The following is a 54,888-nucleotide window of genomic DNA, read 5'->3' as shown; positions in this document are numbered from 1 at the left end:
AATGGCGCTTGAGGCGGCGATCGCCTCGGCCGCATTACCTTTCGAGATCACCACCGCGTCACCGGAGAAGAGATCGGTCGCGATGATGTGGATCGGGATCGGCGCCTCCTCGAGGTCGCGATAGGGCAGGTTGCGCTCGATCAGATTGCGGATGCCGTGCGAGGCGGACAGAAAATCGCGCCGGGCCGCAAAGCCCAGCATCGACCGCCAACTGACGGGAAACACGTCGTTGCGGGTGATGCCCCGCCACAGGGCCTCCAGCCGAGCGACGGTCTCCATTGTGCCGGCGGCGGCGTAGTAGGCGCCGTTGATGGCGCCGACGCTGGAGCCGACGACGAAATCGGCGGTCACGCCCGCGGCGACCAGCGCCTTCAGCATGCCGACTTGTACCGCGCCGAAACTGCCGCCGCCCGCGAGCACCAGCGCGACCTTGTCTGTTCCTGATGGCATGGCACGACCTCGTTGCATGGCCCGCCCAAGGGGTTCGCCGGCGTCAGGTCGTTTGTTTCTTGGAATTCTCCCCATGCCAGCACGTCTTCGTGAAGCGCCGCTCGCGCCGGGAAGCCAATTCGCGGCCCAGCCAGACGAGTGAACCGACTGCCACGAGGCCCGCAGCAAAAGCTCCTCAGCCGCGGCATTCAGATACATCGTAAGATATATCTTGACTCGGCGCAGGTGTGCGCCTAATTAAGATATATCGCAAGATAGAACTCAAGGAGCAATCCATGCACAAAGATTTCGGGCGCGGCCATTTCGGCGAGCGCATGTTCATGCATATGGCCGGCAAGTTCGGCGGCCGCGGCGGCGGTTTCGGTTCGTTCGGAGGCCGGGGCGGCGGCGGACGCGGCCCGGGCGACATATTCCGCGCCGGGCGCATGCTGGCCGACGGCGATCTCAAGCTGATCACGCTGTCGCTGCTGGCCGAGGCGCCGCGCCATGGCTACGACATCATCAAGGCGCTGGAAGAGCGCACCAGCGGCATCTACAGCCCGAGTCCGGGCGTGGTCTACCCGACGCTGACCTTCCTGGAAGAGGCCGGCTATGCAGTGTCATCAAGCGAAGGCAACAAGAAGGTGTTCTCCATCACCGAGGCCGGGCAGGCGCATCTCGCCGACAATCGCGAGATGATCGACAGCGTGCTCGAACACCTCGAACGCTTCGGCCGCAAGATGGCCAAGGCCCGGGAATGGTTCGGCTGGAATGACGATAGCGAGGATCGTCGCGGGGGCCGAGGCGGGCGTGGCGACCGTTCGGAGGCGCGCGACGAGTTCCGCGCTATCCGCCACCGGCTGCGCGCCGCGCTGAGCGACATCGTCGATGCCCCGGCCGAAAAGCAGGCCGAGGCCATGAGCATCCTCGAAGCCGCGGCCGAGGCGCTGGAAGCCTTGTCGCGCAAGTAGGGCGAGGGTGCCTGGCATGCAAAGGCTTGGGTTCCTCTCCCCATGAAATGGGGAGAGGTGGCTCGGCGAAGCCGAGACGGAGAGGGGGATGGCGCGGCCCCTGGATGGATTCAGGGTGAAATCGCCAGCGCCGCAGCCCCTTCTCCGACCGCTTCGCGGCCACCTCTCCCCCGCCTTGCGGGGGCGAGGAACCTACGTTCTGCTAAGCCGGCGCCAGTACCCCCACCCGGACCTGCGGTCCGACCTCCCCACAAGGGGGAGGTGGAAGCGGCGGATACCAAAAGCCGGGGAGGCCCGGGCTTTTCTGCGCCGGGGCATGCCGGCATCATTCCTTGCCGACATATTCGCTGATCAGCTTTTCGTTGCGCGCCTTCTCGATCTTGGCGGTGGTCTCGGCCGAGATGCGCTCGTCGGTGCGGTACTTCACAAGGTTCACAAGGCTGCCGGTGAGCAGCAGGATGCCCATGGCCCAGTAGCCCTTGGTCGACAGGTCGACGGGCGCCAGCCACAGCGACAGGCCGAGCATGAAATAGGCCGCACCGACCGAGATGGTGTTGAACATGATGTAGGTCTGATTGGCGTTCATTGGAGTTCTCCGTTGCTTTGACGAGAGTTGGATTGATGGAAGTCAGGTCCGGGAAAGCGGTTCAGTTCATGGTCCTCAGCCGTTCGAGCACGTCCTTGGCGCGCACCTTCACCGCCGGACCATGCCCGGCCTCGGCAAGGCGGTCGCGGATTGCCTCGTGACGCAATTCGCCGTCGATCTCGTCGAGGATGCCGGCCTCCTCGAACGGGTCGCTGGCTCCCTTGATGCGAGCCAGAAGTTCCTCTGCTTCGTTGAGGCTCGCCGAATGGCCGATCGACCTGACGAGCCGTGACTGCGCCTTGCGCTCGGCATCGATGGCGCGGGCCGAGATCATGCCCTGGTTGAGGTCGATGATACGGCGATGCGCCCGCTCCACCGAAGCGCGCATCCGCAAGGTCTTTTCGCCAAGGCTCTGCACGGTGGCGCGGCGGACTTCGCGTTCATTCTCCAGTTCGGCGATGGCCGCGGTAGCGCTTTCGGCCAATCCGGTGTTGCCGGCGGCCAGTGCGCTCAGCGTGCGGGTTTCCAGATCGGCGTGGCGACGGTCGAGCTGGTCGAGGCCGGCCTGCTCGGCGCGCTGGCGCACGATCAGCGTGGCAAGCGTCTGCTTGGCGGCGGCAAGTCCCGCCTCGGCGTCGCGGATGCGTTGCGCCAGAAGGTCGATGGCAAAGCGATCCTTCAGGCCGTCCTCGGCGCGCGCACTGGCGCCGTCGAGCAATGTTCTGATCAGGCTAAGCATATTCTTCTCCCTTCGATTTTCCTGTGAACAACGTTCACAAAGCCAAATATACCAGGAAATGAACATTGTTCAAGCTATTTTTGAACGCTGTTCACGATAGCTCGGACATGGTAAACGAGAGGAGGCCGGATCGTTCGCAACAGCGTTCCGTCCGGCAAGGATGCGCATTCACAGGGAAAAGCATGGCACTGGACAAGGAAGAGACCGGCGAGCGGGTGCTGGCCATTGCCGAGACGCTCATCAACGAGGGCGGCATGGACAATCTGAAGGCGAGGACCATTGCCGAGCAGGCGGGCATCTCCGTCGGTTCGGTCTACAATCTGTTTGCCGATCTCGAGGGGGTGCATCGTGCCGTCAACATGCGGCTGCTGGACCGCCTGGGCGCCGCGGGGGCGGCGGCGATGGCCGACCTCACCAAGCGCGGCATCACCGACGTGCGGCAGCGCCTGCTGGCGTTGGCCGGCGCCTATATGCGCTTTGTCGAGGCGCATCCCGGCAGTTGGCCTGCGCTGCTCGCCTTCAACAGGCGCCGCCCGACGCTGGCCGAGCCGGATGCCTATGAAGCGCGGCTCGACCAGCTGTTCGACATCATTGCCGCTGTGCTCGCCGGCGGCGACTTCGATCTCGACGACGAAACGCGCCGGGTGGCGGCGCGCACATTGTGGTCAAGCGTGCATGGCATCGTCACCAGCGGCTACGCTGCGAAATCCGTGCGACGGCAGGCGGACGAGATCGAGCGGCAGGTGGACCTCCTGGTGACCGTCTTCATCAGGGGGCTGGAACGCGGCGGTACATTCGCGCATGCTGGGCCAACAGCGTCGTGAATCGCCAACAAGAAGCGGTTTGCAGGGGCGAACAAGGAGATTTGAGCCATGTCTTTTCTGAAGCGTCTTTTCGGCGGCGGCGGTGAAGCGGCCGAGCCCAGAAGTGCCGTACCCGCCAAGCAGGTCGAGCACAAGGGTTTCCTGATCAGCGCCACGCCCTACAAGGCCGAGGGCCAGTACCAGACCTGCGGCGTCGTCTCCAAGGAAATCGACGGCGTGATGAAGGAACACAAATTCATCCGCGCCGATCGCTTCGCCGGCCTCGACGACGCTGTCGACATCTCCATCAAGAAGGGTATCCAGCTGGTGGATGAACAGGGCGATCGGATGTTTGGGTAAAGCGGGCCGGTCGCGGCAGCGATCGTCGGCATTGCGCTGCAAGGGCAGTGCTAGACGGCAGTTCTTGCTGGAAAGCGCGCCAAGGCATCGCGGGGAATGGCTGGATTTTTGGACCACCGAATCCGGCATCCAGGTCGTCGGCATCTTCCGCGACAGATGCAGCGATAAGGTAATCGCCGCGGCGGCGCTCCAGTAGCGGATCAACGTCTCCGCCCTCGATCCAGTACCGCCACGGCAGCGAGCAACACGGTCTGGTCACGGGCTTCGCGGCCGCCGATGCGCAGAGAACCGAGAAGACGATGCGAGAGTTTCGTGCGCTGAAGGCCCAATTCTCGTAAACGGATAATCCCGGGTTAGAGCCCCGGGATTATGTATTGTTTTGACGTGGCCTGGCGTCCGGCAGGCGCTATCCGCGCTTCTTGATGACGCCGTACAGCACGTTGCGGTTCTCGCCAAAGTACACCTGCGCATCGACGGTGTTGCGGTCGACGCTGGCATTGATGATGTTCCACATATCGGCTTCCGTGCGCAGCAGCAGAACCCAGTCCATGAACGTCTCCCAATACCCCGCGCCGGAAGCGCCTTCGGCGTAGTTCGCGAACAGGAATGTCCCGTTCGGCTTCAGCATCTGCAGGCAGGTCTTGGTGAGCTTCACCGCGACGTTGTGCTGGAGATAGTCGTAAAGGCCGGAGGCGTAGATGAAGTCGAACTTGCCCAGTTTGTGGCCCCTGGTGAGCAGGGTTCGCACCGAACCGTCGATAGCCTCGACGGCGGTGCCCTGGAAGTCGCGCGCAATCAGTCCGACGCTCTGGGGGTCCTGATCGAGCGCGACCCAGCGCTTGAGGCGGCCTTCGGCCAGGGCAGCCGAGCGATTGGCCTCCCGCAAATGGCCGGCCGCGATCGCGAGAACCTCCGTTTGCGGCCCATTTTTGTCTGCAATCTCATCGACATAGCGGGTCAAAAGATCGCGCCGTTCCCGTGCTGCGATGGACGAGGGCACGTCCTTGGTATGGTTATAGAGTGCCTTGCCGATCTCCGAGGCGTTCGCCACGCTTTCGGCCACATGCGGATCGCAATAGATGTAGTCGAGCAACTGCGCGTCGCCTGAATAACCTCTGGGCTTGGTGAAAGACCAGCGCGTAAGCGGATCCTCGAGGAAATATTTCACGACTGGGTGGTTCTGCACCACCGGTATCAAGGCTTGCCAAACGTCGCGATGAACCTTGGAGCGCGTCGCGCTGAGGTACGACGTCAGACGACGAATGATCTCGGCGGGGTCCTTGTGTTGCTCGATCTGCTGCTGTGTCGCGTGGAGTATGAGTGCAAGCTCGGCGCGAGCGGTTTCGAAAGCTTCGCTGTAATGCTCGATCTTTCCTCGAGGTAGCCCGTCGGCAATCAGCTCGGCAGTAATCAGGCTTTTGCCGTCAAAGACAGTTTGCACACGGATGCTCCATAGTTAACAGTTAGTTAACTTATTGCGTAGAATGCTCCATTTGCCAATGTCGGCTCGCGAGCATTCTATCGATATGATTAATTTCTCGCTAACCATGTCAATTCTTTGGGGTTTTTAAGGAGCGACTCCGGGTTCGAGTTAACGGAAACTTGTCCTGCATCATTGCATTTGACTGCGCGGGCAAAACATGTCGCACCCAAGGAGTCGGTCTGCGTTGGGGGCAGAAGCTGCAAACGAATTCGGATCGCGAAATCCCCTTCAGCCGGGATTTGTGAACGAGCGCGTGTCATCCCGAGTGGCCGATGTGGTGGATTCGGAACCGCACGATCCGCGCCAGGAGTTGGGGGCGGCCGAACTTCGTATCCTTTACCGCAAGGAAGCTGAAGCAACGCGAAGAGTGGAAGCCAGGCCAGGGCTTTGGATCGCCGTTGCCATCTATCTGCTGTTTTCGGCAATGGATCTGCTGCTCATTCCAGACGTGGCAGCCTACACGATCGAGGCGCGCTTTGCGGTCGGATTGGCAGCGCTTTTGACCTTGGAGGCGCAGCTTCGCCGGGGAGTCGGAGCAGAATGGCTTGATGTAACTTGCGCTGCGGCCATTATATTTGGCTACCTTGGTTGGTTATGTCCAACGATTTTGTCCGCAGAGAAAGAGAGCGTTTCTTATTATATGGTCTTCGGCACCATTTTTATGATGGGCGCAAACCTTTTCTTTACATTTCGATTTAAGCTGTCTGTTGTAACTTCCGCTATAATATTGTTCTTACTGTTCATTGTTAATTATTTCGTTCCTTCTACTCCGACGTACAAGCTAATATTAGCCATTTTCTATATTTCATGCTTCACGTTCACCTCATATGTGAACTGGAAGCTGAACGAAGAGCGTTACAACGTCTTCCTGAATGCCCTGGAAGCCAAAATTCAGCACAGGGAGGCCACCGAGCGCGGCAAGGCGCTGCTCAGGCTGTCGCGGACGGATCCGCTTACAGGTCTGGAGAACCGGCGGGCGATCGACGAGAAGCTGCGGGACTACTGGAGCGACTGGCAGAAGCTTGGCGCAGGTTTTGCTGCGATCCTGATCGACGTGGACTTCTTCAAGAAGTTCAACGACTGCTACGGCCATCAGGAGGGCGACTGTTGCCTGATCCATGTCGCCAACGCCCTCAGCGATCTGATCAAGGGCTATGATGGTTCGATCGGGCGCTATGGCGGTGAAGAATTCATCGTCCTGGCGCGCATGGACAAGAAGGACCAGGTCGCGGATCTCGCGGAAGCCATTTGCCGCACGGTGGAGAACCTGGCGCTTACCCACGAACTGCGGCGGGACGGTATTTCGATCGTGACGGCGAGCGTTGGCGCTGCCTTCACCAGGAAGCAGTCCGGCGCCAAGCTGGAGAAGATCATCCACGAGGCGGATCGCGCGCTCTATCTGGCAAAGGCCAGCGGCCGAAACTGTGCCCGGCTGTTCGATCCAACCGATCCCCAGAGCAGCGACGAGAGCGAGAATCTTGCGGCTTTGCTGAAGATCGCGATCGGCCAGGATCTGGTTTCGCTCGTCTATCAACCTATCCAGGATGTCAAATCGGGAAGGCTCGAGGCCGTGGAGGCGCTGATGCGCCTCAAAATGCTGGACGGCACCCTGGTTCCGCCGAGCCTGTTCATTCCCGTCGCGGAACGCACTGGCGCGATCCTGGAACTCGGGCGCTGGGCAATAAGGACCGTGTGCACCGAGCTTCTGGCTGGCGATCACGTCCGTGTCGTCAGCGTCAACGTCTCGCCGATCCAGCTCAAAACGCCCGGCTTCGCTGCATCGGTCGCGACCATCCTGGGCGAGACCGGCGTAACCGGCAACAGGCTGGCCTTCGAAATCACCGAAGGGCTGGAAATGGAGATGCACTCGGACATCCTGCGGTGCATCAGCGACCTGAAGCTGTTGGGCATCAAGATATGGCTTGATGATTTCGGGACCGGTTTCGCCGGCCTTTCGTGGCTTCGTCTGATCGATTTCGATACGGTGAAGATCGATCGTTCGTTCCTTCACGACTGCGCCACGCCCAAGGGCATGGCCATGCTGCAGGACATCATCGCCCTGGTCCGAAATCGCGGCCACAAGATCCTGGTCGAAGGGGTGGAAACCGAACAGCAGATGGGCCTCATGCGCGAATATGGCATAGACAAGGTCCAGGGCTTTCATGTTGGTCGCCCGATTCCGGCAGCGAATTTCCAGGCAAAGCGGGCCATCCAGAAACGCGCATTTCCGGTTCTCAAGTCCGCGTAGCGACAGGCCAGGCGGTGGCGTCATGCCACCGCATTCCTCAACCTGGCACTCGAGCCGATCCTACGATCTCGGCCGCTCGGGGCTGCTCTTGCAAGCGCTTGTCAGATCGGCAGTTCCAGCGTGTATTTGATCGTCTGGCTGGGGACGTCGGTCTTGACGTTCTGGACGCCCCTGATGCGGCTCAGATGCTCCGACTGGAAGCGGCGGTAGTCGTCGATGCTGGCCGCCACCACGCGCACCATGGCGTCGCAGTCGCCCAGCATCAGATAGCATTCCATGACCTGGGGCAGCCTGGCCACCTCGGTGGCGAAATGCTCGATCGTGTCCTCGTCCTGCGCCTTCAGCCAGATGCGGGTGAAGAAGGTGAGGCCCTTGCCGATGCTGGCCGGGTTGAGCACGGCGACATAGCGATCGATGACGCCGGCTTCCTCCAGGAGTTTTACGCGGCGCAGGCAAGGCGAGGGCGACAGGCCGACCTCATTGGCCAGGTCGTTGTTGGCCATGCGGCCGTCTCGCTGCAACGCGCGCAGGATGCGTTTGTCAATGTCGTCAAGCTTCATGGCGTTGAATTCCATTTTCTTTCTGGTTTGCAGCATTCAATGCCGAAATCGGGTGAGAAACAACGATCTTCGCGACCAAATTGCGCAGAAGTGTGGGTATGTTTGGCGCCGGTATCACGAGAGTTCAAACCCAGGGAAGCGGCGGCCGCGAGGCCGGCCGGTGGCAAGGCATGAGCATTTTGCAGACAATCGAAACAGCGGGCGATGGCTCGGGATCGGAACTCCGCCGGGGCGTTGCATCCTGCGCGCCTGTGCTGTTGGGCACCATCCCCTATGCGCTGGTGCTTGGTGCCCAGGCCACCCAGAAAGGATTGAGCACGGTCGAGTTGTCCATGATGACGGGGCTGAATTTCGCCGGCGGATCGGAATTCGCGGCGATCCAGTTGTGGACGTCGCCGCCGCACATCCTGCTCATCGTCGCCATCACCTTCCTGGTCAACAGCCGCCACCTGCTGATGGGAGCGGCCCTGGCGCCGTTCCTGCGCGACCTGCCGCGGCGCGAGGTGTTCCCGGCGTTGTTCTTCATGTGCGACGAAAGCTGGGCGCTGGGCCTGGCCGACGCCAAGCAGCGTGCCGCCGCCGGGATCAGGCCGGCCTTCAGCCCGCGCTACTATATGGGCGCGGCGCTGGCGATGTATGTGACCTGGGTGGCCTTCACCACGCTCGGCGCCTTGCTCGGCCCGATGCTTGGCCATATCGAGACCTACGGCTTCGACATGGCTTTCCCGGCCGTCTTCCTGGTGCTGATGCGCGGCATGTGGAAGGGTATGAAAGCGGCGCGGCCCTGGCTGGTGAGCCTCGTAGTGGCCGCACTTGTCTATCTCTTCGTTCCCGGCGCCTGGTATGTCGCGGCGGGCGCGGTGTCGGGGGTGATTGCCGCCTGGCTGATGGCCGTTGATGCATGATCGACATGGCGACCTTTCTCACCATCGTGCTGATGGCCGGCGTCACTTATCTCACCCGGATTGGCGGCTATGTCATGCTGCGCAACCGCGTGCTCGGCGCCCGCGCCACGGCGGTGATGGAAGCCGCACCCGGCTGCGTGCTGATTTCGGTCATCGCTCCAGCCTTCGTGTCACGAAATCCGGCCGATCTCCTGGCGCTGGCCATCACCTTGGTCGCCGCGACGCGGCTCTCCATGCTGCCGACCGTGTTGATCGGAGTGGTGGCGGCGGGGCTGCTGAGGCATTTCATTGGATAGAAAGGCAGCTGCCGGTTTGAGCAGACCTGATCACTCTGGCTCGTAACCCGCGGCGCTGAAGTAGTTGGTGCATTCCCCGGCGGTGAAGCGGGGCAGCGCGTCGCGGGTAGTGTCCCAGAGCTCGGGGATGTTGCGGGCGGCGGCTTTCCCGAGGATCGACTTCAGCTTCGAGAAGGCATTCTCGATCGGGTTAAGGTCGGGGCTATAAGGTGGCAGGAAGAGCATTCGCGCGCCGGCCGCTTCGATCGCTTGGCGGGCGGCGGTGACTTTGTGAGCGGGCAGGTTGTCGAGGATGACGATGTCACCAGTTCGAAGCGTAGGCGCCAGTACCTGCTCGGCATAAGCGGCGAACCATTCCCCCGTCATCGGTCCGTCGAGGACCATCGGCGCAGTCATGCCCGTCAGGCGCAATGCGCCTGTAAAGGTGGTCGTTTTCCAGTGCCCATGCGTCGAAGTCCAGGGACAGCGGCGCTGTTGTCTTCAGCCACGCGGAAAACTAGCAGCATCTCTCTCGGCCTATCCACCAAGTTCGCGAGAAACGGGAACAATTAATGAAAAACGCACGGAATTTTAGCCGGAACGCACACGGTTCTTCCTCGTTTTGGCTCTGAGGGAACCATGAAACGGAGAGAGAACGATGAAAAGGCTTTTGTTACCCGTTATAACAGGCGCGCTTGTTGCCCTGTCTGGCGCAGCTTTTGCCGACACTCCCGTATCCGCCGCTACCAACCTTAACGTTCGAGCCGGGCCGGGCTCGCAGTATCCGGTCATCGGCGTGCTGCGGGCGGGCCAGACGGCCACACTGAACGGCTGCCTGCAAAACTCGAAATGGTGCACCATCGCCGAGGCCGGTGGTCAAGGCTGGATCTATTCCGACTACGTCACCGCAGAATTCGGCGGCAATCGGGTGGTCTTAACCGAGCGGCCGGCCGATTCCGGCATCGCGGTTGTGAAACCTCCTCGCGATCAAGGCGGTAATGCCGGAGCCATCGCCGGTGGCGCTACCGGAGCAATCGCCGGCGCTATCATTGGAGGACCAGTTGGCGCTGCTGTGGGCGGCGCGGCTGGGGTCGTCGGCGGCGGTGCAGCCGGCACCGTGATCAATCCGCCGGAACAGGTGCGCACTTACATCAGCGCGCATCGGGTCAAGCCTGTTTACCTTCAAGGCAAGGTTGTGACCGGCGCGACCCTGCCTGACACGGTGGCCCTACAGAAGATCCCGAACTACCGGTACCGATATGTCTATGTGAACAACCGCCCGGTGCTGGTTGAGCCATCGACGCGCCGCATCGTCTATGTGGCACGCTGAAGCGCCGATCGGTAATGGATACCGACCGTCGGGCGAGCTGCCCGGCGGTCAAGCCGAGGCGGGCTGTTGAGCACAACACAATTGGCGCGGCTGTAGATAGCAATCGCCGTTCACCGTAATAAACCAATCTGATTGACGGCACTGGAGGCAGCGCTCAGTGAGGAGCCGCGCTCCGGGAGGCGCGCAGCTTTCCGGCAAGGAGGAGGCCTTGCTGGTGGCCACCGCCTGCTCCAGCCCGCCGCCGGGCCGCAGTCGCTGGACGACGACAGTTCGCCGAAGCGATGAGGGCCTCGCGCGACTCACGCGAGGCCATCATTGCTCAGATTTCAGTTCCCTCGGCCAGCATTAGACTAGTTCACAGGGTCTGCGGCCACTGTTGGGCGGCGTGCAGGACTGTCATCTCAACGGTATCTCTACCTACGCGATAAGGACGATATAGGGAATATCGACCAAAACGAGTTCTCGCGTCGATTTGATACGCCCAACGCGCCCCATGGCCGGCTGCTCGGCGAGCAGCTCCGCCGCCGACAAGATCCGCGCGATGACACGAGCGGCCGTTTCGGGGCTGTCCTTTTCAATGTGCGCGCCGATTTCGTCAAGCCGGCGTAAGGACCGCTTGGTCCAGCGGATTGTCCTGCGGCTCATCGTCAGCCGGTGGGTTTGACGTACTTCGCAATCACGGCGGCCAACTCTTGCTCATTGGCAAATTCACCGCGCTCGGCCTCGGCCAATCCCGCCTCTATCTCCGCGAGCTGCCATTCCTGGCGAGCTACAAAGTCCTCAATGGCCTGGGCTGCCATATAGGAGCGCGAGCGATCGAGCTTTTCGGCAAGCCGGTCGAGCCTGTTTGTCGTGTCGTCGGAAAGGCGTACTGTAAAAGCGGTCATAGTTGCGATTCACCTTGGTTCACTGTGACTATTTGTGAACCAAGGTGAATGGTCAAGGTTGCCATATCCTAAGAGCGCGGTCGCTTACTGTTTTCGCGCTGCCGGGGCATCGGCAAGCAGCAAGGCCGTTATTGGACGGCGAAAAAGCAGGCGCGAACGCCTGTTTTTCGGTTCAGATGGCGAGGTGCCTTACGCAGCCGCGGCGACCTGCTGGCTGGCGGCCACCACCGCGTCGACCTTGGCGGTCGCCTTGGCGAGAGCAGCGGTCACCGCGTCAGGGCCCATGCCGACGCCTTCGATGCGGATGACGTCGACATCGGTCATGCCGATGAAGCCGAGCACGGAGCGCAGGTAGGGGATCGCGTGGTCCATCTGCACGGCAGCACCTTCGGAATAGATGCCGCCGGAAGCCAGCACGATATAGACCTTCTTGCCGGTGACGAGGCCCTTGGGACCATTCTCGCCATAGGCAAAGCTCTTGCCGGAACGGGCGACGTGGTCGACCCAGGACTTCAGCGTCGAGGAGATGTTGAAGTTGATGAAGCCAGTGGCCAGGATCACCGTGTCTGCGGCGAACAGTTCGTCCAGCGCCGCGTCGGAAACGCCGACGACTTCAGCCTGGCGCGGGGTGCGGGCTTCGGCCGGCGTGTAGATGCCGGTCGAATAGTCGGCGTCGATGTGCGGCAGCGGGTTGGCGACGAGGTCGCGCACGACGAGCGTGTTCGACGGATCCGCGGCAAGCAGCTTTTCCGCGAATTCGGTGGCGATGCGGGTCGAGTGCGAGGCTGCGCCGCGCGGGCTCGAGGTAACGAGAAGAATGGACATAGCGGGTTTCTCCAGTGGGATGAATTGTCCCGCCAGATATGGGGCTATCAACCAATCAAATAAACTGGTATATTTCCTATACGATCTATCCATAAAATAGATACGATGATGCAGCCCAACCCGACGCTCGACCAGCTTCAGATCCTTGTCGCCGTTGCCGAAACCGGGAGTTTCTCGGCTGCCGGCCGCAAGCTCAACCGGGCGCAATCCGTCATCAGCTACGGCATCGCCAATCTCGAGGCGCAGCTTGGGCTGAAGCTGTTCGAACGCGAGGGCACGCGTGAGCCACAACTGACCGAGATCGGCCGGGCGACGCTGGAGGATGCAAGGCGCATGATCGGCATGCTGCAGCGCATTCGCTCCCGGGTAGACGGGCACCATCACGGGCTGGAGGCCGAGGTGGCGTTGTCGGTCGACGTAGCGTTGCCGTCTCCGGTGCTGGTGCGGGTGCTCAAGGCGTTCGAGGCGCAGTTCCCCGCGGTGATGCTGCGCCTGCATATCGGCTCGCTCGGCCTTATTCCCGACTACGTCGTCAATGGACAGGCCGATCTCGGCATCGGCGGTCTTCTGGGCGACGTCGACGTGCATCTCGTGCGCATCGGCTTCATGTCCATGGTGCCGGCCGCGGCACCCAACCATCCGCTGGCGCTGCTGCCGAAGCCGGTGGCGCTCGAGGATGTGCGCGAACACACGCAACTCGTCGTCATCGACCAGTCCGAGCGCACCAAGGGGCGCGACTACGGCGTCTTCGCCTACCGCACCTGGCGGCTGACGGACATGCGCACCAAGCACACGCTGATGCGCGCGGGGCTGGGCTGGGGCGGTCTGCCGCGATGGCTCATCGCCGAGGATTTGGCGAATGGCCGGCTGGTTGAGCTCGATCTCGAACCCTACAGGGAGGTGAGTTCGCCGCTTTATGCCATGCATCGCGTCGACCGCAGCCCGAAACCGGCGGCGGCCTGGCTGATCGACCAGTTCAAGCGACAGCTGGGCTGCTTCAACGAATTCGAGCCGGGCGAGGTGCCGGAGGATGAGCCCGAGATTGGCAACGCGCAGAGTTGAGGTTCGTCTTCTTTGACGGAAGCGCGACATCTCGCCGTGTCGACGCCGGCACCCACCCGGCCCTGCGACTTCCCACAGGAGAGGTTGTTTCCCGTCAGGCCCGGGACAGACCGTCGATCAGCGCCAAAAGGACGACCCGGTAGTCCTTGTCGGATCCACCTGCCTCGATGGCGAGAGCCGCCCGGTCAAAAGCCGAGGCGAGCAGGGCGGTAAGCGCCTCCACCGGCAGCGTCTTCATAGATCGCTCGCGCATTGCCGCGACCAGGCCTTCGCGCAGCGAACGGCTGCCGTGTCGGTTGTCGATCGCATCCATCTCGGCACGGCCGAGCACGGCCGGCCCGTCAAGCAGCAAGAGCCGTGTGCGGCCGGACACGCGCATGGCGGCGAGATAGGCATCCGAACCTGCGATCAACGCATCGCGGGCGCTGAGCGAGGGCGGTGACGCCTGCCCGATCTCCTCGGCCACCGCCTGCGCCTCCTGCTCGACCACGGCGGCAAACAGCGCCTGTTTGTCGGCGAAGTGATGGTAGAGCGCGCCGCGCGTCACGCCGGCGGCGGCGACAATCTCCGGCGTGCCGGTCTCGGTATAGGATTTTTCCGTAAACAGCCTTCGCGCCGCCGCGATGAGATCGCCGCGTGTCGCTTCGGTGCGGTCGCGGTTGGAGCGGCGTCCGGACTCCTGTTGCATACATGCAGCCTGTACGTTAATTGCGTTTACCTGCAGACTGTATGTTAATCGACAGGAGAGTGAAAGATGAAGATATCAAGCTATTACCCCGTGCTGATGACCGGCGACGTCGCCGGCACAGCCGCCTTCTATGTCGAGCACTTCGATTTCCAGCCGCTGTTTACGAGTGACTGGTACGTGCATCTGCAGTCGGTCGACAGCAAGCGGGTCAATCTCGGCATCGTCCAGGGCGACCATGAAACAATCCCGCGGGAGGGACGGGGCCGCGCCTCGGGCCTGCTGATCAATTTCGAGGTTGCGGATCCCGACGCCGCCTATGCGCGCGCCACCGCCGCCGGACTGCCGATCCTGCGTTCCCTGCGCGACGAGCCCTTCGGCCAACGCCATTTCATCACCACGGACCCCAATGGGGTGCTGATCGATGTCATCAGGCCGATCCCGCCCAGCGAGGAATTTCTGGCGCGGTATGAGCAGGGTGCGGCCGGGGATTGAGCGACAGCCTCAGCTTGGCCGCGCCACCGGCGTCACCATCACCTGGCTGACGCCCGTGCGGCGCACCACGGTGCACAGCGTCTCGCGGCCGATGCGCTCGGCGTCGAGCATGCGCACGAGATCGTCGACGCCGGTGACCGGGCGCCCGTCAATGGCGGCGATGATGTCGCCTTCCTTGAGACCGGCTTCGGCCGCCGGGCCGTTCTTCTCGACTGTGCGAAGCCGTACCGCCGTGCTGGTCGAGACTTGCGACAGAAGGGCCGCCCGGCGCGGCAAATTGGTGGTGTCGGCCGAGATGCCGATGAAGGCGCGCCGCACCCGACCGAAGCGGATGATCTCCGAGATGACGAAGTTGGCTGTGTTGGAGGCGACCGCGAAGGCGATGCCTTGCGCGCCATGGATCATGGCGGTGTTGACGCCGATGACCTCACCGGCCGACGATACCAGCGGCCCGCCGGAATTGCCGGGGTTGAGCGCGGCGTCGGTCTGGATCACGTCGTCGATCAGCCGGCCGGTCGAGGCGCGCATCGAGCGGCCGAGCGCCGAGACGACGCCCGAGGTGACGGTCCATTCGAAACCCAGCGGGTTGCCGATGGCAATGGCGATCTGGCCGCGCCGCAGCCGCTTGGAATCGCCCAGCGGCGCCACATCGGCGAAGCTGCCGTCGGCACGCACCAGCGCGATGTCGGTGTCGGGATCGCGGCCAAGCACGCGGCCTTCCCTGGAGGCGCCGTCGGGCATCGAGACGCGCACCGTTTTGGCATCGCCAACGACATGGAAATTGGTGACGACCAGCCCGTCCGGCGCAATGACGAAGCCCGATCCATGGCCACCCTGGCCGCCGATGCGCTCGATGCGGCAGACGGCCGGGCCGATGCGGTCGACAGCGTCGGCCACCGTCATCGAATAGGCATCGAGCAGTGTTTCATCGGATTCGAGTTTCCGGGCGGCGAGGGCCATAGGGGCTCCGTGTTTTCAGGCTTTTTCGTAACTATATGTGCGGAGCAGCCCGACCGGCCGCGACCTGACCAGATGGCCAGTCGAACCGGCAACTAGCCGTCAGGCGAGTATCTCCGGACGCACCGCCGAGCGATATCTGGGGCATGAGAAAACCCAGGAGATCATTATGAGCGACTTCAATCTGAATGCATTTTCCGAGGCCATCGCCGATCTCGCCGCCAAGGTGGCGCCCGCTACGGCAAGCTTCGCCACGCATCATCACCGCACGGCAAGCGGCTTCCACTGGGGCGACGGTTATTTCGTCACCGCCGAGGAGGCCGTCGAGGCCGGCGAGGAGATCGAACTGACATTGGCCTCGGGCGAGGCGGTGAAGGCCGAACTCGTCGGCCGCGATCCCTCCACGGGGGTTGCCCTGCTGAAGCCCGCGGATGCGGTCAGCGCGCCTGTGCTTGTCAAGGCAGATCTGGTCCGGCCGGGCAATGTCGCCATTGCCATCGGCAGCAGCCAGGGTTCGGCACTGGCCGTATCCGGCTCGGTCGGCGAAGTCGGCCCGGCCTGGCGCTCGATGCGCGGCGGCACCATCGATCGACGCATCCATCTGGCCGTCGGCGCCGGCGGCCGCTTCGAGGGTGGCCCGGTGCTGGACGCCAAGGGAGCGCTCATCGGCATGCTTCTGTTCGGGCCGCGCGGCCGTGCGCTGGTCATGCCTTACGAGACGATCGAACGGGCGGTGGCGACGCTGCGCGAGAAAGGCCATGTCGCGCGCGGCTACCTCGGTGCCGGCCTGCATCCCGTGCGCGACCGCGATGCGCGCGGCGCGATGGTGATGAGCCTCGATGACAATGGTCCGGCCAAGAGCGCCGGCCTGTCGCTGGGCGACATCATCGTGGCCTGGAACGGCGAGGCCGTGCATGGTCCGCGCGAACTGATCCGCAGGCTCGGGCCCGACAGCGCCGGCGCATCGGTGACGCTCGGCGTGGTGCGTGGCGGCGAACAGCGCGATGTCCAGCTCACCATCGGCGAAAAGCCACTTTCCTGAGAGGCCAGATGGATATGCTCGCCAGCGAACGGATCATGACCGACAGCGCCGCCTCGCGGCGGCTGGTGGTGCTGATTGCGCTTGGCGATGCGGCCCGCGCCGAGCGCCTGGCGGCCTCGCTTGCCACCAGCGATGACCTGCTGCCGGTCGTGACCGGCGGCGGCAGGGCCGACGTTGCCATCGTCGATGACAGGAGCGGTGATACCGTGCCGGTTTCAATTCCACGGGTGCTGCTATCGGGACGTGCCGGCGGCGAGCGGCCGGCCGGCGAGGTGTTTGCCGTCATGCCCGCGGGCGCGGACGATCTGCTGATTGCCGCGGCGGCACGGCTGGCGACAGCCGGATATCGCGTCTCGGGCGGTGGCGGCGGGCGCCATGAGGATTTCCACGCAAGCGAGGGCCAGTCTTTCGAGGACGAAGCCTCCGACGAGCATGCCGTACGCCCAACGCTGTCGCCGCGCGAGGCGGAAGTGCTGGCGCTGCTGGCCGAAGGCGCGCCCAACAAAGTGATCGCCCGGCGGCTCAACATTTCCGTGCACACGGCGAAATTCCATGTCGCCGCGATCCTGATCAAGCTCGGCGCGGCCAATCGCACCGACGCCATCGCCATCGCGATGCGGCAGGGGCTGGTGCTGGTCTAGGGCTGCCATTTCGATCATCGCCAAGTCAGCGCCGCCCCTCATCCGCCTGCCGGCACCTTCTCCCCGTATAGTGACGGGGAGAAGGGAACTGGCCGCCATGCCGCCTTCTCTCTTTTCAACGTTGGCGGTTCGCGAAATCGGTGATGCGGCGTCTTTCTCCCCGTTCAACGGGGAGAAATGCCCGGTAGGGCAATGAGGGGCAGCGCGACGCTGCCGGATAGACCCTCCCCAGCGTCATCATGGCTTCCTATCGCAGGCTCTTGTGTCCGGAGCCGCCACGGGCAAGGATCGTGCAAAGAGGCAACGGAAGCGGAGGAAAAATGTCGCTCAAGGGAAAGACGCTGTTCATCTCCGGCGGGTCGCGCGGCATCGGGCTGGCGGTCGCGTTGCGCGCCGCGCGCGACGGCGCCAATGTGACGATCGCCGCCAAGACCGCCGAGCCGCACCCGAAGCTGCCGGGCACCATCTTTACCGCGGCTGAAGAAATCGAGCAGGCCGGCGGCAGGGCGCTGCCGGTGCTGTGCGACATCCGCGAGGAGGCGCAGGTGGCCGAGGCGGTTGCCAGGACAGTGGAGAAATTCGGCGGCATCGATATTTGCGTCAACAATGCCAGCGCCATCCAGCTTACGGGTACGCTGGAAACCGACATGAAGCGCTACGACCTGATGCATCAGATCAACACGCGCGGCACGTTCCTGGTCTCCAAAATGTGCATTCCGCACCTGAAGTTGGCTGAAAACCCTCACATCCTGAATCTGGCGCCGCCGCTCGACATGAAGGCCAAGTGGTTCAAGAACCATGTCGCCTACACCATGGCCAAGTTCGGCATGTCGATGTGCACGCTGGGCATGAGTGCCGAGTTCGCCAGGGACGGCATCGCGGTGAATTCGCTGTGGCCGATCTCAACCATCGACACGGCGGCGGTGCGCAATCTCCTGGGAGGCGACACAGTGGCGGCGATGAGCCGTTCGCCCGACATCATGGCCGATGCCGCGCATGCGATCTTCCTGCGGCCGTCACGCGAGACATCGGGCAATTTCTACATCGACGAGGAGGTGCTGCGGGCCGAAGGCGTGACGGATTTTTCGGCCTACGCGCCGGGCGCGACCGGACCGCTGGCCGGCGACTTCTTCGTGCCGGACGAGGTGTTTGCGCATTCGGATACGAAGGTGAAAAGCATTTATTGAGGGAAATCGCGCGCCGGCAGCGCTGCCTTCATCCAATTCCGTCACCGTCTGTACAGCGGCGGTGAGAACGGCCTGGCTCACTCCGTCAAAGCAAAACCCCGCCGGCGAGGGGACCGGCGGGGCTCAATGCGTCCCGCTGGAGTCGGGACGGGGCAGGGAACGCCCGGTCCAGAATTTGGGGTTTGCCCCGCTCCGATTCAATGAGGCGGCTCTTATGCCGCTACAAAACTTCTTTTGCGCGAGGGACCTGAACTCTGGCCCACCCCGGTTCGCCGGGGTGGGCTCTTTCTTGTCAATCTGAGTCCAGGTGCTGTCTCAAGCCCTGGAAACAGCTGAACTATTGATTGTTGCTCGCCACCGGCGCCACCAGCGAGGTGATGCGGCGAATGGCGACGCGCCGGTTCTCGCGATTGGGCGCCGAGGTGTTGACCTTCAGATACTCCTCGCCATAGCCCTGTGTCGTCAGGTTCTCCGGTGGGATGCCGAAGGCATTGGTCAGCGCTTCGGCGACCGCTTCGGCGCGGCGATCCGACAGAGCGAGGTTCGCCTCGGGCGTGCCGACGGCGTCGGTGTGGCCTTCGATCAGGAAGGTCTCCGCCGGGTTCTTCTTCAACAGCTTCTCCATGGCGTCGGCGACGCCCTGGAGCTTCTGCACCTCGGTGTCGGAGATCGAGGACGAGCCGAATTCGAAATTCAGCGTGTCGAGGTCGATGCGCCGGGCAATATCACGCACGCGGGCCGACCGCTTGACTTCGTTGATCGAATAGAGGCGCTGCACCTTCTCCACCGGCGGTTGCTCGAGGAAGGTGTAGTAGTCGTCCGGACTTTGGACATCCTCGGAATCGAGGATGTAATCGCGGCGCGGGATGGTCAGCCGCATCGGCGGCAGGTCATCGCCGGGATCGCGCCAGTCGTTTTCATCCTCATAGCTCCTCTCGTCGACATAGCTCAGCACATATTCGTGGCCGTCGGGCGTGATGCGCGACCGCTGCAGGATGTCGCCGTAGCGGTTGCGGATGGTGACGATCCGGATGCCATTGTCTCGCTCGACTGTCTCTCGGGTGCGGTCTTGCGGCAGGTCCTCGTAATAGACGTCCCTGGCGCCGCGGGTCAGGCGTGGGCGATCATTGTGCTGGACGAACGTCTGGTCGTTGAGCTGGATGATGACCCTGTCGCCGATCTCCTTGAGCACATCGACGCCCTTGGGCCGGCGGCGGTCGCGGATGTTCTCGTCGGGTGCGCGATCGAGGCGCTTGCCCTTCTCCTGCGTCACCGGGACGATCTTCTCGGTCCTGATCTCCTGCTGGGCGGCCTTGTCGTCGGTTGGAGGCGGTCCCTGGTCGACCGGAGCGACTGCGGGCTTCTGCCCCTGCTCGGTGCCTTGCTGGGCATTCTGGCCACCATTCTGCTGCCCGCCATTCTGGTTGGCGGGCTTTCTGCCGCCCTTGCGCTCGGCATCCTTCTGGCTGTCGAGAATGGGAGCGGCGTTCTTGTCGGCGGGCGCCTCGCCCTGCACGGGGTTTTCGCCCTGGGCAGGCGCGGCCTTGCCGCCGGTGGCGGGCTGTTCGCCCGTGGCGGGCTGCTGGCCGGTCTGCGGCTGCTCGCCGGTCGCGGGCTGCTCGCCAGTCGCCGGTTGCTCGCCTATCGGTTTCCTGCCGTTCCTCTTCGTCTTGTCCTGCGGCTGTTCGCCTTGGGCGGGAGCCTGGCCGGCAGGAGCCTGCTCCGCCTTCGGCGCCGGCTGCTCAGCCGGGGCTTCCTTGTTGGTCGGCAAAGGTGTGGCTTCCGGCGTCGGTTGGTTCGTCCCAGCCGGTTTCCTGTGCTTGTCCGGCTTCTGCCCGGGCTCGGCGGCCGGCGCCTGCCCGCCAGGTGCTGTCTCGATCTGCTGGTCCTGCTTGCGCTTCTTGCGCGGGTTCTCGACCGGCTGGTTGTCATTGGCGGGTGCCGCCTGACCAGCGGGCGCCTGCTCGGTCTGTTGCTGCTGCTGCTGGTCGCGCTTCTTCTTGCGCGGCTGCTGCTCCTCGGTGGCGGGAGCGGTTTCAGCGGCGGGCGCCTGCTGGGTCTGCTGCTGCTGCTGGTCGCGCTTCTTCCTGCGCGGCTGCTGCTCCTCGGTTGCGGGAGCAGTTTCAGCGGCGGGAGCCTGCTGGGTCTGCTGCTGCTGCTGCTGGTCGCGCTTCTTCCTGCGTGGCTGCTGCTCCTCGGTTGCGGGAGCGGCCTCAGCGGCGGGAGCCTGCTCGGTCTGTTGCTGCTGCTGGTCGCGCTTCTTCCTGCGTGGCTGCTGCTCCTCGGTCGCAGGAGCGGCCTCAGCGGCGGGAGCCTGCTGGGTCTGTTGCTGTTGCTGGTCGCGCTTCTTCTTGCGCGGCTGCTGCTCCTCGGTCGCGGGGGCGGCCTGGCTGGCGGGCGCCTGTTCGGTCTGTTGCTGCTCACGCTTCTTGCGCTCGGGTTTCTGATCTCCTTGCTGCTTCTGTGCGCAGGCTTCGGCTGATTCGCCCTCGGCACACGCCGCCTGGGCCAGGATGATTGGCAGGGCGCCGCGTTGCATGGAGCCGAACGCAGCACTTCCCTGCAGCGGGGATGCGCCTAACGGCGCGGATGCCATCAACAGGCCAAGTGCGGTGCCTGCCAGAATCCGTGGTTGGCGTTTCATTGAAAATTCTCCTTGTGGGGTCCCATCCTTGCCGAAAACCGATTTTAACGAAATTGGTTCCAGCTGCCCATGGGTAGGGGCCGTACAGGGCGATTGGCCGGCCTTTTGAAGGCAACTTCGTGTCATTCGGCTGGGGTGTAGCCCCATTGCGGCCATTGCGATGCTTGACCTTGGCGATTGCTGGGGCCACATCCCCGGGATGGAAACACCGTTCTGGAAAACAAAGACGCTGGAGGCGATGAGCCCGGCCGAGTGGGAATCGCTCTGCGACGGTTGCGGCAAATGCTGCCTGTCGAAGCTCGAGGACGAGGATACGGGCGAAATCTACTGGACCAGCGTCGGCTGCCGGCTGTTCGATGCGCGGACTTGCCGCTGCGCCGACTACGCCAACCGGCTGGCGCGCGTTCCCGATTGCGTCGGCCTGACGCCGCAGAACGTGCGTACCATCAGCTGGCTGCCCAGCACATGCGCCTACAGGCTGGTTGCCGAGGGCCGCGATCTCTACTGGTGGCACCGTCTGGTGTCGGGCAGTGCCGAGACCGTGCATGAGGCCGGCATCTCGATGCGCGGCCGGGTCAAGGCGAGCGAAACCGACCTCGCCGAGCCGGAGGATTACTTTGACTATATGCTCGACGACGAGCCCTGAGGCTGGTGTCGGCAAGGCGCGCCGGAACCACGCAGGGCAGGCCGTTTGAGGCGCATTGTTCGAAAACCGGCGGAGGTTTCCTTTTCCCGCCACATGAACCGCAGATGAACGGCGGGTTCGTAAATAGTTCAGACAGGCGAGTGCATTCTCCCACCATCGGTTTCACGAGGACGGGCATTAGCCCGCAACAAGGAGAGAGAACCATGAACACCACGATCAAGACGGCGGCCCTTTCGGCGCTGGTCGGGCTCGCCACGCTGGCCGCCATCCCCGCCCATGCCGACAGCCTCTATCTCGGTTTCGGCAACAACCAGGATCCGCGGTTCGGCGTCTATGCCGGCGACGACGGCTATCGCTACCGCCGTGACGAACGCCGTGACGATTGGCGCCGCGGCTGTTCGCCCGAACGTGCCCTCGACAAGGCCGACCGCATGGGACTGCGCCGTGCCCGCATCGTCGACGTCAACCGCCGCACGGTCAAGGTCATGGGCCGTCAGTACGGCGACCGCGTTGTCATCGTGTTCGCCAATGAGCGCGGTTGCCCCGTCATCGATCGCTGAAGCCCCTGGAGCAGAGCCCCTTTCCCATCGGACGGGTGTGGCTCGACAAACCCCGCGGGAGCGATCCCGCGGGGTTTTTCGCATCGGCCGTGGATCATCCGTCGTGGTCAGCGCCGGCGACGGAGACCGTTGCTTCCGTCACCGTTACTTCAGTTCAAAGGTGACGGTGACCTGGACGTTGTAGGAATTCTCGCCGGCCTGCACCGGAGCCGCGCCTGCCGCGGCATCGAAAGCCTTGGCGTTGATCGGCATCGGCATCGGCCTGATGTTCTGATCGGTGATTTCGAGCACCCGGCCGAGGCTGACGCCGGCGGCCACGGCAAGCGTCTTGGCCTTGGCGATGGCGTCGGCGACCGCTTTCTTGCGGGCTTCGCTGACGGTGGCCCACGGATTGTCGTTGGTGAAGGCGATGCCGCCGCCCTGGTTGACGCCGAGCGAAACCGCCTTGTCGAGGATCTCGCCCGTCTTGTCGACGTCGCGCACGCGCACCGAAAGCGTGTTGGTCACCTGGTAGGCGACGAGCTCGGCCTCCTGGCTGCCGTCCGGCTTGTTGGTGTAGTTGTAGCGCGGATTGATCTGGATGCCGGCGGTCTGCAGGTCGCGATCCTTGATACCGGCCGCCTTCATCGCCGCGATCACCGCGGCCATGGCGTCGTTGTTGGCATCGAGCGCCGCGCGCGCGGTCTTGGCTTCGCGCATCACGCTGAGCGTCAGCACCGCCAGATCGGGAGCGACGGTTGCCTCGCCTTCGCCGGACACGATGATGCGGGGCGGCGTCGGCAAATCGGCGGCTCCAGCCATCGCCGGAAAAGCGATTGCAGCGGCGAGCGCGAGAGGCAAAAGGTGTCTGGTCATGAAAATCTCCTTGGTCCGCGATCCTGTCGCGGATGCTCAACTAGGGCGCGAATATGGGCTGATTTGGGCGATCTGTGAAAGCCCGCAGGGAAAGCCTTGTGCCGTCGAAGGAAAAACATTAATCCAGCCGGCGTGGGGCCTGTAGCTCAATGGTTAGAGCCGGCGGCTCATAACCGCTTGGTTGGGGGTTCGAGTCCCTCCGGGCCCACCATGACCTTTGATTTCATTGAGGAAAATTGCCCTCGGCCCAAAACGTTTTGGGCCCATTATGGGCCCAAGGATGTGGGGTCGGACCTGATTTTGTTCCGGTTTGGTTTGATCACTTGACGACTCGCAGGAGCGCTCGTTGCTTCATGGCATCGCGTTTAGCCTCGCGTTCGTTGATGGCACGAGCGATATCCACCGCGATCCGTTTCTTGTTGGCTTCACGGACGTAATCATCCGTCACGGTCATTGAGGAATGTCCCATTGCTTCCATAATGGCGCGCGCCTGAAGGTTGCATTCAGCAAGGTAGGTGCCGAATGTGCGACGCAATCCGTGAAGCGTGTATCCGCCGGGAATTCCTGCCTGGCGCGTCCAATGCTGCATCATGCCGCTCAGGCTCTTTTCCGAGAACGGCCTGCCATAGGCGCTCTTCAAGACGGTTCCGCCTTTCGACCGGTCGAGCGGTTCGAGTGCGGCTGCCAGCTTGTCAACGACCGGGATGAACATCTCTCGCCCGCCGTGGCGGTTGCGGTTCTTCTTCTGGCGGAAATCAAAGGCTTCGATCAACTCTAGTGAGCCGTCGAACAATTCGATCTCCTCGGTGACAAGATCCTCCCATTCCAGGGTGGCAATATCTCCGCGCCGGTTTCCAAGCCAAAAGCCCAGCGCGTAACATGTGCGCGCTGCCGTGCCGATCGGATGTCGTGCCTCGAACTTCTCGCGGACCGCGATCGGCCACGCGGGGTTTTTGGATGATTTGGGCACGCGTACGCGGATGGACAGCGAAGGATCGTCTTGCGGCTTGATCCATTTCTCAACCTCAATCGCGACCCATAGCAGTTTCTTAATGGCGACCAGCATGTGCTTGGCGACAGTGCGGTTGGTCCCGAAGATACCTTCGATGATGATGCGAAGCCGATCCGCGTCGAGGTGTTCAACTGGAGTATCACGCCAAGTCAGCGGGTATTGGGGATCAACCTTCAGGTTGAGAAAGCGTTCGATCAAGCGCGCGTTTTTCTGCTGAGTCGCTTCATCAAAATCCAGCCATTCCATCGTGGTCTCAAGTCGACGCGCGGCGTGCCCGAAGGTCTTCGGCAGAGCCCGGCCAGGGAGGGCGATGATCGCCGCCTTCTTACTATGACCCTGCGTCGCCTTCTGGTATTCGGCTTCGAACTCCGCATCACCGGGATTACCGGGAAGTCGAATTTCGGGCATGCCCTTTGCCCGATACCGATAAACGGTTTTGCCGTTCTTGATGCGCGAAGAGACGCCGGGGTAGCGGGCGTCCTTGAATGGTCTGGCCATTAAGCGATCCTCCGGCACTTCAGCGGCGGCTAATCCTTGCGCGACAATTTCTCCTGCATTGCCTTGAGTGAAAGAGTATTGCTTTCCATCGCAATGCGCAGGAGGAGCGGATAGGGGAAGCCTCTGCCTTGCTCGATGCCTTCAAACGTGCGCTTCGGTATTCCCAACGCCTTGGCCGCAGCTTCGGCAGTGAACCCTTCCTTGGCCCGCCAGGCTTTCACATCTTGGGCAAGCTTCTCGTTCTCGCTCACGTCGCGCCTTCTCAGGGCTACTACGCTTTCAGCGTATACTCAACTAGCGTATTCTAAATTTTTTACCCATCTCGCCTGCTTCGCTCCAACAACTCTTGGAGGCCGTTGTCTTTGTCCGGCAACGATGTGAAGGCGATATCGAGAGCTACACGATCCCAGACGGCACGGCTGTTGATGCGCTTAGGTTTTGGCATACGCCCATCAGCGACCATCTCGTCAAAAAGAGTGGATCCGACACCAACATAACGGGCCGCTTCCTCACGAGAAAGGCCTCGTGGCGGATATGAAATTGCGTCAATTTTCATGGACGCCTCGGAGTGTCGCAGCCTGGGTCAGCGCCGCCATACCGAAAATGGAAAGGGCTGTTACATCTAGAAAATTCGGCCCTGATACTCCGGGCGTGTTGGTGTCGAAGCACAAAGCTCATCCTCGTACCGTTTGCGCAGCGACGAGATCGTGCTCAGTTAAAGGAGAGATGTCACGGTAGGCGGGAGTTCCGCGGCCAAGTCAGTTCGGTGTAAACTGGTGCCGTTGTGTGAAAGGGGATTGGCCGCTGCGTGCCAGACTTCAGGCCGGTGTCTGGACCCGTGAGCGCAGCTATCGACGCTCAGCAAAATCCTTCGCGATGAGTAGGCGCTCACTGATAGCCGATAACCAAGACCCCTTATCGGGCGACTGGATAGGGCCGCCGTTCCGTTCGTTCGGTTTGAGGATGTCTGCCAGTTTTGCTGCCGTCATCCGTACATGGCGGCTCTTTGGGTCGAAGGCCGCTGTTCCGTTTTGGCGTTCCTGATCTCATCCAGATAATCTGCCCACCACTGCATCATCCTGACACGCTCTTCCCAGTGTTCCGCGCGGGCATAGGCGCGGCGAATTTCGTTGTTTTCCATATGGGCCAGTTGGCGCTCTATGGCGTCCGGGTGCCACTTGCCGCATTCGTTCAGTAAGGTTGATGCCGTTGCCCGAAAGCCATGCGCCGTCGCGTCTTCCTTGCTGTAGCCAAGACGGCGCAGGGCAGCATTGAGAGTATTGTCGGAAATCGGCCGGGAAGCCGATCGAACGCTTGGAAATAGCAGCATCCCATCGAAGGAGATTTTTCTAAGGTCGGTCAGAATACGCACTGCCTGTCTTGAGAGAGGAATGCGGTGAGGCCGTCGCATTTTCATGCGTACTTCAGGGATGGCCCACAACGCGCTTTCGAAATCGAACTCTTCCCATTTGGCGGCGCGCAGCTCGCCAGGGCGGGGGAAAAGCAGCGCCATCAGTTTCAATGCGGCGCGGGTTGTAGGCTGGCCGTCAAATGCATCTATCGCCCTTAATAAGCCGCCCAAGGCCTTCGGATCGGTAATCGCGGCGCGCGGAGTGACGGTCGGACTGATGAGTGCGCCCCGCAAGGCGAACGTCGGATCCGCCTCAGCGCGTGCAGTCGCCATGCCGTATCGGAAAACGCTGCCAATTGTCGAACGGAGCCGCCTGGCCGACTCATATCGACCGCGAACCTCCACGCGACGGAGGGCTGTGAGGACTGCGGCCGCATCGATCTCCCGAATGCACTTGTCCCCGATTGTCGGATAGGCAAAGTTGAGCAGCCATTTGACCTTGGTGATCGTCCGGTCGGCCCGCCCCTCCTTCTTCAGCTTGTCGACATATTCATCGGCGATTGAGCGAAAGGTGTCTCTTGCCGTTGCGGCCTTTCGCACACTGCGTTCTTGTCCGGGGTCGATGCCAGCCAGGAGGAGCCTTTTGGCGTCATCACGCGCCTGGCGGGCCTCGCCAAGCGAAATGAGAGGATAGCTGCCCAGCGCTAAAAGCTTCTGCTTGCCGTTAAACCGATAGGCAAGGCGCCATAGCCGAGTTCCGGTCGGTTGCACCCAAAGTTGGAGTCCGCCACCGTCTGACAATTTCAAGAGCTTAGAGGCGGGTCGGGCGTTCCGGCATTTCACATCGGAAAGGGCCATTTCTGGGACCTCCTTTTGGCTTGCTTCGATACCAACAGGATGTCCGATACCAACGGAAATACCAACCCGCCGGCCCGTTGGACCAAATGCGCTGAAAGTCCTTGAAATGCGCCCAAGTGCGCCATGCGAGCCGAAAAAATCAACGATTTCATGGCTTTGCACAAACAGAAGCGTAGAAGCTTCGGCGAAAGGGAGTGTCGGGAGAAGAGGTGATGGTGCCCAGAGGCGGATTCGAACCACCGACACGCGGATTTTCAGTCCGCTGCTCTACCAACTGAGCTATCTGGGCCTGTTCCGGCTAACGAATAACTCGCGCTCCGGATTTCACGGGAAGCGCCGTGGGCGCCCCTTGAAAGCGCGTGGGTTATAGCATGGGAATCCGGCCTGTCCAGCGCCTAGATGTGGATTTCCTGCAGGAAAAGAAATGCTGCCCGATGGGCTGCTTCCGTGCCATGCGCGCGCCTGTTTGGCGCTTGCCAATCCCTTGCGGAAGTTGGACCGCGCCATGCCGGTCAGCTTGCGGATGGATTTGTTGAAGGTGCTGACCGAGCCGAAGCCAGGGTTCATCGCAATGCGCGGCACGTTCGCGTCCTGATGCATCAACAGCGCCGGCGCGCGGTTCAGCCGCAACAGCTCGATATGTTCATTTGAGCGTCATACCCGTCGCGCTTTGCCCGGCTGAACTCGAGCGGCTGGACGGCGGCAGCCTGCACGCGGCATAAGGCTATGGCGTGAACATATGCCCGGAGGTTGGCGTGGCCAGACATCCCAGGATCACTTTCATCGGCGCCGGCTCGACCGTGTTCATGAAGAACATCGTCGGCGACGTGCTGCAGCGGCCAGCCCTTTCAGGCGCGACGATCGCGCTGATGGACATCAATCCGCAGCGGCTGGAAGAGAGCGCCGTCGTCGTCAACAAGCTGATCGCGACGCTCGGCGTCAAGGCGCAGGCCGAGACCCATTCCGACCAGCGCAAGGCGCTCGCCGGCGCTGACTTCGTCGTCGTCGCCTTCCAGATCGGCGGCTACGAGCCGTGCACCGTCACCGACTTCGAGGTGCCGAAGAAATACGGCCTGCGCCAGACCATCGCCGATACGCTCGGCGTCGGCGGTATCATGCGGGGCCTCAGGACCGTTCCGCATCTGTGGACAATCTGCGAGGACATGCTGGCCGTCTGCCCGCAGGCGATCATGCTGCAATACGTCAACCCGATGGCGATCAACACCTGGGCGATCGCAGAGAAATATCCTGACATCAGGCAGGTCGGGCTGTGCCACTCGGTGCAAGGCACGGCGATGGAACTGGCGCACGATCTCGACCTTCCCCACGAGGAGATCCGCTACCGCTCGGCCGGTATCAACCACATGGCCTTCTATCTCGATTTCGAGCATCGCCAGCCGAACGGTTCCTACCGCGACCTCTATCCCGACCTCATCCGCGCCTATCGCGAGGGCCGCGCCCCCAAACCGGGCTGGAATCCGCGCTGCCCCAACAAGGTGCGTTACGAGATGCTGACGCGGCTTGGTTATTTCGTCACCGAAAGCTCGGAGCATTTCGCCGAATACACGCCCTATTTCATCAAGCAGGGCCGCCCCGACCTGATCGAGAAATACGGCATTCCGCTCGATGAATATCCCAAACGCTGCGTCGAGCAGATCGAGCACTGGAAGAGACAGGCGCAAGCCTATCGTTCGGCCGACCGCATCGAGGTCGAACAATCGAGGGAATATGCCTCCTCGATCATGAATTCGGTCTGGACGGGCGAGCCGTCGGTCATCTACGGCAATGTCCGCAACAATGGCTGCATCACTTCGCTGCCGCGCGATTGCGCCGCCGAAGTGCCGTGCCTGGTCGATGCCTCCGGCATCCAGCCGACCTATATAGGCGGCCTGCCGCCGCAGCTGACGGCGCTGATCCGCACCAACATCAACGTCCAGGAACTGACGGTGCGCGCGCTGATGGCTGAGAATCGCGAGCACATCTACCATGCGGCGATGATGGATCCGCACACATCAGCCGAGCTCGATCTCGACCAGATATGGTCACTGGTCGATGATCTCCTGGCCGCCCACGGCGACTGGCTGCCGGCCTGGGCGCGCACCACAGCGCCGCGCGTCCATCTTGGACGCGCAAAGGATGCTGTAGCACTTTGATTTTGCGCATGATCCTTTCCGAAGATCGATTTTCGGGGTCAGGCGCCGCCCGCAAGACCCAGGCGGCCTGACGGTGCGATCCCAGCCCTATTTCGGCTCGTCGGCGTCGGGGTCTTCCTCGTCGTCGCGGGCGGAGATGACATAGGCGCCCTTCAGCCAGCGGTTGAGGTCGATGTCCTTGCAGCGCTTCGAGCAGAATGGATAGGTCTCGCGCGCCGACGGCTTGCCGCATTCGGGGCAAGGGCGCTTGGGCCGCAGCGGCGTCACCTTGTCGTCGAGGCTCATGGCCGCGCGGACTGCCAGCTTTGATGGATCTTGAAGCCTTCGCCGGAAAGCAGCGCCACTGTCTCGTAGAGCGGCAGGCCGACGATGTTGGTGTAGGAGCCGACGAGCTTGACGACGAAGGCACCGGCGAGGCCCTGGACGGCATAGCCGCCGGCCTTGCCGCGCCATTCGCCCGAGGCGACATAGGCATCGATCTCCTCACGCGGCAGCCGCTTGAAACGCACCCGCGTCTCGACCAGCCGCTGGCGCAGCTTGCCGCCCGGCGTGATCAGGCAGATGCCGGAATAGACCCTGTGCGAGCGGCCGGACAACAGCCCGAGGCAATTGGCGGCGTCATCCAGTGTTTCGGCCTTGGGCAGGATGCGCCGTCCGACCGCGACCACCGTGTCGGCGGCCAGCACGAAGCTTGGCGCATAGTCCGTCTCGGTCTTCAGCGAGGCAAGCGCCTTCTCGGCCTTTTCCTGGCACAGCCGCTTGGCCAGTGAGCGCGGATGCTCGGCACGCAGCGGTGTTTCGTCGACATCGGCGGGCAGCACACGGTCCGGCTCGATACCGGCCTGCTGCAAGAGTTCGATGCGGCGCGGGGAACCCGAGGCAAGCACCAGCTTGTGCAAAATGCTCATTGCGTTCCGGCCGGGCCTTGATCTTACTTGAAGCGATAGGTGATGCGGCCCTTGGTCAGGTCGTATGGCGTCATCTCGACCAGAACCTTGTCGCCGGTCAGCACGCGGATGCGGTTCTTGCGCATGCGGCCGGCCGTATGGGCGATGATCTCGTGTTCGTTTTCGAGCTTCACCCTGAACATCGCGTTGGGCAACAATTCCGTCACGACACCAGGAAACTCGAGGACTTCTTCCTTCGGCATTCGATACCTTTGCTTGGATGGCAGTTCCGGCGCCTAGAGCATGATGCCGAAAAGTGTGAAGCGGTTTTCGGACGACATCATGCTCTACTCTTTGACCTGGAGGCGGATTCGGATTTCAGGTCGAACAGACCCGAAATCATCCGACTCCAGCCGGAATTTCGGCGGAACCTATATGATAATCGTGCGCTTGTGAACACGCTTAATCCGTCGCGTTTTTTGCTTCTGGAAGCAAAAAACGTCGGCTTATGCGCAACTTCAGCCGCTCGCGCACATCGCGATAGGCTGCCATGATCTGTTCGCGCGTGCCGCCGGCATCGGTTGGGTCCGGCGTCGGCCAATATTCGACCTCGACGGCGAGCGAGCGGGTGAGCTCGAGCGCGGCGTGGTGCGCCTCCGGCGCCAGCGTCACGATCAGATCGAAATAGTCGTCCTCGAGATCGTCCAGCGTCCTCGGGTGACGGTCGTCCAGCGACAGGCCTTCCTCGGCAAGCACGGCATCGACGAACGGGTCACGCTCGCCGGCGCGCACGCCGGCCGAGGCGACGAAAATGGTAGCGGGCAGCATCCGGCGCGCCAGTTGCTCGGCCATCGGCGAGCGCACGGCATTCATGCCGCACAGGAACAGGATCGAGCGGGGCAGGGCGCCGGGTGCCAGGGATCAGCCCCGCCAGTGCAGCACGCAGACCAGCGTGAACAGCCGGCGCGCCGTATCGAAGTCGATGTCGATCTTGCCGGAGAGCCGGTCCATCAGCGTCTGCGAGCCCTCATTGTGCAGGCCCCGGCGGCCCATGTCGATGGCCTCGATATGGCTCGGCGTCGAGGAGCGGATGGCGTCGTAATAGCTTTCGCAGATCATGTAGTAGTCCTTGACGATGCGCCGCAGCGGCGTCAGCGACAGAATATGGGTGACGACCCCGGTGCCGTCCTCGCGCGCCACGGCAAAGACCAGGCGCTGTTCGGCCAGTGACAGTTTCAGTCGGTAGGGGCCCGTGCCGCTGTCATTGACAGGCCGGAAACTGTTCTCCTCGATCAGGTCGAAGATCGCCACCGCCCGCTCATGCTCGACATCGGGCGTCGAACGGCCGATCGATTCATCGAGTTCGACATCGATCAGTTTTGCGCGGGTTTGATCGGAGCCCGTCATATCAGCCTACATGTTCAACCGTATGGCGACGGAGCGGCCATGCGCGTCGAGCCCTTCCGCCCTGGCGAGCGCGATCGCCGCCGGCGCCAGAACGCGCAACTGCTCCGGTCCAAGTCTGAGCACCGAGGTGCGCTTGACGAAGTCGAGCACCGACAGGCCCGACGAGAACCGCGCCGAACGTGCGGTCGGCAGCACGTGATTGGAACCGCCGACATAGTCGCCAATGGTTTCCGGTGTGTGGCGGCCGAGAAAGACGGCGCCGGCATTGCGCATCCGCGACAGGAAGCCTTCGGCATCGTCGATGGCCAGCTCGACATGCTCGGCCGCGATGCGGTCGACCAGCGGCAGTGCGGCCTCGATGGTCGGAACTTCGATCACCGCGCCGAAATCACGCCAGCTCGCCGCGGCCGTCTCGCCGCGCGGCAGGCTCTGCAACTGGCGTTCGACGGCCCGTTCGACCGCCTTGCCGAAGGCTGGATCGTCGGTGATCAGGATCGATTGCGCCGATACATCGTGTTCTGCCTGGGCCAGCAGATCGGCGGCGATCCAGTCCGGATCGTTGTCGCCGTCGGCCACCACGAGCACCTCCGAGGGGCCGGCGATCATGTCGATACCGACCGTGCCGAAAACCTGCCGCTTGGCCGCCGCCACATAGGCATTGCCGGGGCCGACGACCTTGGCCACCGGACGGATCGTTTCGGTGCCATAGGCAAGGGCCGCGATCGCCTGCGCTCCACCGACCCGGTAGATTTCGGAAACGCCTGATATGTCGGCCGCCACCAGCACCAGCGGCGGTATGGCGCCGCCGGAGGCAGGCACGCAGATGGCGATGCGTTCGACGCCGGCAACCTTGGCCGGTATGGCGTTCATCAGCACGGAGCTTGGATAGCTTGCGGTGCCGCCCGGCACATAGAGGCCGACGGCTTCGATCGCCGTCCAGCGCCAGCCGAGCTCGACGCCCGCGCCATCCGTGTAGCGATTGTCCTTCGGAAGTTGCTGCTCATGATAGGCGCGGATCCGGTCGCGCGCGAATTCCAGCGCCTTTATCGTTGGCGCATCGGCGCCCTCATAGGCGCGGGCGATTTCGTCCTTCGTTACGGCAATGCCGATGCTTTTGAGGTCGGCGCGGTCGAATCGGCTGGAATAGTCGATCAGAGCCGCGTCGCCCTCGGCGCGTACCCGCGCGATGATCTCGCGCACCGCGGCCTCGACGTCGGCGGACACTTCCCGCTTGGTGGTGAGGAAGGCGGCGAAACGCTGCTCGAAATCGGCGTCGGAGTGGCGAAGCGTGATGGCCATGAGACGCTCAAGCCCTGTGCACGGGACGTGACGTGGCTTCCCACGCGCCGCCGATGTCGGCAAGGCGGGCCTCGATGCACTCGACATCGAGCATGATGGTGCCGCCGCCCGAAAAGATCAGCTCGACGATGCCGGCGGGTTTGCTGATCTCGATGAAGCTGATGGCCAGCAGGGACAGCACCTCGGCCGGGTTGTCGCGGGCAATGCCGTTGGTCTTGGCGCCCAGCACCCGGTCGAAATGCAGCACCGCCTGGCGCCGCTCGTTATGCTGGTGAAACAGGCCTGACTTCGCCTCCCAGACGAAGCGGTTCATGGTCAGCACGAAACGCTTGGCCGCGGGCAGATATTGGAGGTCCGAAACTTTCATCACGGCATCCTGGACATGGGCCGAGACGATGCCCAGGTCCTGGTCGTCGAGCGCGATAAGCTTGAGGGCATTCATGCGGATTTCGCACCTGAAATTGACTGTTCAGCCTTCTGTTAGAGCATGATCCCGAAAAGTGGAAACCGGTTTTTGGCAAAGATCATGCTCAAACAAGAATCTGGAGCCTGTTTCGTCCCGATTTCCTCGATATGGAACGGGCTCCGGTCGGTCTTCCCGGGCGGTGTAACCGCGAACGATTTCCGCCCCGCGGCAATTGCCTCGGGTTTGTGGGGCAGGAAGACGAAGTCCCTTGAGAAGGCTGTCCCTGTCCGAAGCTGCCGCCGTGCGGCCGTCAGCCGGAAATCCGCTCGATCACCGCGCCGCAATTAGACAGCTTTTCCTCCAGCCGCTCGAAGCCGCGGTCGAGATGGTAGACGCGATTGACCGTGGTCTCGCCTTCGGCCGCCAGACCGGCGATGACCAGCGACACCGAAGCGCGAAGATCGGTCGCCATGACCGGCGCGCCCTTCAGTTTCGAGACGCCGTCGACGATCGCCGTCTGGCCGGAAAGCGTGATGTGGGCGCCGAGCCGGGCCAGTTCCTGGACATGCATGAAGCGGTTCTCGAAGATGGTCTCGGTGATGCGCGACTTGCCCTTGGCCATGGTCATCAGGCCCATGAACTGCGCCTGCAGGTCGGTCGGGAAGGCCGGGAAGGGCGCCGTCGTCACGTCGACAGGCGAAATGCCGGCGCCATTGCGCTTGACGCGGATGCCGGAATTGGTCTGCGTGATCTCGGCGCCGGTCTGCGAAATCACATCCAGCGCGGTCTGCAGCAGCTCGGGGCGCGCGCCTTCGAGCACGACGTCGCCGCCGGTCATGGCGACCGCCATGGCGTAGGTGCCGGTCTCGATGCGGTCGGGAATGACGCGCACGCGCGCGCCCGACAGCGCTTCGACGCCATCGATGATGATAACAGGCGTGCCGGCCCCGGAAATTTTCGCGCCCATGGCGTTGAGGCATTCGGCGAGATTGACGATTTCGGGCTCGCAGGCGGCGTTTTCAAGCACCGTCTCGCCCTTGGCCAGCGAGGCCGCCATCATCAGCACATGGGTGGCGCCGACCGACACTTTCGGGAAGACATAGCGGTTGCCGACAAGGCGGCCATTGCGGGTCTTGGCGATGACATAGCCGGTGTCGACGTCGATATCCGCGCCCAGCGCCTGCAGGCCTTCGAGGAACAGGTCGACCGGGCGGGTGCCGATGGCGCAGCCGCCCGGCAGCGACACCTTGGCCTCGCCCATGCGGGCCAGCAGCGGCCCGATCACCCAGAACGACGCCCGCATCTTCGACACCAGCTCGTAAGGCGCCGTGGTGTCGACGATGTTGCGGGCCGAGAAGTTGATGGTGCGCGAATAGCCCTCATTCTGCTTCTCGCGGCGGCCATTGACGGAATAATCGACGCCGTGATTGCCGAGGATGCGGATCAGCTGCTCGACATCGGCCAGATGCGGCACGTTTTCCAAGGTCAGCGTGTCGTCGGTCAAAAGCGAGGCGATCATCAAGGGTAGGGCGGCGTTTTTCGCGCCCGATATCGGAATGCTTCCGGCAAGCTCGTTGCCGCCGACAATTCTGATGCGATCCATTGGAGAACGTCCCTCTCGGCCAAAAAGGCCGCTTCAATCGTTTGAGTGTCGGCCCGTCTAGACCATCGGGCGGTCTGGTTCAAGAAATAGGATTTCGCCCGCTGCGCCCCAAGAATGGCCGATTTGAGTTAATCTTTTTGCATTTCCTTGGAAGCGCTGAGCCCGTCCGGCCGCTGGTCGGCCTCGCCGGTGCGGCGCGAGCGCGACTGCGCTTTGCGCTTCTGCAGATTGGCGCGCAACTGCTCGGCAAGCCTGGTTTTGCGGTCCGTGCCGCTGTTTTTCGGTGGAATTGTCTTGCCGCTCATCGTCCCGTCCCGGCCGGCGACCGGCCAAACCGATATTCAGGGATAGCCAAGATTGTGGCGCCGCCATGTCATAAAAAGCTATCCGGCAAAGGCTTTCACAGAAGCGTTGTTCTTGGCCTTGCGCTTGCCGGTTCGATATGGCAGAAGCCCCGCCATCAGCGGCTGCGGTAGCTCAGTGGTAGAGCACTCCCTTGGTAAGGGAGAGGTCGAGAGTTCAATCCTCTCTCGCAGCACCATTCCAAGCCCTTGAAATCGCTCAACGTCTTGCGTTGTAAGGACTTTTCAACCGCTCCACTGGTACACAGGAGCGGTACACATGGTCCTTCGCATGAATCATCCTTGGCCCCATCCGGACTCCGGCATCTACTGGTATCGCAAGCGCGTTCCCGAGCGGCTGAAGCCGCTGGTCGGAAAGACGGAGGAGAAGATTTCCCTCCGAACGCGCGACCCTGAACAGGCTAGGATCGAGTTCGCCCGCGTTAGTCTTGAAGTGCAGCAGCGTTGGCGGGAGCTTTCCGCAGGCCCCCGCAGCCTGAGCGAAAGGCAGGCTGCTGGCCTCGCGGGAGAAATCTATGATTCCATGGTCAAGGAGCATGGGGACAACCCATCGCGCATGCCCGGCCGCAGCTTGGCGCTCATGCTGGACCAAGCCGCGTTGCGACGGGGCTCAGTGCGGATGATTCCCTTCGGCAGCAACCCCGATGCAGTCAAAGCTTTTGTGGAGCAACTGCATGCCAACCGAGCCGGGCAGAACGCTCAACGTATCGACGACTGGCTGAAAGCACGCGGACTGCTGCTCGATCCTGACAGCCGGAAGATGGTCAATGTAGCCGTCGACAAGGCAGTGCTGGATGCACGTGAGTACCTCGCCCGGATGGCGGGAGGCGATTTCAGCCCGGACTCCGCTGCCTCGCGCTATCCCGTATTCGACCTTCAAACGACGAAACAGGAAGGCATCACCAAGCCGAGAACAAGCGTCACGTTCGAGAACATCATCGACGCGAAGGCGGAGAAGAAGCAGGCTGGGAAGAAGGCCAAGCCAATGCCCGACAGCTCGATCCGGAAATACAAGCAGATAGCAAGGGAGTTCGCCGCATTTCGCAAATCCAACGATGCGACCACCACGACCGCTGAGGAAGCGGAGGCTTGGGGAGACGCGATGATTGAGGCAGCCGTGCTCGGTAATCGGACGATTGCTGACAAGCTGACCAACCTCGGAACCATCATCAACTGGGGACAGGGTATGAGGAAATACCGCGTACCGATGGCATCGGCCGAGGTCATATCGGGTCGCATCGAGCTTCCGGAATGGTTGGAAAAATCAGCCGACGAGACCTCCTACACCATGGAGGAGGCCCGTCATGTCATGCGCAAAGCGCGCACCGAAATGGATCCCCGTACGAGATGGCTGCCGTGGGTGTGCCTCTATGCTGGTTTGCGCATCAGTGAAGCGAATGCGCTTCGGAAAGCGGATTTCTTCCAGTGCGAGGGGCGCTGGTTCTTCAGGGTCACTACGCGCGGCGGACGGACCCTGAAGACGAACCGGAGCGAGCGCAAGATTCCCGTCCATCCGGCGCTTGAAGGCGAAGGATTGCTGCGCTGGGTTCAGGCGGCTGCCGACGGCAGGCTATTCTCACCAGGGGCGACCAGCTTCGTCGGCCGCTGGGTGCGTGGCAACTCAGTCGGTATCACGCGCGAGGAGATTTCGCCCAATCATGGGCTGCGGCACCTTTTCATCGACCTCTGCCGACGTGATGGCGTGCAGGACGAGCCACGCGAGTATCTCTCCGGCCACGCCTCCGCTAAGGTTCACAGGAAATACGGCGCAACCGATGTCATGCTACCCGGACTGGCAGCGGAAATGGACAAGATTGTACCGCTTCTCCCCGATGCCGAGAAGCGCGCGGCCTAGGCCCCAATCGCAGATCGGCCGCCGTCTGCCGTCTCTCTGACCTGTGAACGGCTCCCGAGCTTCTGTCCCGCGCTCCGCCACTCGACCTCGATCCCTGCCTCCCTCGCCGTTCCTCTCGCTCTCTTACAGCTGGCGCGGAAGTTCGCCAATGGACAAGCGCAAGCGTGCCTGCGGCATCCAGCTATCCTTCCCCTAAGCCGCTGTCTCAGCCGCTCCAGAACGGTCGCGTAGGGCGACCGGAAGCAGGAGGCCAAGATGGCACAGACGGAAAAAGCTACCCGGAAGAAATCCTCGACGCGCGATGCCGTCCCACTCACCGGATGCCTGGTTCGCGGCTCCTTCGCCGAGAAGGAGTAAGCCGATGCTCCTTACTTTCGCACTCAGAACCGCTCTCCGCCGGAATGCCGAGCGCTCATCCGAAAGCGATCACTTCCCAGTGGTGAAATTCTTCACTCCTGATGCACGCGCAGTATGGCTTTTCACCGAACTCGCTAGCGACCAAGATACCCTGTACGGTCTGTGCGACCTCGGCCACGGCTCTCCGGAACTCGGATATGCTTCTCTCGCGGAAATCTCGGCAGTTCGCGGACCGCTCCATCTCCTTGTCGAACGCGATCGGCACTTCCGTGCGGACAGGCCACTTTGGGCATACGCCGCCGCCGCTCGGGCAGCAGGCAGGATCGTCGCATAAGCGACGATCCACCTTCCCGCGCGTCGCTTCTTGCAGGGATCGCAGACTTGGAAGAATTTCGCAGGCGTTCACCCAAAGAGCTGCGACACTTACGCTCTATGGGCATTGCCGCAATAGTGTCGCGCGAAGGTCGAGAACAGGCCGAACGTGGCCTTCCATACGGTTCCCCTCGTCGGAGGCAGTCGGTCCCAGTTCCCCGCGTGCGCGGGCGCTATGCTGAACCTCCTACGGCTGCCGTCGTTAACCGAGTTCAGGGCCGCGAATTGGCCTCCGGCATCGTTCCGGCTTACCCAAATCTCCGGGCGGGCCGACACCTCCGCATTATGCGCTTCTCTCTTCTTTGGTCCCGTCCGACCAGCCTGACACGGGCTGGGCATGCGGTGACAGATTTAGCATTCCTTCACAGGAGCGTTCTATCGTAGCGCGCAAGCGCCTCTTCCATGTGGCGCGGACCTCTTACCTCTTTCCGTATGCCATGAGCGCCAATCCCGAAGCCTTCGAATTTCTGCGCCAAGCGGCCTACGGGTTTGTTCGGAAGAACGGCAAGGATCGGTGGAAGCTGCTCGACTTCTGTACATCGTCCATCCTCGAATGGCTGAAGGACGAAGGCAGCGAACTTAGCGAATCCGAGGCCCTTCGCGTGGCCGCCGACGTGACCCGCTGGACGATCGAGAAATACAATCCGCCGCGAAAGAAGGCGGAGCGGAGCCGCGAGGAACGCGCGGCTACGGAAGTTTCCGCACCCTTGCTGCTGGAATTCGCGGCTGAAACGTATGGCGCGGCGACAGTGCGTCATGCGGCCCGCTTCAGCGGGCAATCGAAGAGCACTGTCGCGCGCCATCTGCGTCAGCACGGTATTTCTCCAGTCCGCCAGAAGAAAATCGAAACGTTGCCGTTAAAGGAACGCCGCCTAGTTGCAATCCTGGATGAGACGTTTCCGCGCGACGGCTCCGGCCTTGTCCTCATCGATGAGCTTGCTGCTGTATTGTGGGACAATTGCGTCCGCACAGCCACAAATCCGCTTCCTGAAATCGCGCGGTCGACGAAATCGACGCGGCGTAAGAGGCTGGGTGAGTATCTCACCGCCATCAACCGACATGGTCTCGGGCTCCACTTTTTCGTGAAGGGGGATGTTGTAGCCGTCCGCCGGGGACGCGAGTTCAACGGAATGAAGGACACGCTGATTTGGATCGACGACGAGCGGCGGCTCCGGGGCACGCGTGAAGTCCGATTGCCAAAAGTAACTGACGAAGCGCACAGCTATTTTTGGGACGATCCTTGGTTGTCGCGTGTGCTCATCGTTCTTGAAATGGGCCTATGGGGTCAATTCGTGGCAGCCCAGAACCTGGAACCGTTCTTGGAATTGACTCACCCCTTAATAGATAGACGGCCGCTTTATCCCTGGTTCCAACGCGCAATAGATAGTTATTCCAGTGACGGATTCGCAGAAAACCTCGCTGCCTTGTCGGACAAGATCATCGATCCAGAGGTTCGTAGAGCAGCAAGATTTGTCGCAGGTAAGGTCATGAGGCTTCAGGCGTGGGCACGGTACGGGCATCCCGCTGACTATTTCGACGATGCTGATCGCGAACTGGGGTTCATGACCCGACTGCGGGAGGTCGCTCCCGAGAGCTTCGCCCACTGTGCATATCTCAGGGACGTGATCTTCATGGAGTTCATGGAGCTTGATCACGAGACCAGTCAGGTCAACTGGGAGGCGCTTAAGCACTGCAAGCGCCTACGGGAGTTGGAATGCTCGGGCGAGTGGACTCCACCCACGGCTCGGGAACTGGCCTATTATCATCCCGTCAATGCGGAACGGGCTTACTATCACCCAGCCAATGGGGAACTCATCATCCCTACAACCAGACGCCGTTTTGAATGAATGACGGTTCGGCATTCTCGAATGATTTTCATTCGAAAAATCCGAACGATTTCGCGAGTCGACCGTCACAGCGATGCCCTCCGATGTCGGCATGTTCGGATTCTTCGCGCGGCACGAAGCCAATAAATTACATAAATACAGGTAATTGAGTTCCGCTCTACATAGCCTTGTCCCGTTTCCCTTATATAGTAGAAAGATATGCTCCTAAAGGAAGGGGAAAGAACCGCAGTGCTAGACCGAACCGTGAGAACCGGGGTTCGGGTACAAGGGGGCACAGTGAAGGAAAAAACAACCGCCGCTTCGACGGAGTCGATGCGGCTGATCGACCTCCAAACGACAGCCGAGGTTCTGGCCGAGGCCGTTGCGAATGAAAATGGCGCGCGGGAACGTGTTGCCGAACGACGCGACATTCGGAAATCCGTCATCACCGACCGAGTCAGGCGCATGGAGGAGTTCTTGGGCGTTGGGCTGTTCACAGGACCGCAACGGAAGGCCCCTACGGCGGCGGGGAAAATGATGGCCCGGTACGGCCCGAAGCTGATCGAAGAGATCGATCATTTCGCGGGAATTTTGCGGGATGCGAGCGAAAGGGAGGAGCTTCCCTGATCAACTTCACTGACACTGACAAAAAAACTTAGTGAAGTAGCGCAACACCGTTAGGGTTGTCCGCCATCGCGATTGCGCGAATCAACGGTTCCAGTTGATCCGCCGTGCGACAATGGGCTTGGGGAATATGACGGAATACACGCACTACCACAGCAAATACTTTGCCAATCGCATCATGCTGGAAGGACGGGACGACGAAGCCTTCGCCAAGTCTCTTTCCACCGCGCGCGTCGACATGAAACCGCACCAAGTCGAGGCCGCGCGCTTTGCACTCCATTCGCCGTTGTCCAAGGGCGTAATTCTTGCCGACGAAGTCGGTTTGGGCAAGACCATTGAAGCCTGTCTCGTCATCGCTCAGAAATGGGCCGAGCGCCGTCGCCACGTCTTATTGATTATCCCGGCATCACTGCGAACCCAGTGGCAGCAGGAGCTTCAGGAAAAATTCTCGCTGCCAAGTGTCATCCTGGATTCAAAGACGCATCGCGATGCAGTGAAGAGCGGCCAGAAACATCCATTCGATAACCCCGCCTCGATCATCATCACGTCCTATCAGTATGCCGCGCGCAAGCACGACGAGCTTCACCAGGTTGGATGGGATCTCGTCGTCATCGACGAGGCGCACAGGCTGCGCAATGTCTACAAGAAGGGGCAATCCGCCCAGGCGAAGAAGCTCCGGGACGTTCTTGCCTCCCGTTTCAAGGTGCTGTTGACGGCCACGCCGCTGCAAAATTCCCTCATGGAATTGTACGGGCTGGTGTCGGTCATCGATGAGAATTTCTTCGGCGATGAGCAGAGTTTCCGAGCGATGCACGGTCGGGCATCAGATAGGCTGTCATTGTCGGGGCTGCGACGGCGTTTGTCACCGATCTACAAGCGACATCTGCGCAAGACGGTGCAGGATGCCGGGCATGTCAACTATACGAAGCGGGTGGCGGTCACCTTCGATTTCGAGCCGCGCGATTTAGAGACGAAGCTTTACGACGGCGTTTCCGCCTATCTGCAACGCAAGGATTCGATAGCCTTCGGGTCAAAGCCGAACCAGCTAGTCTTGATCGGGGCCCGCAAGACACTGGGTTCTTCCATCGCCGCGATCACCATGTTCCTTGAAAACGTCATCGCCCGGCTGAAGCGCAACCAGATCGCCGACGAGAGCGTCGTTGCCGACATCGACGACACCGCAGAAGTTCGGGAAGAAATCGCCGACGACGCAGTCCTGTCCACAGAAGAGAACGGCAGCGGCACCGACGAGGCGGAAGACGGCAAGTCCCCGGGCGCGATCGATCCGAAGGTGTTGGCGGCGGAAATTGCCGAACTGGAGGACTATGTCGCTCTTGCCCGGTCTATTGGCCCCAGTTCCAAGGGAAACATGCTGATCCGGAAGCTCCCGGAAGTGCTTGATGCGGTCGAGAAGCTGGGCGGCAGACGAAAAGCAGTCATCTTCACCGAGTCCATCCGGACGCAGCGCTATCTGTCCGAAATCCTGTCCGCGAATGGATATGCCGGGCAGATCGTGCTGATGAACGGTTCGAACTCCGATCCGGAAAGTCAGAAGATCTACAAAGCTTGGACGAAGGAGAAGGCAGGCACAGACGCGGTTTCAGGGTCGAAGCCAGCCGACATGAAGAGCGCGATCGTCAGCGCGTTCAAGTCCGACGACAAGGCCATCCTGATCGCAACGGAGAGCGGCGCGGAGGGCATAAATTTGCAGTTCTGCTCCCTCCTCATCAACTTCGATTTGCCCTGGAACCCGCAACGCATCGAGCAGCGGATCGGCCGCTGCCACCGCTATGGACAGGCCATCGACGTGACCGTCGTCAACATGTTGAACCTAAAGAACCAGGCCGAGAAGCGGATTCACGAACTTCTGAGCACGAAGTTCCATCTGTTTCAGGGCGTTTTCGGAGCCAGCGATGAGGTTCTCGGTTCCATCGAGTCCGGCATCGATTTCGAAAAGAAGGTGCTTGCGGTGGTCCAGAGTTGCCGGACCGAGGAACAGGTAAACGAGGCCTTCAAGAAGTTGGAGGCGGAGCTTGAGGAGCAGATCAGCCAGGACATGGCAGCAACGCGCCAGAATCTTTTCGATCTGTTCGATGAGTCGATCGTGAAGATGTTGCAGCAGCGCGATACCGATATCAGGCAGACCATGTCAGAGTTCGAGCGCCGCCTCTGGCTTGTTGCGCGCGCCGAGTTGCCTCAGGCGACCTTCTATGGCGACGGCGTTCCCCGGTTTGAGCATGATGGAAAAACATGGTCTACCGCGTGGCCGTTGGCAGACGAAAAGCGTTGGCAATTTTTCCGGCTGGGCGACGGAACGCTGGCCGACAGTCTGGTCGAAACAGCCCGGAACCGCGACCTTCCTGAAGCAAAGTTGATCTTTGACTACAAGACGTACCGCAACGACGACCAGCCTCGTCTTTCCGATCTTGAGCGCTTTTCCGGAAAAGCCGGATGGCTGAAGGTTTCCCTGCTGCGGGCAGAAACAGCAGTTGGTTCGCGTGACAGCATCATTGTCGCCGCCGCAACCGATGACGGGAAAGCGCTGGCTCAGGAAACAGCGGCGAAGCTGTTCCATGTACCCGCCATAGCCAGCACGGTGGATGTCGCCTATCCGGCGGACAGCATGGCGGCCATCGACGGGGAGGCCATGAAGACGGCGCAGCAGGAAGCCGAGAACGAAAGCCGGAGATGGCTGGACGAGGAAACCGTGAAGCTAGAAGCCTACGCCGACGACCTCGAAAGTGCCAACAAGCGCCGGGCGAAGGAGCTCCATGCGGAAGCCGAGGCGGCCAAAAGAGCACTTCGCGGTAACCAGTCGATCCCGCTGGCGGACAAGATCGAGGAAGAACGCCGCATCAAGAAATTGGAACAGGAACGCGATGATCTTGTGTTCGACAGCTTCAAGAAGCTTCGAGAAATCCGCAGCGAGATCGATGACAAATTGAATGATGTCGCCGCGAAGCTGGCGATCACTCCAAAAATCACGCCCTTGATGACAATCCGCTGGGAACTGGTGGCATGAGCAAGAAAACGCGCCTTGAACTCACTTGGATCGGCAAGGACGAGCGGCCGAGGCTGGAGCCAAGGATTCTGATCGAGGATGCCGAGCTATCCCACCACGCCAGCGCGCGCGGACCCGAAGCGGACATCTTCGACAACATCCTGATCCAGGGTGACAACCTGCTCGCGTTGAAAGCACTGGAGGCTGAGTACGCTGCGCGGGTCAAATGCGTATTTATCGATCCTCCATATAACACCGGGAGCGCATTCGAGCATTACGACGACGGCATTGAGCATTCGCTCTGGCTGTCATTGATTCGCGATCGCCTTCAGATGATTCATCGGTTACTCAGCGACGATGGTTCATTATGGATTACAATTGACGACAATGAAGCGCATTACCTGAAGGTTTTGTGTGATGAGATTTTTGGTCGAAAAAACTTTCTATGTACTATAGCTTGGCAAAAAATTTATACTACTAAGAATTCTGCGAAGCATTTTTCAGGAATGCACGATCATATTTTGGTTTACGCAAAAGACGAGAGTCTTTGGCACAGAAATGATTTGCCAAGAACAGAGAAACAGGACGCAGCGTATAAGAACCAAGACAATGATCAAAGAGGTGTATGGAAGGCGACTCCGATTCACGCAAGAAATTTTTACAGCAAGGGGCTTTACTCGATAGAAAGTCCATCTGGGCGAGTCATCGAAGGTCCACCAAAAGGAACATATTGGCGCGTCTCAGAGAGTCGTTTTCATGCACTTGATGCTGATCGGCAAATCTGGTGGGGAGAAAACGGTGATAATATCCCGGCACAAAAGCGATTTTTGACCGACGTGCAAGGAGGCGTAGTTCCTTCCACTTGGTGGACTTACGAAGATGCTGGGCATAATGCCGAGGCCAAGTCCGAGGTTCGATCTCTATCCACGATTGAGAGTGATTTGTTTATAACTCCCAAGCCGGAAAGGCTTATCCGGCGTGTTTTAGAGATAGCAACAAATCCGGGCGACCTAGTTCTCGATTCATTCGCAGGTTCAGGAACCACGGGCGCGGTTGCCCACAAGATGGGCCGCCGCTGGATCATGATCGAACTTGGCGACCATGCTGTCACCCACATTGTCCCCCGGTTGAGGAAAGTGGTCGACGGCAACGATCCGGGCGGCGTGACGGAGGCCACGGGATGGAAGGGAGGCGGAGGGTTCCGTTTCTATCGGCTTGCGCCGTCTCTCCTTGAGAAGGACCGTTTCGGGAATTGGGTGATCGCTAAGGAATACAACGCCGCAATGTTGGCGGAGGCGCTGTGCAAGCATCTGGGCTTTACCTATTCGCCCAGCCAAGACCCCGCCGAATACTGGCGGCATGGCCATTCGACTGAGACCGACTTCATCTATGTGACTACGCAGTCGCTGACCTATGACGCACTGAAGAAGCTATCCGAGGAAGTCGGGCCGAAGCGGACGCTGCTGGTGTGCTGCAAGGCGTTCAACGCGAAGGAAGACAGCTTTCCGAACCTCACGGTAAAGAAGATACCCCATTCCATCCTCGCGAAATGCGAATGGGGTCGGGACGACTATTCCCTCCGGATCGCGAACCTCCCGGAAAAGGTGGATTCCGTGGAGGCGGCGGAGCCCGCGGACAATGTCGGGGAACCGAAGCGCGGGAAAGCCGAAGCGACGTTGCCGCTCTTCGATACGGCTGGAGGCAAGTGATGTTGCAGCGCCAGCTTCACCAGATCAAGGCGCGGCTTTCACTGCGCACGCCGCAGGCCGAGGCGCTCGACATCCTCGCCGATGTGCTCGACACGATCGAGTTTTCGAAGGGCACGGATGTTGTCGCCGCGCTTGATGCCATCAAGGCGACCTATCCCACGGTGACGGATTTCGAGCGGGACTTTCCGTCGCTGTGTTTCGCGCTGGCAACTGGAGTCGGCAAGACGCGCCTCATGGGCGCTTTCATCGCTTATCTCTATCTGACGGGGCGCTCGAAACATTTCTTCATCCTCGCTCCGAACACGACGATCTACGACAAACTCGTCGCGGACTTCAGTCAGCAGAACTCCCAGAAATACGTCTTCAAAGGAATTGCCGAATTCGCGCAACTCCCGCCCATCGTGGAGACGGGCGACAATTGGGAGCGCGGCTATGCGGTTCGCGGCGACCTCCTCGGCCAGACCGCCATTGTCTTCATTTTCAACGTCGATAAGATCAACAAGGAGCAAGGCCGCATCCGCAAGTTGCACGAATATATCGGTGAGTCCTATTTCGAGTACCTGTCCGGCCTTCCGGACCTCGTGCTTCTCATGGACGAGGCGCACCGCTACCGTGCTAAGGCGGGCATGAACGCCATCGCAGAATTGAAACCCGTTATCGGCCTGGAATTGACTGCGACCCCGCGCTCGGTCGGAGCCAAATCGGTTGCATTCAAGAACGTGGTTGTAGATTACCCGCTCGGTCAGGCGATGGCCGACGGCTATGTGAAGGACCCGGCCGTCGCAACGCGGGAGGGTTTCCGCGTCGACAGCGTCACCCGGGAACAGCTTGAAGGAATAAAGCTGGAGGACGGCATCCACTGCCATGAGCACACTAAGGCGGAACTGGCGATCTATGCGCAGCAGACGGGCCGCAAGCTTGTGCATCCCTTCATGCTTGTCGTGGCGCAGGACACCATGCACGCCAGCGAAATACGGCGATATGTGGAATCGGATGATTTCTTCCAAGGACGCTACCGGGGCCGCGTGATCGAGGTTCATTCGGGAACGCGCGGCGAGGAGACCGAAGAAGCGACCGAGAAGCTTGTCGCGCTCGAACACGATGCGCAAACCGACATCGTCATCCACGTAAACAAGCTGAAGGAGGGCTGGGATGTCACCAATCTCTACACCATCGTTCCGCTCCGTGCGTCCGCATCCGACATCCTGACTGAGCAGACGCTCGGCCGGGGCCTTCGGCTGCCTTACGGTCAGCGGACGGGTGTTGAAGCCGTCGACCGTCTGACGATCATTGCGCATGACCGTTTCGACGACGTGATCAAGGCAGCGCGCGATCCGGACTCCCTCATCTCCATTCGCAAGACGGTCATCGTCGGCGGGAACGGCGACGTGTCCGATATCGGAGCGCATGTCGTTCAAGCTCCTTCGAATGTCGAAACGTTGCTCACTGGAACGGCTGGAACGTTCGACGAATCTGAACAGAAGCCTTACGTCTTCGAGACGCAGGAGGAGCGGGAAGTTGCGCGCATTACCTGGGACGTGATCGAGCGGGAGTTCGAGCGCCGGATCAAGACGGGCATCGAGAAGCTGGAAACTCCGGAAGTTCAGGCCGAAATCACCCGGATCGTGAAGGAAGCGATGGCACCCGAACAGGGAACGTTCGAAACTTTCGAACGAAAAACGGACGTCGCCGCGACCGTCGCCAAAGTGACGAAACAGCTCGTCATGCACACCATTTCGATTCCAGAAATTGTCGTGCTGCCGACAAGCGAAGTGAACTTCGGCTTCAACGACTTCGATCTTTCGAATCTCGAAGCCATCGCCAAGCAGCCGCTGTCAGATCAGATCATGGTGCAGCGGCTTCGCGACGAATCCCGCGCCTTCCTTGCGCGCACAACCGAGGGTGTGAAAGAAGAGAGGTTGGAGAATTACCTTGTCCGGCACCTCATGGATTTGCCGCAGGTGGACTACGAAACCCAGAGCGAGCTCCTCTTCAAGCTGTCCGGTCAGACGGTGAAGCGGCTGGAGTCGTATCTGGCCACGCCGGAAGACGTGGAGAACGTGCTGATCGTTCACGGCAAGGATTTGGCCCGGTTCATTTTCGGGCAAATGCAGACGCACTATTGGGAGACGGCGACCGACTATCGGGCGAGCGTCTCCAGAGGCTTCATCATGTTGAAGCCGCAGGCTTTCAACGTGCCGAGCGAGGCATTCGTTCGGGATTTCCGAACGCCTGTGAACCCGTTGAGCCAAACTCCGAAGCATGTCTTCGAAGGCTTTGCGAAATGTTGCTACCCGTACCAGAAATTCGATTCCGACACTGAACGCGAATTCGCGGTGATCCTGGAATCGAAGAGCGAAACCGGGGTGCTGCGGTGGATGAAGCCGGGCATCGGCCAGTTCCGGATTGAATATGCGGCCGGGCAGTCATACGAGCCGGACTTCGTGGTAGAGACGGACAGGGACAAGTTCATCGTCGAGATCAAGGCGAAGAACGAGATGAGCGATCCGGTGGTTCAAGCGAAAGCCAAGGCCGCCCGGAAATGGGTTCATCATGCCAACGATCACGCCAAGGATACGGGCGGAAAGCCATGGACGTATGTGCTAATCCCGCACGACACGGTAAAGCCGAGCGCAACGCTGGCATCGTTGGTTTCGGCCCACTCCCAAGCGGTCGCCCTCATATGACCACTAGCACGTCTCGCCTTTTTAAGGTTGTTCCAGTCTATCAGAGGGATATCAGGACTGAGACTCACGGGTTCGAGGTGCTCTCAAAGCTGAACAGTTCACTCTCTGGAATGCGCGGAGAGTCAATCCAGATCGACTTTCAAACAGTCCGATGGATAGATGCGCACCTGTGTCCACTACTCGCTATTATTGTCAGACATGCACAGGCGAGAGGAAATACGATCGGGTTGATGTCCCTCAACGATCGCGTGCAGGCGGTACTTCAGAGGAATGGATTCCTGTCCAATACAGTAGAGGACAGATACAGGACAACCATACCGATAAGCGAATTTTCGCTCGATGGTGGAGTTGATTTCTCGCGGTACACGAACACGCACTTAGAAAGACGAGAGATGCCGAAGATGACTAATGCTCTTCGAGGGAAATTTTACGAGGGGCTCGATGAAATCTTCGCGAACTGTTCGCTCCACTCGAATTCAGAGTGTCAGGTCTGCGTAGGTGGTCAGTTCTATCCACAGACCGAGAAAATCGCGTTTTCGATAGCCGATGGAGGAAGAGGGATCGACGGCGCTTTCCGGGCTGCGAAGGGACGCGACATCCGTCCGGATGACGCGATCGACTGGGCCATGCAACCTGGCAGCACCACGCGATCAGGTGACTTGCCAGGTGGTTTGGGCCTCAAACTCATCCGGGAATTCGTTCGGTTAAATGGGGGAAAAATCACGGTTGTGTCGAATGCGGGGGTGTGGTGTCAATCGGGTGGAAATGTCACGAAGGCGATACTCTCATCGCCCTTTCCCGGGACGGCCGTCATATTTGAGATAGTAACCTCCGATAGGAAGCAATATGACTTGGCGAAGGCTCCCCATCCTCGCGACATTTGGTAAGCATGCGGTATGAAGAACGTGACCGTTCCGATTTCATCAATTCTGGGCGGCGGGATTTGTGTGTCCGCCTCCGATGGACACAAGATTTTCGCGATCATTAGAGAACACGTCGTCGCCGGAGATCGGGTTGTCCTGTCGTTCTCTGGGGTGACTCGAATGACGACCGCCTTTTTGAACGCTGCAGTCGGGCAGCTCTACAACGAGTTTTCAGAAGAGCATGTTCGGCGGCATCTAGCCCCGCCAGTCGACGCTGAACCTTGGCATCTGACGCGGCTGAAACTGGTCGTGGATCGCGCGAAGCTTTTCTTCAAGGACGCAGACCGGGTGGCGCGTGTGTTCAAGGAAGCGACCGGACAGAACGATGACGATCTTTGACGCGCGCAAAGGATGTCGACTGGCGGGTCGACGGGTCGTGTTCGACACCAATGTTTGGATTTCGCTTGAAGGGTTTGATCCCCGACCTGATGAATCCGAGATGTACAGCACCTTCTTCAACGAAATCAGAAATAGCGACAATGTGATTGTGGTGACAGACTACATTCTTGGCGAATTTTTTAACAGGTGCTGCAAAATCGAGTACGAAATGCGTAGGAAGTCATTCGAAGAAACAGCTCAAAATGGGGAAAAATTCTCGCACTATAAGAAATATAGGAAGAGTTCTGAGTTCAAAGATTATATGGAAACGATGATTGATGTCTGTGAAACCATTGTCGCTGACGGTGAGTACGAAGCGGTCAATGGCGCGCAGGTTGATATTGGTGATGTGATATCGGAGGCAGCATCAGGCTTAATAGACTTCAGTGATATAATGCTGAGGGAACATTGCCGTGACAAAGGATATGTTATCGTGTCGCACGATGCGGATTTTGCAAATTGCGGTCTCGATTTCGTAACGGCAAACCCGAGAATTCTGTCGGCTGCCCGCTGACTGGTCCGCGCTGGTTCCACTCCCGCGTCAGGCGTGCCCAGAGCTATCGACGAGTCGGTGCTGGGTGGTGTCGTCGTTCGGTCGATGGTCCAAAGATACCAGTCGCCCGTCAGGCAAGCCCGATCAGGATGTCCGATCGGTTGTACAGGCCAAGGCCAAGGCGACGCGAAAATGGGTGCACCACGCCAGTGAGCACGCCAAGGATACGGGCGGGAAGCCGTGGACTTACGTACTCGTGCCGTATGGTGCAGTGAAACCGAGCGCGACCTTGGCATCGCTTGTTTCGGCGTACGGGCAAGCCGGGCAACTGGTGAAGTAACGTAGAAGCAGATTAGGGTATCTCGCGCGCCGTGGGATGCCGAATTTTTGGGGGACATCCTATGCGGCCGTTTACGCGGACAATCATTGAGCTTTTCGATGGGAAGCGTCGCTACCTTATTCCGCTATATCAGCGGCAATACGCATGGAAGGTAACGCCCCAGCTTGAACTCCTATGGGAAGATATCGATCGCGCTGCACGACACCTGGAAAAAGCCGGACAACTCTCGGCCCCCCATTTCATGGGCGCAATCGTGATCTCTCAAATGAAGACATTCGGTAAGCAGGTCCAAGCTTTCGAGGTCATCGATGGCCAACAACGGCTGACCACTTTTCAGCTCTTATTGTCCGCCTTGCGCGACGTAGCCGCTTCCCTGTCTTCTGAATATGCGAATGAGGTCTCGAAATATCTGTTCAACGATGGCGTGATGGAAACGTCGGAGGTCGAACGTTTCAAGCTGTGGCCATCCATGACTGATCGTTCTTCATTCATCAACATCGTCGATCCGAGCGGTGAACTTGGGGAGGTATTCGCAATTCCAGACGACGAACAAGGCGTGGTTCGTCCGTCTGTTGCAGCGTATGCCTTTTTTCGAGCTCGCATCGAGCAGCATGTATTTGTCGACGGGGCATTCAGCGCGTTCCGCATGGAAAAGCTATTCGAAGCCCTTCGATCCGGCCTTGCCGTGGTTTCCATCGAACTGGAAGGAGGCGACGACGCGCAAACCATCTTTGAAACGCTTAACAGCCGAGGTGTCGACCTAACGGCAGGCGACCTCATGCGAAACTTTATTTTCCAGCGTGCGAAAGGGCTAGGACAGACCAAAGGCTCGCTCAACATTGACAAGCTTTACCAGTCATACTGGCTGCCACTGGATCGGTGGTTCTGGCGCGAAGGCGACACGCGAGGGCGGCAAACCAGATCGCGCCTTGACTGGCTTTTCGTTGATCACTTGGCGATGATGCGATCCGATCTCGTATCGGCCGACCATTTGTTCGAATCCTACCGAAAATGGATTCTCGAAGATGAGCCCTTCGATTCGATCGAGGAAGAACTCAAGGCAATTCAGGCTAGCGCTGCCATCTATCGTCGAATAGCGGAGCAGTCGCCGGACGATCCGCTTGGTCGTTTTGGCCGCTTCGCAAAAGCATTCGACGTGTCTACTGCTATGCCGTTGGTGCTTTACCTCGCGACCCAGGCTGGCCTGCCCGAAGGAATCGCGACCGCACTGACGCTCATAGAATCATACATAGTTCGCCGCGACATCTGCGGCTTGCCAACCGCAAATTATAACAGGTTCTTTGTCGACATTATCGCCAAGCTTCGAGCGGCGGGTAGCGAGCCGCTAGCGATGCTGCATGAGGCGCTTTCATCGAGTCAAGCAGAGGTCACGCGTTGGCCGACCGACAAGGAATGGAAAGACAGCTGGCTTGGACGGGATCAATATAAGGCAAGTCGTCAACCCCGGCTTCGTCACCTCTTCGAGGCCATCGAGCATGTAAAACGTGCAAATGATGGCGAGATCATCGCCATCAAGAGCGATCTGACCCTCGAACATATCATGCCGCAGAAGTGGCGGCAGAATTGGCCTGTCCCTGGCTTCGATCACCTTGAAGAGGGTGAGGTAGACGTTGAGCACACATCGCGAGAGATGGACCGGGAGCGGGCTATCAACAAGCTCGGCAACTTGACCCTTTTGACACACAAGTTGAACGCCAGCATATCCAACAGTGCCTTCCCGTCGAAAATGCCAGCGGTTCGAGCCCATGCAGCGCTGACGCTAAATCGCGAGCTACATCACTACGAGCACTGGGATGAGGAATCGATCCTTCAGCGTGGTGCCCTGCTTTTTGAGACGGCACGGACTATCTGGCCAGCTCCGGTCTCGCCTGAATGAACTGCTGACTTGCCGCAACTTATTAGGACATTGTCGGCGGAGAAGGATCATCTTCGGGATCGAGATCAGAAGAGACTATCGGGGCAGCAGTTTCGGTTTTCGGCGGACTCAGCAGCTTGCCCCCGTGGAGGGTCCATTCAGGAATGAGCTCCAGAATCTTCCGTTGGCGGATCGACGAGGGCATGTCAGTGCCGTCCGTCACCGACGTTAGCGGACGCGGGCTGACTGCAACGATGTCTCTTTCCAGATCGGCCCAGCCGTCGACTGCCTCCATTTCGCGGAGGTAGATCGCGAGCGGGATCGATGTCCGGTCAATGTGACCCCATTTTTGCCGGATGACTGGATTGTCCAGGTTGCCTCTATTTCGAATGAGGAAGTCGACCATCTGAGAAACATGCTTCGCTTGGAAGTCGGTGGGCGGACGATAACGCGGTTGCATTTCCCCGTGCAGCGCGCTGCCCGTTTCGGAAGGAGTCAGGGCCTGTTCCTCGTCAAGGCTCGTCTCGGCCGTCTGAGCTGCTTTCTCGACCTCGGTATCGTCAGTCGGGAGGGCAGCCCTCGACCAAGACAGGGCGGGTTTCATCTGCCGATCGAAGATCAGGGCAATCAAGATTGCAGCCGCGATGAAGGGCCAGAGCGCCTTGGGCATACCACGCCTGGTTGCGTAGCGCTGGGCTCGGGTCCTCGCAACCGCGCCGCAGCCGCGTCGCGCTTCCCGTTTCGCATGACCGGAAGCGACAGAGTTCGGGTTTAAGGCGGTGTTCGACACTTGCCGAGACGGAGCGCCATCGCGGAGGTTCACGAGCCTGTCATGCGTTCCCATGGCCGTCCTCCTTTGCGTCGAGCGCGAACGGCGTATCGCGGAGAACCTGACGGTCCTGCGGCCGGGCAAGGTAACGATCGAGCCAGCGGCGGAAGCCCGCAACCATCTGATCGCCCCTCCCGGTTTCGGCCAGCGCCAGGATTGCCCCGCCGAGCGTGTGTTTCAGTTGGCTTTGCGTCTTCCTGTTGGAACGATCGAGCGAGCGCCGCAGTCGTGCCGTTCTGGCCCGCGCGGTTCTCTCTCGCGCCCGTGCCAGTTCCAACTTTTGAGAAAGATCAGCGGCCATATCGTCCCTCCGGGTTTTGAATGCTCCGGGACTATTGTTTGTCGGCGTTTGCGCCGGCGCAAACGCGAGCTCATCGTTGAGCGATGAGAACCGGGAAAAAGAGGATGAGGCTCGCCTATACATCGCTGTCGCGACGTGGCTCGAAAAAAGATTTCGGCGGCAGCCCGTCCGACAACGAAGGGGCCGCCGATGGCTGATTTCTTTCGTGTCCAGCTCGGGGTAGTCAGTCGCAGCGATGGTCATTCAGCAGCGAAACGCTCCGCCTATCAGTCGTGCGGGAGGGCTGTGGATCACGAGGGCCGCTCGTTCGATTTCAGCAGGAAGCGGAAAGAGCACGTCCGCACCATCATGCTCGTGCCGGATCATGCGCCGAACTGGGCCCACGACCCTGAAGCGCTCTGGCAGCGAGCGGCTGCGGTTGAGAGGCGGATCGACGCTCAGGAAGCGCGGATCGTCGATTTTTCCATGCCGAGGCAGATTCCGGAGGCGTTGTGGGAGCCGTGCATTCGTCATGTTTATGGACCGTTCGTTGAGCGCGGCATGATCTTCCAGATCGACATTCACGATGTTGCCGCCAGCGACGGCGGCAGGAACATTAATATTCACGGCCTTGCGACCCTTCGCTCGATCGATGGCGACGACATTTCCGCGCGAAAGGATCGAAGCTGGAATGACCTTTTCCGCGAGCGCAACGGCCGCAACGTCCGGGAGCTGTTTGCCGCCCAACTGACCGCCTTCTGCCAGCAGCATGGCTTCTCGTATGACGGAGATGCCCGGCCTAATTCCGAACGAGATCTACCGGACCCTGAACCGCGACTGCCACGATGGAACTTCGGATTCTTTGAACGAACCAGCGAGATGCCCGAAGCGCTGGCGGCGCTTCAGGACCATCGGAGGAGGAGACGGGAGTGGGAGGCAGCCCAGGCAGAGGAGATCGAAGCTGCCCTGGAGCTCAGGCATCTGGAAACGCGAGTCGGCGCGCAGCGTCAGCGCCAGATCGTTCCTGCCAATCCTGGCCAGCGATCGTCATCCAAGAAGGACCGCCGCGCCGCAATACTTCGCACGTGGCACCGGAGCGGATGGATCGACGCGGAGGCCATTCCGTCGATCGCGTCAGTCAGGTTCGACGAGAAGCGAGACCTTCTCTGGATCAATCTTGCGGATGGTACGGCTCTTATCGACCGGGGCGATGCAATTTCGTTGAAGGGACGCATCACCTGGACGGCCGCAGCGGAGACAGCCGCAGCCGCCGAGCGCCACGGATGGGAAAGCGTCGAGGTTCATGGCGATCAGGCCTACAAAGATGCCGTGACGGTCGCCTGCATGCTACGTGGAATCGAGGTCAGAAATCACGTTCTTTCGCCGAAAGCACAGGCTGCCTTCGATAGGCTGCGCGCCGACCAGTCAAATCGTTCGACAAATCCGAACGAACCGGGCTCAGGAGCGACTGGAGCCGCCAAAGCGGACGTTTCTCCGGCCCTGCCCACGTCAGCATCGCGACTGTCGAGCCGTGAGATCCATCTGGCGCTCACAAAGCGAATAACGGTTCCAAACCCGCCCCCCATGGAGTCGCCTGACACGGAGAGTTCTGCCCCTGTCTTCAAGCCTGCCTTCCCCCGACGACAGCCGCCGAAGAAGCTGCCTTCGGATCGCCGTCAGCCTGGTTTCGACAAGGCCCACTAGCGTCGGTCCCTGAGCCAGTGCGCCATATCTTTTCTGTTCAAGGCGGCGATGCCGTCGTGCGAGCGACTAGCGTTCGAATCGAGAGCAGCGGCAGCCGGGCATGTTACGTGCCGTCGCTGGACATGATCCGGATGCCGGATCGAAAGGCGTTCAACGGAACGCCAACGTCCTCACCAAGGAGGCCTATTACTCCACTCTGTTCCACGAGCTGGCGCACACTGGACCGCACCCGTGCATCGTTGCGCCCGCGACATGTCCGGAGCTTCAGCAGCGAGGCTTACGCCATCGAAGAGTTGGTCGCCGAACTCGGAGCCGCTTTCCTTTGCGCCGATATCGGCATCAGTTCAGCACCGCGCGCCGACCATGCCGACAACATCGCCAGTTGGCTGAAGTGCCTGAAGGCCGACAGCCGCACGATCTTCAAGGCTGCGGCGCAAGCGAGCAAGGCTGCCGCGTTCATCTTGGGGAATCCAGCACTTGTGTAGCCGGGCCGTCATCAGGTTGCGTGGCGGCCTTCCAAAGTGAGGGGCGACTGTCGACTAGTTTCAGGCGTTCCGTCCGATACAAGGCCCACTTGGCAGCGCTTCGTTCGCTTCAAACTCTGGACCCGTTTCGCGAAGCGC

55 protein-coding genes, 3 tRNA genes and 3 pseudogenes (1 of these 61 only partly in view) are annotated in these 54,888 nt (G+C 60.8%); 31 read left to right on the top strand and 30 right to left on the bottom strand.

Annotated elements, in window-relative coordinates; all coding sequences use genetic code 11:
- Positions 1-450: the 5' portion of a patatin-like phospholipase family protein gene (locus FJW03_RS16725; protein WP_140611694.1), read on the bottom strand. The gene continues 414 nt to the left of window position 1, outside the view; 450 of the gene's 864 nt are visible here — the first part of the coding sequence; its start codon is at positions 448-450; the stop codon falls past the left edge of the window.
- A 275-nt stretch (positions 451-725) separates the two neighbouring features.
- Here FJW03_RS16725 and FJW03_RS16720 point away from each other — a divergent pair, with 275 nt between their 5' ends.
- Entirely contained in the window at positions 726-1,400 is a 675-nt protein-coding gene (locus tag FJW03_RS16720; RefSeq protein WP_140763559.1) for a PadR family transcriptional regulator, read from the top strand.
- A 325-nt stretch (positions 1,401-1,725) separates the two neighbouring features.
- Here FJW03_RS16720 and FJW03_RS16715 read toward each other — a convergent pair whose 3' ends face one another.
- On the bottom strand, positions 1,726-1,986 hold the full coding sequence (locus FJW03_RS16715; RefSeq protein WP_023770145.1) for a YiaA/YiaB family inner membrane protein: 261 nt from the start codon (positions 1,984-1,986) through the stop codon (positions 1,726-1,728).
- A gap of 61 nt (positions 1,987-2,047) precedes the next feature.
- Positions 2,048-2,725 carry a PspA/IM30 family protein gene (locus FJW03_RS16710; RefSeq protein ID WP_140763562.1) on the bottom strand — a complete coding sequence of 226 codons (678 nt, stop codon included), beginning with the start codon at positions 2,723-2,725 and terminating at the stop codon, positions 2,048-2,050.
- Positions 2,726-2,907: 182 nt separating this feature from the next.
- Here FJW03_RS16710 and FJW03_RS16705 point away from each other — a divergent pair, with 182 nt between their 5' ends.
- On the top strand, positions 2,908-3,549 hold the full coding sequence (locus FJW03_RS16705) for a TetR/AcrR family transcriptional regulator (protein WP_140763565.1): 642 nt from the start codon (positions 2,908-2,910) through the stop codon (positions 3,547-3,549).
- A 48-nt stretch (positions 3,550-3,597) separates the two neighbouring features.
- Positions 3,598-3,888, top strand: coding sequence for an HlyU family transcriptional regulator (locus FJW03_RS16700; RefSeq protein WP_140763568.1), 291 nt, complete (start codon positions 3,598-3,600; stop codon positions 3,886-3,888).
- A 406-nt stretch (positions 3,889-4,294) separates the two neighbouring features.
- Here the strand turns inward: FJW03_RS16700 and FJW03_RS16695 are convergent, their stop codons facing one another.
- Positions 4,295-5,329 (bottom strand): class I SAM-dependent methyltransferase, encoded by a 1,035-nt coding sequence (locus FJW03_RS16695; RefSeq protein WP_140763571.1) that lies wholly within the window; start codon positions 5,327-5,329, stop codon positions 4,295-4,297.
- 199 nt (positions 5,330-5,528) lie between these two features.
- Here FJW03_RS16695 and FJW03_RS16690 point away from each other — a divergent pair, with 199 nt between their 5' ends.
- Positions 5,529-7,619 carry a putative bifunctional diguanylate cyclase/phosphodiesterase gene (locus tag FJW03_RS16690; RefSeq protein ID WP_181173238.1) on the top strand — a complete coding sequence of 697 codons (2,091 nt, stop codon included), beginning with the start codon at positions 5,529-5,531 and terminating at the stop codon, positions 7,617-7,619.
- Positions 7,620-7,720: 101 nt separating this feature from the next.
- Here the strand turns inward: FJW03_RS16690 and FJW03_RS16685 are convergent, their stop codons facing one another.
- Positions 7,721-8,179: an Lrp/AsnC family transcriptional regulator gene (locus tag FJW03_RS16685; RefSeq protein WP_140611709.1), complete on the bottom strand. Its 459-nt coding sequence runs from the start codon at positions 8,177-8,179 to the stop codon at positions 7,721-7,723.
- Between the two features lie 170 nt (positions 8,180-8,349).
- On the opposite strand from FJW03_RS16685, the gene FJW03_RS16680 reads away from it, so the two are divergent.
- Together FJW03_RS16680 and FJW03_RS16675 are read left to right on the top strand one after the other, a co-directional pair.
- Complete coding sequence (locus tag FJW03_RS16680; protein ID WP_140763577.1) at positions 8,350-9,084, top strand: AzlC family ABC transporter permease; 735 nt, start codon at positions 8,350-8,352, stop codon at positions 9,082-9,084.
- Positions 9,081-9,380 carry an AzlD family protein gene (locus FJW03_RS16675; RefSeq protein WP_140763580.1) on the top strand — a complete coding sequence of 100 codons (300 nt, stop codon included), beginning with the start codon at positions 9,081-9,083 and terminating at the stop codon, positions 9,378-9,380. Before FJW03_RS16680 ends, FJW03_RS16675 begins: the two co-directional genes overlap by 4 nt.
- Before the next feature lie 30 nt (positions 9,381-9,410).
- Here FJW03_RS16675 and FJW03_RS16670 read toward each other — a convergent pair.
- Positions 9,411-9,848 (bottom strand): annotated as a pseudogene (locus tag FJW03_RS16670) (IS630 family transposase); the annotation flags it as partial.
- Positions 9,849-10,017: 169 nt separating this feature from the next.
- On the opposite strand from FJW03_RS16670, the gene FJW03_RS16665 reads away from it, so the two are divergent.
- Positions 10,018-10,689 (top strand): DUF1236 domain-containing protein, encoded by a 672-nt coding sequence (locus FJW03_RS16665; protein ID WP_140763586.1) that lies wholly within the window; start codon positions 10,018-10,020, stop codon positions 10,687-10,689.
- A gap of 141 nt (positions 10,690-10,830) precedes the next feature.
- Positions 10,831-10,951 (top strand): annotated as a pseudogene (locus FJW03_RS16660) (IS630 family transposase); the annotation flags it as partial.
- 93 nt (positions 10,952-11,044) lie between these two features.
- Here FJW03_RS16660 and FJW03_RS16655 read toward each other — a convergent pair.
- From FJW03_RS16655 to FJW03_RS16645, 3 genes and pseudogenes are all read right to left on the bottom strand, one after another.
- A pseudogene (locus tag FJW03_RS16655) lies at positions 11,045-11,334 on the bottom strand (type II toxin-antitoxin system RelE/ParE family toxin).
- A 2-nt stretch (positions 11,335-11,336) separates the two neighbouring features.
- A complete protein-coding gene (locus FJW03_RS16650; protein WP_140611721.1) occupies positions 11,337-11,576 on the bottom strand; it encodes a CopG family ribbon-helix-helix protein in 240 nt (79 codons plus the stop codon).
- 189 nt (positions 11,577-11,765) lie between these two features.
- Positions 11,766-12,401 carry an FMN-dependent NADH-azoreductase gene (locus FJW03_RS16645; protein WP_140692423.1) on the bottom strand — a complete coding sequence of 212 codons (636 nt, stop codon included), beginning with the start codon at positions 12,399-12,401 and terminating at the stop codon, positions 11,766-11,768.
- A gap of 108 nt (positions 12,402-12,509) precedes the next feature.
- Between FJW03_RS16645 and FJW03_RS16640 the strand changes: the two genes are divergently transcribed.
- On the top strand, positions 12,510-13,463 hold the full coding sequence (locus tag FJW03_RS16640; protein WP_140611751.1) for a LysR family transcriptional regulator: 954 nt from the start codon (positions 12,510-12,512) through the stop codon (positions 13,461-13,463).
- 94 nt (positions 13,464-13,557) lie between these two features.
- Here FJW03_RS16640 and FJW03_RS16635 read toward each other — a convergent pair whose 3' ends face one another.
- Complete coding sequence (locus FJW03_RS16635; protein ID WP_140763589.1) at positions 13,558-14,151, bottom strand: TetR/AcrR family transcriptional regulator; 594 nt, start codon at positions 14,149-14,151, stop codon at positions 13,558-13,560.
- Positions 14,152-14,217: 66 nt separating this feature from the next.
- On the opposite strand from FJW03_RS16635, the gene FJW03_RS16630 reads away from it, so the two are divergent.
- Positions 14,218-14,643: a VOC family protein gene (locus FJW03_RS16630; protein WP_140763592.1), complete on the top strand. Its 426-nt coding sequence runs from the start codon at positions 14,218-14,220 to the stop codon at positions 14,641-14,643.
- Between the two features lie 9 nt (positions 14,644-14,652).
- Here FJW03_RS16630 and FJW03_RS16625 read toward each other — a convergent pair whose 3' ends face one another.
- Positions 14,653-15,603, bottom strand: a complete 951-nt coding sequence (locus tag FJW03_RS16625; RefSeq protein WP_140763595.1) for a S1C family serine protease — start codon at positions 15,601-15,603, stop codon at positions 14,653-14,655.
- 166 nt (positions 15,604-15,769) lie between these two features.
- Here FJW03_RS16625 and FJW03_RS16620 point away from each other — a divergent pair, with 166 nt between their 5' ends.
- From FJW03_RS16620 to FJW03_RS16610, 3 genes are all read left to right on the top strand, one after another.
- Positions 15,770-16,642: a S1C family serine protease gene (locus tag FJW03_RS16620; protein WP_140763598.1), complete on the top strand. Its 873-nt coding sequence runs from the start codon at positions 15,770-15,772 to the stop codon at positions 16,640-16,642.
- 8 nt (positions 16,643-16,650) lie between these two features.
- Positions 16,651-17,283: a helix-turn-helix transcriptional regulator gene (locus FJW03_RS16615; protein WP_140692431.1), complete on the top strand. Its 633-nt coding sequence runs from the start codon at positions 16,651-16,653 to the stop codon at positions 17,281-17,283.
- A 320-nt stretch (positions 17,284-17,603) separates the two neighbouring features.
- Positions 17,604-18,470, top strand: a complete 867-nt coding sequence (locus tag FJW03_RS16610; protein ID WP_140763601.1) for an SDR family oxidoreductase — start codon at positions 17,604-17,606, stop codon at positions 18,468-18,470.
- A 337-nt stretch (positions 18,471-18,807) separates the two neighbouring features.
- Here FJW03_RS16610 and FJW03_RS16605 read toward each other — a convergent pair whose 3' ends face one another.
- Positions 18,808-21,114 carry an OmpA family protein gene (locus FJW03_RS16605; protein ID WP_226890381.1) on the bottom strand — a complete coding sequence of 769 codons (2,307 nt, stop codon included), beginning with the start codon at positions 21,112-21,114 and terminating at the stop codon, positions 18,808-18,810.
- A 199-nt stretch (positions 21,115-21,313) separates the two neighbouring features.
- Here FJW03_RS16605 and FJW03_RS16600 point away from each other — a divergent pair, with 199 nt between their 5' ends.
- Both FJW03_RS16600 and FJW03_RS16595 read left to right on the top strand, forming a co-directional pair.
- The gene (locus FJW03_RS16600) at positions 21,314-21,760 is read left to right on the top strand and encodes a YcgN family cysteine cluster protein (protein ID WP_140692496.1); all 447 of its coding nucleotides are present in this window, start codon (positions 21,314-21,316) and stop codon (positions 21,758-21,760) included.
- A 203-nt stretch (positions 21,761-21,963) separates the two neighbouring features.
- Positions 21,964-22,320, top strand: coding sequence for a hypothetical protein (locus tag FJW03_RS16595; RefSeq protein WP_140692443.1), 357 nt, complete (start codon positions 21,964-21,966; stop codon positions 22,318-22,320).
- A 144-nt stretch (positions 22,321-22,464) separates the two neighbouring features.
- On the opposite strand, the gene FJW03_RS16590 is transcribed toward FJW03_RS16595, so the two are convergent.
- The gene (locus FJW03_RS16590) at positions 22,465-23,175 is read right to left on the bottom strand and encodes an SIMPL domain-containing protein (protein ID WP_140763607.1); all 711 of its coding nucleotides are present in this window, start codon (positions 23,173-23,175) and stop codon (positions 22,465-22,467) included.
- A 135-nt stretch (positions 23,176-23,310) separates the two neighbouring features.
- Here FJW03_RS16590 and FJW03_RS16585 point away from each other — a divergent pair.
- Positions 23,311-23,386, top strand: a tRNA-Ile gene (locus FJW03_RS16585).
- Positions 23,387-23,494: 108 nt separating this feature from the next.
- Here FJW03_RS16585 and xerC read toward each other — a convergent pair.
- From xerC to FJW03_RS16555, 6 genes are all read right to left on the bottom strand, one after another.
- Positions 23,495-24,685 (bottom strand): tyrosine recombinase XerC, encoded by a 1,191-nt coding sequence (xerC, locus tag FJW03_RS16580; RefSeq protein ID WP_140763610.1) that lies wholly within the window; start codon positions 24,683-24,685, stop codon positions 23,495-23,497.
- 29 nt (positions 24,686-24,714) lie between these two features.
- Positions 24,715-24,936, bottom strand: a complete 222-nt coding sequence (locus FJW03_RS16575; protein WP_140763613.1) for a helix-turn-helix domain-containing protein — start codon at positions 24,934-24,936, stop codon at positions 24,715-24,717.
- A 62-nt stretch (positions 24,937-24,998) separates the two neighbouring features.
- Entirely contained in the window at positions 24,999-25,241 is a 243-nt protein-coding gene (locus FJW03_RS16570; protein ID WP_140763616.1) for a helix-turn-helix transcriptional regulator, read from the bottom strand.
- Positions 25,242-25,670: 429 nt separating this feature from the next.
- Positions 25,671-26,894 carry a tyrosine-type recombinase/integrase gene (locus FJW03_RS16565; RefSeq protein ID WP_140763618.1) on the bottom strand — a complete coding sequence of 408 codons (1,224 nt, stop codon included), beginning with the start codon at positions 26,892-26,894 and terminating at the stop codon, positions 25,671-25,673.
- Between the two features lie 213 nt (positions 26,895-27,107).
- A tRNA-Phe gene (locus FJW03_RS16560) sits at positions 27,108-27,183 on the bottom strand.
- Positions 27,184-27,218: 35 nt separating this feature from the next.
- The gene (locus FJW03_RS16555) at positions 27,219-27,524 is read right to left on the bottom strand and encodes a helix-turn-helix domain-containing protein (protein WP_226890380.1); all 306 of its coding nucleotides are present in this window, start codon (positions 27,522-27,524) and stop codon (positions 27,219-27,221) included.
- A 125-nt stretch (positions 27,525-27,649) separates the two neighbouring features.
- Between FJW03_RS16555 and FJW03_RS16550 the strand changes: the two genes are divergently transcribed.
- Positions 27,650-29,047: an alpha-glucosidase/alpha-galactosidase gene (locus tag FJW03_RS16550; RefSeq protein ID WP_140763621.1), complete on the top strand. Its 1,398-nt coding sequence runs from the start codon at positions 27,650-27,652 to the stop codon at positions 29,045-29,047.
- 87 nt (positions 29,048-29,134) lie between these two features.
- Here FJW03_RS16550 and yacG read toward each other — a convergent pair whose 3' ends face one another.
- The 9 genes from yacG to FJW03_RS16505 all read right to left on the bottom strand — a co-directional run bounded on the left by yacG (position 29,135) and on the right by FJW03_RS16505 (position 34,954).
- A complete protein-coding gene (gene yacG / locus FJW03_RS16545) occupies positions 29,135-29,332 on the bottom strand; it encodes a DNA gyrase inhibitor YacG (protein ID WP_140610326.1) in 198 nt (65 codons plus the stop codon).
- Positions 29,329-29,955 carry a Maf-like protein gene (locus FJW03_RS16540; protein WP_140610325.1) on the bottom strand — a complete coding sequence of 209 codons (627 nt, stop codon included), beginning with the start codon at positions 29,953-29,955 and terminating at the stop codon, positions 29,329-29,331. Before FJW03_RS16540 ends, yacG begins: the two co-directional genes overlap by 4 nt.
- A 23-nt stretch (positions 29,956-29,978) precedes the next feature.
- Positions 29,979-30,197, bottom strand: coding sequence for a translation initiation factor IF-1 (infA, locus tag FJW03_RS16535; RefSeq protein WP_006200926.1), 219 nt, complete (start codon positions 30,195-30,197; stop codon positions 29,979-29,981).
- A 199-nt stretch (positions 30,198-30,396) separates the two neighbouring features.
- Positions 30,397-30,807, bottom strand: a complete 411-nt coding sequence (locus tag FJW03_RS16530) for a low molecular weight phosphatase family protein (RefSeq protein ID WP_140763625.1) — start codon at positions 30,805-30,807, stop codon at positions 30,397-30,399.
- Between the two features lie 48 nt (positions 30,808-30,855).
- On the bottom strand, positions 30,856-31,341 hold the full coding sequence (locus FJW03_RS16525; RefSeq protein WP_140696707.1) for a UPF0262 family protein: 486 nt from the start codon (positions 31,339-31,341) through the stop codon (positions 30,856-30,858).
- A 6-nt stretch (positions 31,342-31,347) separates the two neighbouring features.
- Positions 31,348-32,640 carry a histidinol dehydrogenase gene (gene hisD / locus FJW03_RS16520; RefSeq protein ID WP_140763628.1) on the bottom strand — a complete coding sequence of 431 codons (1,293 nt, stop codon included), beginning with the start codon at positions 32,638-32,640 and terminating at the stop codon, positions 31,348-31,350.
- Between the two features lie 7 nt (positions 32,641-32,647).
- Positions 32,648-33,082 carry a DUF2948 family protein gene (locus FJW03_RS16515; protein ID WP_140763631.1) on the bottom strand — a complete coding sequence of 145 codons (435 nt, stop codon included), beginning with the start codon at positions 33,080-33,082 and terminating at the stop codon, positions 32,648-32,650.
- A 274-nt stretch (positions 33,083-33,356) separates the two neighbouring features.
- Positions 33,357-34,649 carry a UDP-N-acetylglucosamine 1-carboxyvinyltransferase gene (gene murA / locus FJW03_RS16510; RefSeq protein WP_140763634.1) on the bottom strand — a complete coding sequence of 431 codons (1,293 nt, stop codon included), beginning with the start codon at positions 34,647-34,649 and terminating at the stop codon, positions 33,357-33,359.
- Positions 34,650-34,777: 128 nt separating this feature from the next.
- The gene (locus FJW03_RS16505; protein WP_140763637.1) at positions 34,778-34,954 is read right to left on the bottom strand and encodes a hypothetical protein; all 177 of its coding nucleotides are present in this window, start codon (positions 34,952-34,954) and stop codon (positions 34,778-34,780) included.
- A gap of 161 nt (positions 34,955-35,115) precedes the next feature.
- Here FJW03_RS16505 and FJW03_RS16500 point away from each other — a divergent pair.
- From FJW03_RS16500 to FJW03_RS16445, 12 genes are all read left to right on the top strand, one after another.
- Positions 35,116-35,190, top strand: a tRNA-Thr gene (locus FJW03_RS16500).
- An 80-nt stretch (positions 35,191-35,270) separates the two neighbouring features.
- Complete coding sequence (locus FJW03_RS16495) at positions 35,271-36,866, top strand: DUF6538 domain-containing protein (protein ID WP_140763640.1); 1,596 nt, start codon at positions 35,271-35,273, stop codon at positions 36,864-36,866.
- A gap of 361 nt (positions 36,867-37,227) precedes the next feature.
- Positions 37,228-37,557 carry a DUF2958 domain-containing protein gene (locus FJW03_RS16490; RefSeq protein WP_140763643.1) on the top strand — a complete coding sequence of 110 codons (330 nt, stop codon included), beginning with the start codon at positions 37,228-37,230 and terminating at the stop codon, positions 37,555-37,557.
- A 475-nt stretch (positions 37,558-38,032) separates the two neighbouring features.
- Positions 38,033-39,442: a hypothetical protein gene (locus tag FJW03_RS16485; protein ID WP_140763646.1), complete on the top strand. Its 1,410-nt coding sequence runs from the start codon at positions 38,033-38,035 to the stop codon at positions 39,440-39,442.
- 276 nt (positions 39,443-39,718) lie between these two features.
- Entirely contained in the window at positions 39,719-40,048 is a 330-nt protein-coding gene (locus tag FJW03_RS16480; RefSeq protein ID WP_226890379.1) for a LysR family transcriptional regulator, read from the top strand.
- Positions 40,049-40,175: 127 nt separating this feature from the next.
- Entirely contained in the window at positions 40,176-43,067 is a 2,892-nt protein-coding gene (locus FJW03_RS16475) for an SNF2-related protein (protein ID WP_140763649.1), read from the top strand.
- Positions 43,064-44,755: a site-specific DNA-methyltransferase gene (locus FJW03_RS16470; protein ID WP_140763652.1), complete on the top strand. Its 1,692-nt coding sequence runs from the start codon at positions 43,064-43,066 to the stop codon at positions 44,753-44,755. The genes FJW03_RS16475 and FJW03_RS16470 overlap by 4 nt, the downstream gene beginning before the upstream one ends.
- A complete protein-coding gene (locus tag FJW03_RS16465) occupies positions 44,755-47,442 on the top strand; it encodes a DEAD/DEAH box helicase family protein (RefSeq protein WP_140763655.1) in 2,688 nt (895 codons plus the stop codon). The genes FJW03_RS16470 and FJW03_RS16465 overlap by 1 nt, the downstream gene beginning before the upstream one ends.
- A 230-nt stretch (positions 47,443-47,672) precedes the next feature.
- Complete coding sequence (locus tag FJW03_RS16460; RefSeq protein WP_226890378.1) at positions 47,673-48,329, top strand: ATP-binding protein; 657 nt, start codon at positions 47,673-47,675, stop codon at positions 48,327-48,329.
- Positions 48,330-48,338: 9 nt separating this feature from the next.
- Positions 48,339-48,704 (top strand): STAS-like domain-containing protein, encoded by a 366-nt coding sequence (locus FJW03_RS16455; protein ID WP_140763658.1) that lies wholly within the window; start codon positions 48,339-48,341, stop codon positions 48,702-48,704.
- Positions 48,691-49,257 (top strand): hypothetical protein, encoded by a 567-nt coding sequence (locus FJW03_RS16450; RefSeq protein WP_140763661.1) that lies wholly within the window; start codon positions 48,691-48,693, stop codon positions 49,255-49,257. Before FJW03_RS16455 ends, FJW03_RS16450 begins: the two co-directional genes overlap by 14 nt.
- Before the next feature lie 380 nt (positions 49,258-49,637).
- On the top strand, positions 49,638-51,473 hold the full coding sequence (locus FJW03_RS16445; RefSeq protein WP_140763664.1) for a DUF262 domain-containing protein: 1,836 nt from the start codon (positions 49,638-49,640) through the stop codon (positions 51,471-51,473).
- Positions 51,474-51,495: 22 nt separating this feature from the next.
- Here FJW03_RS16445 and FJW03_RS16440 read toward each other — a convergent pair whose 3' ends face one another.
- Both FJW03_RS16440 and FJW03_RS16435 read right to left on the bottom strand, forming a co-directional pair.
- Positions 51,496-52,122, bottom strand: coding sequence for a hypothetical protein (locus FJW03_RS16440; protein ID WP_140763667.1), 627 nt, complete (start codon positions 52,120-52,122; stop codon positions 51,496-51,498).
- Between the two features lie 160 nt (positions 52,123-52,282).
- Entirely contained in the window at positions 52,283-52,582 is a 300-nt protein-coding gene (locus FJW03_RS16435) for a hypothetical protein (protein WP_140763670.1), read from the bottom strand.
- Between the two features lie 189 nt (positions 52,583-52,771).
- On the opposite strand from FJW03_RS16435, the gene FJW03_RS16430 reads away from it, so the two are divergent.
- Positions 52,772-54,265, top strand: coding sequence for a MobA/MobL family protein (locus FJW03_RS16430; protein WP_140763673.1), 1,494 nt, complete (start codon positions 52,772-52,774; stop codon positions 54,263-54,265).
- 17 nt (positions 54,266-54,282) lie between these two features.
- Positions 54,283-54,750 carry a zincin-like metallopeptidase domain-containing protein gene (locus FJW03_RS16425; protein ID WP_181173239.1) on the top strand — a complete coding sequence of 156 codons (468 nt, stop codon included), beginning with the start codon at positions 54,283-54,285 and terminating at the stop codon, positions 54,748-54,750.
- The last annotated feature ends 138 nt before the right edge of the window (positions 54,751-54,888 follow it).

The sequence above is a fragment of the Mesorhizobium sp. B4-1-4 genome (genome assembly GCF_006439395.2).
GTDB lineage: Bacteria > Pseudomonadota > Alphaproteobacteria > Rhizobiales > Rhizobiaceae > Mesorhizobium.
This window is presented reverse-complemented; position numbering and strand designations above follow the sequence as displayed.

Bases quoted from the DNA above. Each gene is read 5' to 3' on its own strand.
- FJW03_RS16665 (WP_140763586.1), top strand. From the start codon at position 10,018: ATGAAAAGGCTTTTGTTACCCGTTATAACAGGCGCGCTTGTTGCCCTG.
- FJW03_RS16675 (WP_140763580.1), top strand. From the start codon at position 9,081: ATGATCGACATGGCGACCTTTCTCACCATCGTGCTGATGGCCGGCGTC.
- FJW03_RS16685 (WP_140611709.1), bottom strand. From the start codon at position 8,179: ATGAAGCTTGACGACATTGACAAACGCATCCTGCGCGCGTTGCAGCGA.
- FJW03_RS16715 (WP_023770145.1), bottom strand. From the start codon at position 1,986: ATGAACGCCAATCAGACCTACATCATGTTCAACACCATCTCGGTCGGT.
- FJW03_RS16435 (WP_140763670.1), bottom strand. From the start codon at position 52,582: ATGGCCGCTGATCTTTCTCAAAAGTTGGAACTGGCACGGGCGCGAGAG.
- FJW03_RS16570 (WP_140763616.1), bottom strand. From the start codon at position 25,241: ATGAAAATTGACGCAATTTCATATCCGCCACGAGGCCTTTCTCGTGAG.
- FJW03_RS16465 (WP_140763655.1), top strand. From the start codon at position 44,755: ATGTTGCAGCGCCAGCTTCACCAGATCAAGGCGCGGCTTTCACTGCGC.
- FJW03_RS16540 (WP_140610325.1), bottom strand. From the start codon at position 29,955: ATGAGCATTTTGCACAAGCTGGTGCTTGCCTCGGGTTCCCCGCGCCGC.
- FJW03_RS16680 (WP_140763577.1), top strand. From the start codon at position 8,350: ATGAGCATTTTGCAGACAATCGAAACAGCGGGCGATGGCTCGGGATCG.
- FJW03_RS16485 (WP_140763646.1), top strand. From the start codon at position 38,033: ATGAGCGCCAATCCCGAAGCCTTCGAATTTCTGCGCCAAGCGGCCTAC.
- FJW03_RS16700 (WP_140763568.1), top strand. From the start codon at position 3,598: ATGTCTTTTCTGAAGCGTCTTTTCGGCGGCGGCGGTGAAGCGGCCGAG.
- FJW03_RS16565 (WP_140763618.1), bottom strand. From the start codon at position 26,894: ATGGCCCTTTCCGATGTGAAATGCCGGAACGCCCGACCCGCCTCTAAG.
- FJW03_RS16515 (WP_140763631.1), bottom strand. From the start codon at position 33,082: ATGAATGCCCTCAAGCTTATCGCGCTCGACGACCAGGACCTGGGCATC.
- FJW03_RS16625 (WP_140763595.1), bottom strand. From the start codon at position 15,603: ATGGCCCTCGCCGCCCGGAAACTCGAATCCGATGAAACACTGCTCGAT.
- hisD (WP_140763628.1), bottom strand. From the start codon at position 32,640: ATGGCCATCACGCTTCGCCACTCCGACGCCGATTTCGAGCAGCGTTTC.
- FJW03_RS16590 (WP_140763607.1), bottom strand. From the start codon at position 23,175: ATGACCAGACACCTTTTGCCTCTCGCGCTCGCCGCTGCAATCGCTTTT.
- FJW03_RS16650 (WP_140611721.1), bottom strand. From the start codon at position 11,576: ATGACCGCTTTTACAGTACGCCTTTCCGACGACACGACAAACAGGCTC.
- FJW03_RS16615 (WP_140692431.1), top strand. From the start codon at position 16,651: ATGGATATGCTCGCCAGCGAACGGATCATGACCGACAGCGCCGCCTCG.
- FJW03_RS16720 (WP_140763559.1), top strand. From the start codon at position 726: ATGCACAAAGATTTCGGGCGCGGCCATTTCGGCGAGCGCATGTTCATG.
- FJW03_RS16490 (WP_140763643.1), top strand. From the start codon at position 37,228: ATGCTCCTTACTTTCGCACTCAGAACCGCTCTCCGCCGGAATGCCGAG.
- FJW03_RS16495 (WP_140763640.1), top strand. From the start codon at position 35,271: ATGGTCCTTCGCATGAATCATCCTTGGCCCCATCCGGACTCCGGCATC.
- xerC (WP_140763610.1), bottom strand. From the start codon at position 24,685: ATGGCCAGACCATTCAAGGACGCCCGCTACCCCGGCGTCTCTTCGCGC.
- FJW03_RS16605 (WP_226890381.1), bottom strand. From the start codon at position 21,114: ATGAAACGCCAACCACGGATTCTGGCAGGCACCGCACTTGGCCTGTTG.
- FJW03_RS16455 (WP_140763658.1), top strand. From the start codon at position 48,339: ATGAAGAACGTGACCGTTCCGATTTCATCAATTCTGGGCGGCGGGATT.
- FJW03_RS16450 (WP_140763661.1), top strand. From the start codon at position 48,691: ATGACGATCTTTGACGCGCGCAAAGGATGTCGACTGGCGGGTCGACGG.
- murA (WP_140763634.1), bottom strand. From the start codon at position 34,649: ATGGATCGCATCAGAATTGTCGGCGGCAACGAGCTTGCCGGAAGCATT.
- FJW03_RS16645 (WP_140692423.1), bottom strand. From the start codon at position 12,401: ATGTCCATTCTTCTCGTTACCTCGAGCCCGCGCGGCGCAGCCTCGCAC.
- FJW03_RS16445 (WP_140763664.1), top strand. From the start codon at position 49,638: ATGCGGCCGTTTACGCGGACAATCATTGAGCTTTTCGATGGGAAGCGT.
- FJW03_RS16440 (WP_140763667.1), bottom strand. From the start codon at position 52,122: ATGCCCAAGGCGCTCTGGCCCTTCATCGCGGCTGCAATCTTGATTGCC.
- FJW03_RS16430 (WP_140763673.1), top strand. From the start codon at position 52,772: ATGGCTGATTTCTTTCGTGTCCAGCTCGGGGTAGTCAGTCGCAGCGAT.
- FJW03_RS16600 (WP_140692496.1), top strand. From the start codon at position 21,314: ATGGAAACACCGTTCTGGAAAACAAAGACGCTGGAGGCGATGAGCCCG.
- FJW03_RS16710 (WP_140763562.1), bottom strand. From the start codon at position 2,725: ATGCTTAGCCTGATCAGAACATTGCTCGACGGCGCCAGTGCGCGCGCC.
- FJW03_RS16640 (WP_140611751.1), top strand. From the start codon at position 12,510: ATGCAGCCCAACCCGACGCTCGACCAGCTTCAGATCCTTGTCGCCGTT.
- FJW03_RS16595 (WP_140692443.1), top strand. From the start codon at position 21,964: ATGAACACCACGATCAAGACGGCGGCCCTTTCGGCGCTGGTCGGGCTC.
- FJW03_RS16470 (WP_140763652.1), top strand. From the start codon at position 43,064: ATGAGCAAGAAAACGCGCCTTGAACTCACTTGGATCGGCAAGGACGAG.
- FJW03_RS16475 (WP_140763649.1), top strand. From the start codon at position 40,176: ATGACGGAATACACGCACTACCACAGCAAATACTTTGCCAATCGCATC.
- FJW03_RS16610 (WP_140763601.1), top strand. From the start codon at position 17,604: ATGTCGCTCAAGGGAAAGACGCTGTTCATCTCCGGCGGGTCGCGCGGC.
- FJW03_RS16630 (WP_140763592.1), top strand. From the start codon at position 14,218: ATGAAGATATCAAGCTATTACCCCGTGCTGATGACCGGCGACGTCGCC.
- FJW03_RS16460 (WP_226890378.1), top strand. From the start codon at position 47,673: ATGTCCCTCAACGATCGCGTGCAGGCGGTACTTCAGAGGAATGGATTC.
- infA (WP_006200926.1), bottom strand. From the start codon at position 30,197: ATGCCGAAGGAAGAAGTCCTCGAGTTTCCTGGTGTCGTGACGGAATTG.
- FJW03_RS16635 (WP_140763589.1), bottom strand. From the start codon at position 14,151: ATGCAACAGGAGTCCGGACGCCGCTCCAACCGCGACCGCACCGAAGCG.
- FJW03_RS16620 (WP_140763598.1), top strand. From the start codon at position 15,770: ATGAGCGACTTCAATCTGAATGCATTTTCCGAGGCCATCGCCGATCTC.
- FJW03_RS16705 (WP_140763565.1), top strand. From the start codon at position 2,908: ATGGCACTGGACAAGGAAGAGACCGGCGAGCGGGTGCTGGCCATTGCC.
- yacG (WP_140610326.1), bottom strand. From the start codon at position 29,332: ATGAGCCTCGACGACAAGGTGACGCCGCTGCGGCCCAAGCGCCCTTGC.
- FJW03_RS16690 (WP_181173238.1), top strand. From the start codon at position 5,529: ATGTCGCACCCAAGGAGTCGGTCTGCGTTGGGGGCAGAAGCTGCAAAC.
- FJW03_RS16525 (WP_140696707.1), bottom strand. From the start codon at position 31,341: ATGACGGGCTCCGATCAAACCCGCGCAAAACTGATCGATGTCGAACTC.
- FJW03_RS16505 (WP_140763637.1), bottom strand. From the start codon at position 34,954: ATGAGCGGCAAGACAATTCCACCGAAAAACAGCGGCACGGACCGCAAA.
- FJW03_RS16530 (WP_140763625.1), bottom strand. From the start codon at position 30,807: ATGAATGCCGTGCGCTCGCCGATGGCCGAGCAACTGGCGCGCCGGATG.